This is a genomic window from Nonomuraea sp. GTA35, from assembly GCF_041950525.1.
GTDB lineage: Bacteria > Actinomycetota > Actinomycetes > Streptosporangiales > Streptosporangiaceae > Nonomuraea.
Genome location: NZ_JBGNUV010000015.1, coordinates 113,715 through 169,020 on the forward strand (window position 1 = coordinate 113,715; position 55,306 = coordinate 169,020).

Here is a 55,306-nt window from a genome sequence, read left to right on the forward strand (position 1 = left end):
CGTTGGACGGAGGCGCCCGCACGGCCGGCTCGCCGCGCGGGAGCACCGCCAAGCACGTCTTCCTGCTCACCGACACCACCGAGGCCAGGGTCCGCGAGCACGCCCGCGCGATGGCCGCCTGGCGACCCGACGCCGGACTGCGGGACGTCGCCCACACCCTCGCCCGGCGTGCCGGACGGGGCAGGGTGGCCGCCGCCGTGGTGGCCGGTGACGCCGCGGAGCTGGCCGAACGGCTCCGCGACCCGCGGCCCGTGCAGGCGGCGGGTACCGGGCCCGTGTGGGTCTTCGGCGGCTACCGGCCCCAGCCTCCCGACCTGGGCCTCTACGACGCCGAGCCCGCGTACCGGCGGACGGTCGACGCCGTCGCCCCGCTGCTCGCCGCCGAGGCCGGCATCGACGTGCACGACCCGCTCCCCACCGGCGTCGCCGAGATCCAGCCGATCCTCTTCACGGCCCAGCTCGCGCTGGCGGAGACCTGGCGGGCCTACGGGTTCGAGCCGGCCGCCGTGATCGGGCACTCGATGGGGGAGGTGGCGGCGGCCGTCGTGGCGGGCGGGCTCCCGCTGCGGGACGCCGTCAAGGTCATCTGCACGCGGGCCAGGCTCCTCGGCGGGCTGGGCGGCGGTGGGGCGATGGCCGTGGTGGGGGTGGACGCCCGCGAGGTGCCCGCCGACCTGCACGTGGCCGTGTACTCGGCGCCGGGGCAGTGCGTGGTCACGGGGGAGCCGGAGCGGGTGGCGGCCTTCGCGGAGTCGGTGGCGGGGCGAGGGCTGTTCGCCAGGACGCTCACGGCCGAGGGGGCCGGGCATTCGCCGCAGGTCAAGCCGCTGCTGCCGGTGCTCAGGGAGGAGCTGGCCGGGGTCGCCGGGGGGAAGCCCGTGGTGCCGTACTACTCGGTGGTCTTCGAGGATCCCCGGGAGGTGCCGGTGTTCGAGGGGGCCTACTGGGCGGCCGGGGTGCGGCGTCCCGTGCGGCTCATGCAGGCCGTACGCGCTGCCGTCGAGGACGGCTGCACCCTCTTCACCGAGGTGAGCCCGCATCCCGTGCTGACCGGCGCGCTGCGCGACACCCTGCCGCCCGCCGCCGTGCTGACGACCGGCGACCTCCACACCCAGCTCGCGACCGCCGCCACCGTCGTCGCCCCGCGTACCCGGGGGCGCGTCGTGGACGTGCCGCACTCGCCGTGGCACCACGTCCGCCACTGGGCCGGCGGCCTGCCCCCGCTGGCCCCGCCGGACTCCCCGGACTCGCCGGACGGCAAACTGGTCACAAGAGAGTGGGCTCCCGCGCCACCACGGGGGGCGGGCTCGCCCCGCGCATGGCTCATCCTGGCCGATGAGGGGGATGCGCGGGCGGCCCGCCTGTCTTCCCTGCTCGGCCCCACCTGCACGCTCCTCACGGTGCCACGCGGGGAGGCCGGCGCCGCGCTGCTCCCCGGCGGGCTCGGCCCCACGCTGCTCCCTGGCGGGCTCGGCGCCGCGCTGCTCCCAGGCAAGCTCGGCCCCGCGTCGTCCGTGCTCGTGCTGCCTTCCCGGGAGCTCGATCCGGCGGCGGCCCGGCGGGTGATCCTGGTGGTCGCCGCCCTGGTCGCGCGGGGCTGCCGGGTCTCGATCGGGACCGAGCGGGCGCAGGCCGTCCTGGAAGGCGAGCGACCCGACCCGGGGACTGCGGCGTTACGCGGGCTGGTCCGCGTCCTCGCCCTGGAAAGGCCCGAGCTGCCCGCCACCCTCGTGGACTTCGACGACCTCGCCGACCTGGCGACGGAGCTGACCTGCGGTGAGAACGCGGCGCGCGGCGCGGGCGGTGAGGCGGCGGATGACGAGGTGGCCTGGCGCGGCGGGGTCCGATATGCGGCCCGCCTGCGCCGCGCCCCGTCACCGCCCGCCCGCACCTCGGTCCTGCCTGTTCACACCTCGGACCCGCCCGTCCGCGCCCGGGCCCGGTCCGCCGGTGACGCGGACGCCGTCGTCGGGGCGGGCGCGTACATCGTCACCGGCGGGACCGGCCGGCTCGGCCGGCTCGTCGCGCGCTGGCTGGCCGGGCGCGGCGCGACCCGTGTCGTGCTGAACGGCCGGTCCGAGGCTGCCGCCGACGGGGTCGCGCAGGTGGTGGCCGGGGATCTCGCGCTGCCCCGCACGGCGGAGCGGCTGGTGGCGGCGGCGACGGCCGGCGGGATGCGGCTGCGCGGCGTGATCCACGCGGCCGGTGTGCTGGACGACCGCCTGATCGCCGATCTGGACCCCGGAAGCCTCGAACGGGTGTGGGCGGCCAAGGTGGACGGCGGGTTGCGGCTGCACGAGGCCACCAAGTCCCTGGACCTGGACTGGTGGGTGGCGTTCTCGTCGGCGGCCGGGATGCTCGGCTCTCCGGGGCAGGCGGCCTACGCGGCGGCGAACGCCTGGCTGGACGGGCTGTGCGAGCTGCGCCGGGCGGACGGGCTGCCCGGGGTCGCCATCGCCTGGGGGCCGTGGGCGGGGACTTCCGCCGGCGCCGGGCTGCCTGCCGTGGAACCGCTGACGGCCGAGGAGGGGCTTGAGGCGCTGGAGACGCTGATCCGGGGCGGGGTGTCGGCCGGAGTCGTGAAGGTGGACGTCAGGCAAGCACTCACGATATTTCCGGCCATCGCCCGCATTCCGTACTTCTCTGACATGGCAAGTGAAGCGTCTGCCCGCCCACACGGCTCCTCCGGCCGTGCGGATGGTTCGTCTGTTCGCCCTCACGGCTCCTCCGGTCGCGCGGACGGTTCGTCCGCCCCCGCGCACGGCTTCTCCGGCCTCGCGCATGCGCAGGCCGGGCCCGCCACCCCCCTGGATCCGGCCACACTCACGCCTGAAGACGTGTTCGTGCGGGTCCGGGAGCGGGTGGCCGCCGTGCTGGGGGTGGTCCCGGACGGGCTGGGTTCGGGTGCGGTGCTGACGGACCTCGGGCTGGACTCGCTGGCCGCGACCCGGCTGCGGGGCACGATCGAGCACGACTTCGGCGTCACGGTGCCCACCGCGCCCATGCTCACGGGAAGCACGGTGGGCACTCTCGCGGGCATGGTCGCCTCCGAGCTGGGCCTGGCGATGGGCGCCCCCGCCGTCGCGGCCAGGGACGCGGCGGAGCGGCAGGTGGCACGGGTGCTCGCCGGGCTTCTCGGCCGCGAGCCCTCCGTCACGGACCCCGTCCCGCCGGACGTTCTGTCCGAGGCGCTCGCTCTCCTGAGCCGCGAGCTCGGCAGGCCCGTCTCCCTGCCTCCTGGCACCGCTGGCGGGCCGGGTGCGGTGAGCGTGGCGGAGCTGGCCGAGGTGGTGCGCGGGCTTGACGAGGCGGAGGCCAGGCGGGGGGTCGTGCGGCGGCTGAACGCCGTCACCGCCGGGAGGCCGCTCTTCCTCGCGCACCCCGCGGGCGGCACCACCGGCGTGTACGCGCTCCTCGCCGACCGCCTCCCCACCACCCCCGTCCGCGGCCTCGAACGCCTGGACGACACCCTGGACCCCCTGGACGACCCGCTGGGCATCCCCGAGCGCGCAGAACGCTACGCCGTGGCGATCAGGGAGGCGGGGCCGGGGCCGTACCGGCTGGGTGGGTGGTCGTTCGGCGGGATCCTGGCGTTCGAGATCGCCCGCCGGCTCGGCGAGACGGACGTCGAGCTGGTGGCCATGATCGACTCGGGTCTGCCGGAGCAGGTGCCCGAGGCGGCCCGCCGGGAGATCGAGGCCCGCCGTTACGCGGACTTCGCGGCCCACCTGAGCAGGACGTACGGCGTGGAGGTCGATCTGGACCCGGCCGAGCTGCTCGACCTGGCGGAGGACGCCCGCACCGCCCTGGTGAGGGCCAGGATGGCCGAGTCGGGAGCCATGGAGGCGTTGCCCGGCGCGGTGCTCCGCCACCAGCTCACCTCGCACGCGGACACCAGGGCCATCGAACGTTACCGCCCCGAGGCCCCGTACCGCGGCCGGGTCGTGCTCTACCGCTCCACCGAGCCCACCCCCTGGACCGTACGGGACCCCCGCTACGCCCACGAGGGGGACCCGGCCAGGGGCTTCGGGCCGTTCTGCACCGACCTGGAGATCGTCGAGATCCCCGGGGCGCACCACCTCGACCTGCTCGATCCCCCGCACGTCGAGGTCATCGCCGAGCACCTGGGAGGACTGCTATGACGCTGGCACAGGCAGTGGTGGCAGGCGCGGAGCCCGCCGAGCTGGCGCGGCTGGACGTGCCCGCCACCTACCGGGCCGCCCACCTGCGCAAGGACGAGGTGGGCACGTTCGACCAGGACGAGCCCGACAAGGACGTGCGCAGGACGTTGCACGTCGGCGAGGTGCCGATGCCGGAGCTGGCCGAGGACGAGGTGCTGATCGCGGTGCTGGCCAGCGCGATCAACTTCAACACGGTCTGGTCGGCGATGTTCGAGCCGATCCCGACGTTCGCGTTCCTGGAGCGGTTCGGGCGTACGGACCCGAGGCACGATCTGCCCACGCACGTCCTCGGCTCGGACGCGGCGGGCGTGGTCGTCAGGACCGGCAGGGCGGTGCGCCGGTGGCGGATCGGCGACCGGGTGGTGACCAGCCCCGCGTACGTGGACGGCGAGGACCCGGTCGTGCAGCACGACGGCATGCTCGCCGCCGACCTGCGGGCCTGGGGCTTCGAGACGAACTTCGGCGGACTGGCGGACTTCGCCGTGGTCAAGGCCACCCAGCTGCTGCCCAAGCCCCGGCACCTGACGTGGGAGGAGGCGGCCTGCAACATGTTGTGCGCCTCCACCGCGTACCGGATGCTGGTCGGCGAGCGCGGCGCGCGGATGAAGCAGGGCGACGTGGTGCTGCTGTGGGGTGCGACGGGCGGCCTCGGCGGGTACGGCGTGCAGCTCGTGCTGGGCGGCGGCGGCATCCCCGTCGGCGTGGTCAGCTCGCCGGAGAAGGCGGAGCTGCTGCGCAGGATGGGCTGCCCGCACGTCGTCGATCGCGCGCAGTTCGACGACCTGAGCGACGAGAAGGCCTGGCGGCGGCTGGGCGCGGAGGTCAGGCGGCTGGTGGGGGAGGACCCGGCCATCGTGTTCGAGCACACGGGCAGGGAGACGTTCGGCGCCTCGGTGTACGTGGCCAGGCGGGGCGGCTCGGTGGTGACGTGCGGCTCGTCCAGCGGGTACGCCCACGAGTACGACAACCGCCACCTGTGGATGAAGCTGAAGCGGATCATCGGCTCCCACGGCGCGAACTACCAGGAGTGCCACGAGGTGAACCGGCTCATCTCGCTGGGCCTGATCCACCCGACGCTCTCCTGCGTGTACCCGCTGGCCCGCGCGGCGGACGCGGCCCGTGCCGTGCAGCTCAACCAGCACGTGGGGAAGGTGGGCGTGCTGGCCCTGGCGCCGGCGGAGGGGCTCGGCGTCGAGGATCCCGAGCTGCGGGAACGGGTCGGCGAGGATCGGCTGCGCCTGTTCCGGCCGCGCTGACCCTCTTGCGGAGCGGAGCGCTCCGTCTATAACATCCTCTTATCGGAGCGAATCGCTCCGATAGAGAGAGATGAGGTCATCATGGAGCACAACGAGGACGTCGCCGCCATCAGGCGCCTGGTCGCGGACGCCGAGACGCACCAGAACGACCTGGACCCGTTCGTCGCCCTGCACACCGCCGACACGGCGGTCGTGAACATCGCCGGGCGGCGGGTCGCGGGCAGGGACGCGCTGGCGAAGGCGATGCAGGCGGCACTGGAGTCGCCGCTGGCCGACGTGATCACCAGGACGGAGGTGGCCGACATCCGGTTCGTCCGGCCCGACGTGGCGATCGTGGCCTCGATGAAGCGGGTGTTCGACGGCCGTGATCCGGAGGTCACGCGGGATCCCCGCGCGGCCCTGCCGTCGACGTCCGGATGGCTGACGTACGTGGCGGTGAAGGAGGACGGCGCCTGGCGGATCGCTTCCGCGCAGACCACACCTATCCGGACCTGAATAACCCCAGGTAGGTGAGATTTCGGTATCTTGCGTAGTCCGAGATGACCGAAACCTGCGACAGAAGGGAACGGCACGTGTCCGACGATGCCGGCCTTCAGGCGCTCCGCGAGGCGGCGCGTCTATCTCCGGACAACCTCCCCCTGCGCCGGCACCTCGCCGGCCAGCTCCTCGCCAAGGGGTACCTGGCGGACGCCGAGGCCGAGTTCCGCGCCGCGCTCGCGCTCTCGCCGCAGGACCCGGAGCTGATCACCGGGCTGGCGGGCGCGTTCATCCGCCAGAGCTCCTTCGGGGAGGCGATGGCGGCGCTGGAGCCGCTGCTGGCCGTGCCGGGTTACCCGCCCGCCGCGGGAGTGCTGGCGGCTCGGGCGCTGCTGGGCGAGGGGGACACGGCGAAGGCCGCCTACCGCTACTTCGAGGCGACCTCCCGCGACGCGTCGGTGGCGGACCAGGAGCTGGAGGCGCGGATCACCGGCTCCTCGCGCCCCGCCACCCCGCCGCCCCACGGGACGGCCGGCGGGCCGCCCAACCCGCCCGCCCCTGGAGCGCCGTCGCACGCCGGACCACCCGCCGGGGTGTCGCCGCATGCCGGACCACCCGCCAGCACGGCCGGGCCGCCCGGCGCCGCGTCGCCGTTCCTCCCGTCCGTGCCCCTCCCCGGCGACACCAGCACGGCGGAGGTGGAGCGGTCCGCGGTCTCGTTCGCCGACGTGGCGGGCATGGAGACGGTCAAGGAGGCGCTGCGGATCAAGCTGCTGCTGCCGATGCAGCAGCCGGAGATGTTCGCCGCGTTCGGCAAGCGCGCCGGCGGCGGCGTGCTGCTGTACGGGCCGCCGGGCGCGGGCAAGACCCACCTGGCCAGGGCCGCGGCCGGCGAGCTCGGCGCGGCGTTCGTCAACGTGGGCCTGGCCGACATCCTCGACATGTACATCGGCAACAGCGAGCGCAACCTGCGCGCCACGTTCGACCTGGCCCGCCGCAACCGCCCGTGCGTGCTGTTCTTCGACGAGGTGGACGCGCTGGCAGGCCGCCGCTCCGACATGCGCAGCGCGCACGGCCGCCAGCTCGTCAACCAGTTCCTGTCCGAGCTGGACGGGGTGGACCAGAACGCCAACGAGGGCGTGCTGGTGCTGGCCGCCACGAACGCCCCCTGGTACGTGGACGTGGCCTTCCGCCGCCCGGGACGGCTCGACCAGCCGGTGTTCGTGCCACCGCCCGACCAGCAGGCGCGCGCGGCCATCCTGCGGATCCTCTGCCGCGACAAGCCGCTGGCCGAGATGGACTACGACGCGGTGGCGCAGGCCACCGAGCACTTCGTGGGCGCGGACCTGAAGGGGGTGGTGGACCGGGCGGTGGAGGCCAAGCTCCAGCAGTCGCTCAGCGCCGGCCGCCCCATCCCGATGACCACGCAGGACCTGCTGGCCGCCGCCAAGAGCGTGCGGCCCACGGCGGTCCGCGAGTGGATGGGCACCGCGCGCAACTACGTCATGCACGCCAACGACTCCGGCGCCTGGGACGAGCTGATGCCCTGGGTGAAGGCGAAGTGGTAGGGGACGCCCAGTGAGGGTGGCCGTCCCGGTCGAGCGGGCGGGTGTGCTGTGGTGAGCGTGGCGGACCCGGTCGAGCGGGCGCGTGCGCTGCTGCGGCTGCGCCGGCCCGCCGACGCCGAGCGGGAGCTGCGCGGCCTGCTGGCCCAGGAGCCGCAGCACGTCGCCGGGCACGCGCTCCTGTCGCTCGCCCTGATCGAGCAGCGGCAGGTGGCGGAGGCCGTCCAGGAGGCCCAGGAGTCGGTACGGCTCGCCCCCGACCACTGGTTCCCCCACTACGCCGCCGCCCAGGTCTACAACCGGGCCCGCCGCCCCGACGACGCCATCGCTGCCATCCGCGCGGCCCTGGGCATCTCCCCCGAGTACGCCCCCGCCTGGGAGGTGCTGGCCCGCGCGCACCTGCTCAAGGGCGAATGGCAGCAGACGGCCGAGGCGGCCCTGCGCGGGCTGAGCATCGAGCCGCAGGACGCCGACCTGGTCAGCCTGGCGTCCCTGGCCTACACCAACCTGGGCGACGCCGATCAGGCCCGCGCCGCCGCCGCGCACGCCCTGCGGATCGACCCGGAGAGCCCCACCGCGCACTTCGTCGACGGCCGCGCGGCGCTGCGGTTCGGGGAGCCGGGGCGGGCGGCGGAGAGCTTCCGCGAGGTGCTCCGCCTCGACCCCGGCTTCGGCGCGGCCAGGGACCTGCTGGTACGCGCGCTCAAGCAGCGCAACCCCGTCTACCGGCGGCTGTCGCGGCTGCGCGGCAGGTTCCCGCAGGGGTGGCGGCTGATCTTCCTGCTGCCCGCGGTCCCGCCCGTCATCGCGGTCTTCGTCGTCCTCGCGCTGCTGCACTGGGTGAGCTGGGTGGCCGAGGCGTGGACCACGCTGTGGCTGACCCGCGGCAGGGCCACCCGGCTGCTGTTCGAGGGCGTGGAGGCGCGGGTGGCCGCGCTCTGCCTGGGCCTGGTGGTGGCCGGTGCCGCGCTGCTCGGCGTGGGGATCGTGCTCGGCCAGGACGCGCTGGGCACCGCGGGGGCGGCCACCATGGCCCTGGTCACCCCCGTCCAGGAGGCCGCCCACACCGGCTCGCCCCGCCGGCGGGCGATCCTGTACGGCTGGGCCGGCCTGCTCGCCGCGGCCGTGGCCGTCTCGGTGCTCGTCGCCGACCCGGGCGTGGCCCTGCTCACCCTGTACGCGGCGATCGCCACGGTCTGGCTGGCCACCCCCGTCAGAGGCAGGCTCACGGCGGGCCTCTAGAGCGGGGGGCCTTTGGAGCGGCGGGCCGCCGGCTACAGCAGCGTTCCGCCGCTCACCTCGAACTTGCCGAGCGCCTCGTCGAGCCTGGTCAGCGTGTCGGGGTGCAGGGTGAGGTCGGCGGCGGCCAGGTTCTCCTCGATGTGGGCCGGGGTGCGGCTGCCGGGGATCGCCACCACGTGCTCGTCCTGGTGCAGCAGCCAGGCCAGGGCGAGCTGGGCCGGGGTGATGCCGAGGTTCGCGGCGAGCGTCCTGATGGGGGCGTAGCGGTCGTTGTTGCCCGCGAGGTTCTCGGCCGAGAAGCGGGGGGCGTGGTGGCGGAAGTCGCCCTCGCCGAGCGCCTGCACCGTGCCGGTCAGGAAGCCGTTGCCCAGCGGGCTCCACGCCACGATCCCGACGCCCAGCTCGCGCGCCGCCGCGAGCAGGTCGGCGTCCACGGGTCGCCACATCGACCACTCGTTCTGCACGGCCGTCACCGGGTGCACCGCGTGCGCCGCCCTGAGCTGGGCGGCAGTCACGTTGGACAGGCCGATGTGCCTGATCAGCCCGTCGCGCACCAGCTCGGCCAGCGCGCCGGTGGTCTCCTCGATCGGCACGCCGGGGTCGGGGTAGTGGGCGTAGTAGAGGTCGATCACGTCGGTGTCCAGGTTGCGCAGGCTGCGCTCGGCGTACCGGCGCACCAGCCGCGGCTCGGCGTTGACCCGCAGCTCGCCGAAGGCGTATCCGACCGGGTACGACCGGCTCGGCTCGCCCTCGGGGATCGCCAGGCCGAACTTGGTCGCGACCACCACCTCGTCCCTGCGGCCCTTGATCGCGCGGCCCACCAGGCGCTCGTTGTGGCCGTCAGGGCCGTACGCGTCGCTGGTGTCCACGTGGGTGCCGCCCGCGTCCAGCGCCGCCTTGAGCGCCGCCTCGGCGCGGGCGTCGTCCACCTCGCCGTACACGCCGGGCGAGAGCACCATGGCGCCGAAGCCGATCGCGGGAACCTGCAAGCTGCCGAGAGTCCGTGTCTTCATGCGTCAGATCGTGCCGCGCGGTTCCGCCCGGGGTCCAAGACCCTTTGCTATAACCATTGGCTATGGACGTGCATGTGCGGGAGTTGCGGTATTTCGTGGCCGTCGCGGAGGAGCTGAACGTGACGCGGGCCGCGGAGCGGCTGTTCGTCTCCCAGCCCGCGCTGTCCAAGCAGCTCGGGGTGCTGGAGCGGCTGCTCGGGTTCCGGGTGTTCGAGCGGGTGCCCAGCGGCGTGGTGCTCACCCGGCAGGGGGCGGCGCTGCTGCCGGTCGCCCGCGAGGTGCTCGAACGCTGGAACGCGGGGGTGGAGCAGGCGCGGGCGGCGGCGCCGACGGGCACGCTGGTGATCGGCCTGCAGACGGCCGTGGGCAGGGGGTTGCAGCAGGAGGCGCTGCGCCGCTTCCGCGCGGTGATGCCGGGGTGGGAGGTGTCGCTGCGGCTGGTGGGCTGGGACGATCCCAGCGGCGGGCTGGCCGACGGGTCGTCCGACGTGGCGTTCATCTGGCTGCCCGTCCCGGCGGGGCTGCGGACGTACGTGCTGGCCACCGAGCGGCGCGGGGTCGCCATGCCCGCCGATCATCCGCTGGCGGAGCTGGCGGAGATCCCGTTCGAGGCGCTGCGGCGGGAGCCGTTCATCGCGCTGCCGCGGGCGGCGGGGCCGCTGCGGGACTTCTGGCTGGGCCTCGACGCGCGCGATGACGAGCCGGTGGTCGGGGTGACGGCCAACACTCCGGAGGAGGTGTTCGAGGCCGTGATCAGCGGGCTCGGGGTGGTGCTGGTGGCCGAGGGGAACGCCGCGCTCTACAAGCGGCCCGGCATGACGTACCGGCCGGTTATCGGGCTGCCTCCCGGGGAACTGGCCATTGCCTGGCGTGAAAGGGACGCGAGCCCACAAGTCCTCGCATTCATCGACGCGCTGCGACAGGCGACCACTAAGGTCTGACCCGAGATCGGACTCGCAGAGAGGTTCCCCCCCATGAGCGACTACGCGACCACCTTCGACCTGATCGACGCCGACAAGGACGGCCGCATCTCCGCCGTCGAGCTCGTCCGGCTGATGGAGGTGCTCGGCCAGCCCGTGACGCTGGAGGCCGCCCAGGAGGGGGTGCTCAAGCTGGACAAGGACGGCGACGGCCTGATCGACCTGGAGGAGTTCAGCGCATTCCTCCAGAAGTGACAAAAAACAAGCGTTTGCTACCCATTCTCCTGTTGCCTGGGTCACAATGGCGGCAGGAGGGACGATGGCGATCAAGAGTGACATCAGCGAAAGCCGTACACCCGCGGACATCGTGAAAACGCTCAGGTCGGGCATCGGCCCGGTCTCCGAAGAGGTGATCGAGGAGATCCAGGCCCGCATCCCCGAGTACGCCCGGCCATCGGACGAGATCTACATCAAGGTCGTGCGCATGGCGGTCGAGCAGGCCATCGACGGCTTCCTCGACCGCATCGAGAACCCCGACGCCCCGTGGGACCCGGAGCCGTTCCGCATGATCGGCAAGGGGGAGGCGGCGGAGGGCCGCAACCTGGAGCCGCTGCAGGCCGCGATGCGGCTCGGCGCCCGGGTCGGCTGGCGGCGGCTGACCGAGCTGGCCGGCCCGCTCGGCCTGTCCCCGCAATCCCTGTACGACCTGGGCGAGGCCATCTTCGTCTACCTCGACCAGCTCGCCGACGCCGCCGCCGAGGGCTTCGACGAGGCCAGGGCGCACGCCGCCGGCGAGATGGAGCGCCGCCGCGGACGCCTGCTCGACCTGCTGCTCAGCCGGCCCCCCGCCAGCCCGGACGCCATCGCCGACCTGGCCAAGGCCGCCGCCTGGCGGCTGCCCAGGACGGTCGCCTGCGTGGCGCTCGACGACCAGCACGGCGCCTGCCGGGTGCCCCCGCTGCCGCCCGACGTGCTCACCGGGCCAGGGCGGGCGCTGCCGTGCCTGCTCGTGCCCGACCCGGCGGGGCCCGGCCAGGCGCAGATGCTGAAGCACGCCCTGCGCGGCCACCGCGCCGCCATCGGGCCCGCCGTGCCGCTCGCCGCGGCCGCGACGTCGCTGCGGTGGGCCGGGGAGGCGCTCGACCTGTCCCGGCGCGGCGTGCTGCCCCGCGGGCTGCTGCGGTGCGAGGACCACCTGGCCACGCTGGTCGTGTTCAAGGACGAGGAGCTGGTCAGCGCGCTGGCCGAGGTGCGGCTCGCGCCCCTGGCCCACCTGCGGCCCAACCAGCAGGACCGGCTGGCGGAGACCCTGCTGGCGTGGCTGCGGCACGGCCGCGGCGCCGGCGAGGTGGCCGCCAAGCTGCACGTGCACCCGCAGACGGTGCGCTACCGGCTGCGGCAGCTCGAAGAGCTGTACGGCGACCAGCTCGCCGACCCCGACATCCGGTTCGAGCTGGAGATCGCGCTGCGGGCCAGGCAGGCGGTCATGTCCGGCCGCTAGCGCTCGGCGTGGCGGGATCTGGCGGGGCGTCAGTCGTGCTGGGGCCGGTGCTCGGCGCGGCGGGACTCGTACCAGGTGTCGCCGACCGGCTCGCCGGCCAGGTTCCAGCTCCACGAGACGGTCGGCGTGATGCGGGTGTAGATCCCGGGCCCGACCATGCCGGCCCGCTCCACCGGCCCTTCGGCCACGCCGTACACGCGCACGCCCCGCGCCACGAACGGCTCGAACGACACCATGTCGTCCACGACCAGCGCCACCTTGGCCCCGCCCGGGCCGATGTTGCGGAACTTCCTGGTGCGCAGCACCTGCTCGCCGGCACCACCGATCCAGAAGTGCGTGCCGTCGAACTCGAACGCCACCGGCACCACGTCCGGCTGCCCGTCGCCGGACAGCGTGGCCAGGCGGGCGAGCGGCTGCGAGCGCAGGTAGGCGATCTCCTCGTCGGTGAACGACATGCTGGGTTCTCCCTTCTCCGAGCTGGGCTCTCCGCCTCTACACGAACGGCACCCGCCCGGATCGACTCTGTAGCATGGGCCGATGCCGACACCGGTGATCCTCGACTGCGACCCGGGCCACGACGACGCCTTCGCCATCTGGCTGGCGGCCGGCGACCCGGAGATCGACCTGCGCGCCATCACCACCGTCGGCGGCAACGGCAAGCTGGCCCACACCACCTACAACGCCAGGGTGGTGACCGGCCTGGCCGGCATCGCCGGGGTGCCGATCTCGCCCGGCGCCGACAGCCCCATGGTGCGGTTGCTGTCGCCCGCCGTGGGGATCCACGGCGACAACGCGCTCGGCGGCCCCGAGCTGCCGCCGCCCGCCGTGGAGGCCGATCCGCGCACCGCCGTCGAGCTGATCAGGGACACGCTCGACGCCGCCGGCGAGCCGGTGACGATCATCGCCACCGGGCCGCTGACGAACATCGCGATGTTCGTGCGAACGTACCCGGACCGGCTCGCCCGGATCAAGGACGTCGTGTGGATGGGCGGGTCCACGGGCCGGGGGAACATCACCCCGTACGCGGAGTTCAACTCCTGGACCGACCCCGAGGCCGCCTCGATCGTGCTCGGCTCAGGGGCGCCGTTCACCATGATCGGGCTGAACGTCACCCACCAGGTCCTCGTCACGCCCGGGGTGATGGCCAGGATCGGCGCCGTCGGCAACAGGACGGCCGCCTTCGGCGTGGAGCTGCTGAACTACTTCAACTCCACGTACGAGACCGACCAGGGCATGCCGGAAGGGCCGCTGCACGATCCCGTGGCGGTGGCGCTGGTGGCCAGGCCAGGGCTGGTCACGACCGTGCGCACCAGGCTCGACATCGAGCTGCGCGGCACCGAGACGTCCGGCGCGACCAGCGTGGACCTGCTCGGCAAGCTCGGCCGCGAGCCGAACGCCGACGTGGCCACCGGCGTGGACGTCGAGGCGTTCTGGGACCTGCTCGAAGCCGCGATCCGCACCCTGTCGTAAGCACTGTCGTAAGCGCTGTCGTAAGCACGCTGTCGTCAGCGCTGTCCTGAGCGTTGTCATGAGGTCCGCCGCCCGGGGTAGCGGGGACGGATGCGACTGACGTACACCTCCGACGTCTGGTGGAAGAACGCCGTCGTCTACTGCCTGGACGTCGAGACGTTCAAGGACGGCAACGGCGACGGCGTGGGCGACTTCCGCGGCCTGACGCAGCAGATCGACTATCTGGCGGGGCTCGGCGTGACCTGCCTGTGGCTCATGCCGTTCTTCCCCACTCCCAACAAGGACGACGGCTACGACATCACCGACTTCTACAGCATCGACCCCAGGCTGGGGACGCTGGGCGACTTCGTGGAGTTCATGCGGACCGCCCATGACCGCGGCCTGCGGGTCATCGCCGACCTCGTCGTCAACCACACCTCCGACCAGCACCCGTGGTTCGCGGAGGCCCGGTCGAGCCGGGACTCCGCCCGCCGCGACTGGTACGTCTGGTCCGACAAGCCGGAGCCGGACAACCCCGAGCAGATCGTCTTCCCCGACAAGGAGACCAGCGTCTGGGAGTACGACGAGGGTTCGGGCCAGTACTACCTGCACAGCTTCTACCGGCACCAGCCGGACCTGAACGTGGGCAACCCCGAGGTCAGGGACGAGATCGCGCGCATACTCGGGTTCTGGATGGAGCTCGGGCTGTCGGGGTTCAGGGTGGACGCGGTGCCGTTCCTCATCGAGAACGTCAATCCGCGGCTGGCGAACCCGCACGAGTTCCTGGCGGATCTGCGGGCGTTCATGACGCGGCGCAAGGGCGGGTCGATCCTGCTCGGCGAGGTGAACGTGCCGTACAAGGACTTAATTGGATATTTCGGTGATGGGCTGGGCGACCAGATCACCATGTGCTTCGACTTCATCGGCATGCAGAACGCCTGGCTCTCGCTGGCGCGCAACGACGCAACGGCCCTGGCCAACGCCCTGCGCGAGCGCCCCAAACCGCCCAAGGACTGCCAGTGGGCGATGTTCCTGCGCAACCACGACGAGCTGACCCTCGACAAGCTGTCGGAGGAGGAGCGGGAGGAGGTCTTCCGCGCGTTCGGGCCGCAGAAGGAGATGCAGATCTTCGGGCGGGGGCTGCGCCGCCGCCTGCCGTCGATGCTCGGTGGCGACCTGCGGCGCGTCAAGATGGCCTACAGCCTGCTGTTCTCGCTGCCCGGCACGCCCGTGATCTTCTACGGCGAGGAGATCGGGATGGGGGAGAACCTGGAGGAGGAGGGCCGCATGGCGGTCCGCATCCCGATGCAGTGGTCGCAGGACGGCGGATTCAGCCAGGCCGAGCCGGTCCGCGAGATCCCCGTAGGCTCCTTCGCCCCCGACCGGGTGAACGTGGCCGACCAGAAACGCGACACGAGCTCGCTGCTGCGCTGGTTCCAGCTCCTGATCGAGCGCTACCGGGAGTGCCCCGAGCTGGCGTGGGGCGAGTACACCGTGCTGGAGACCGGGCATCCGGCGGTCCTCGCGCACCGCTGCGACGCCGACGGGGCCACGGTGGTGGTGGCGCACAACCTCTGCGACACGGCGCAGGACGTGGAGCTGCGCCTGGACGGGCTGGAGCGCTGCCTGCTCACGGATCTGCTGGTGGACGGGACGCTGGAGGTGTCGGAGCAGGGTGTGGTCCGGCTGCCGATGGACCCGCACGGCTGCCGCTGGCTGCGTGCCTCGTCCCCGGAGATCCCGCCGGAGGACGCCTCGGTCAAGTCGTTGTGACGGCCTCCCCGGTGGCCGGCCAGGCGGACATGGCGAGGGCGGCGATGGCGAGCAGGTCCTCGTAGGAGGCGCCGTCGCGTGACTGCGTGGACATGCCCTGGATCGTCGCGGCGTAGAAGGTGGCCAGCCCCGCCGTGTCCGTCCCGGCGGGCAGCCGGCCGGCCGCCACGTCGTCGTCGATCCGCGCCTTGAACGCCGCCCTGGCCTCCGTCCTGAACCGCCGCAGCAGCTCCTCGACCTCGGCCGACTCCGGCCCGCAGTTCACGGCGGCCGTGATGACCATGCAGCCGCCCGGATGCTCCGTGCTCGCGTACTCGGCCGCCGCCTCCCGCAGCACCCGCTCGATCGCTCCCCGCCCGGTCGGCTCCTCGGCCAGCGCGCGGGTGGTGAACGCTCCGTACGTCTCCTGGTAGCGCCGCACGGCCTCCTCGAACAGCCGCCGCTTGTCGCCGAAGGCGGCGTACAGGCTGGGTGGCCTGATCCCCATGGCGGCGGTCAGCTCCGCGATCGAGGTCGCCTCGTAGCCGTGCCGCCAGAACGCGAGCAGCGCGCTCTCCAGCGCCGCCTCCCTGTCGAACTCCCGCCGCCTTGCCATGCCCTCATTCTATAGCGATCGCTATGCTATGGTTTTGTATCGATCACTAAAGAAAGGTGGAGGCGATGAGGACTGCCCTCGTCACGGGCGCGAGCAGGGGGATCGGCCGCGCCATCGCGCTGCGCCTGGCCAAGGACGGGTTCCGCGTGATCGTGAACTACGCCAGGAACGGCGCCGCCGCCCAGGAGGTCGTGGACTCGATCGGCGCGAACGCGGTCGCGGTTCGGGCCGACCTCGGCGTGCCGGAGGAGGTCACCGAGCTCGCGCAGCGGGTCAGGGCCGAGACGGACGTGCTCGACGTGCTGGTCAACAACGCCGGGATCGGGCTGTCCCAGCCGATCGGGCAGGTGACGCGGGCAGGCTACTCCCGCGTGTTCGCGGTCAATGTCGAGGGCCTGTTCTTCCTCACCCAGCAGGTGCTGCCGCTCGTCCCCGACGGCGGCAGGATCGTCAACGTCACCTCGGGCGCGACCCGCATCGCCTTCCCCGAGGGCATCGCGTACGCGATGAGCAAGGGCGCGGTGCAGACGTTCACCCTGGCCCTGGCCAAGGAGCTGGGCCCGCGCGGGATCACGGTCAACAACGTCGCGCCCGGCATCATCGACACCGACACCAACGCCGGCTGGCTGCGCGGTGACCCCGAGGCGCGGGCACATGCGGCGAGCAGGCACGCGGTCAACCGCGTCGGCCACGCGGACGAGATCGCCGACGTGGTCGCCTTCGCCGCATCCCCCCAGGCCGGCTTCGTCACCGGCACCACGATCGACGCCACCGGCGGCGGAAACCTCTGAGGAGCCAGACAGACATGCCCACGGTCATCCACGACGGCGGCACCGTCCACTACGCGAAGGCGGGCAGCGGCCCCGGTCTCGTGATGGTGCACGGCACCGGCGGCGACGCCGTCACCAACTACGCCCACCTCGTCCCCGGCCTCGCCGATCTCCGCACGGTCATCACCCCCGACTACGCCGGCAGCGGCCACACCTTCGACCCCGGTGGCGACCTCACGCTCGACCTGCTCGCCGGCCAGGTGGCCGCCGCGTTCGAGGAGCCGTCCGACCTGGTCGGGTTCTCGCTGGGCGCCGCCGTGGCCGCCAAGGTCGCCGCCGACCGGCCCGAGCTGGTCAGGCGGCTGGTGCTGATCGCCGGCTGGACGCACCTGGCGGACTCGCGGCTGGAGCTGGGCCTGCGTACGTGGGCCCGGCTGGCCACCACCGACCCCGAGAGCTTCGCCGCGTACGGGCCGCTCGTGGGGTTCAGCCCCGGATTCGTGAGCTCGGTGGGCGCCGGGACGCTGATGGCGGGCGAGCCCCCGCACGGCACCCTGCGCCAGATCGAGCTGGACCTGCGCGTGGACATCAGGGACCTGCTGCCGAAGATCACCGCGCCCACCCTGGTCATCGGCAACACCCGCGACTACCTGGTCCCGGTCGAGCACGCCCGCGCGATGCACGCGGCCGTCCCCGGCAGCGAGTACGCCGAGCTGGACAGCGGCCACGTCGTCCTGCACGAGCGCCCCGCGGAGGTCACGGCGCTGATCAGGGAGTTCATCACCCGCACGTAACCCTGTTCACAGGTAGGAGGGCCCGCTCACCCGATGCCTGAACGTCCACCACACCCACGCCTGGGCCGCCACCAGGAACGGGATCAGCGTCAGGACGACCGGCACCAGCAGCGGCCCCGACGTGCCGGGCTCCAGCGGCAGCCGGAGCCCGGCCAGCACCCCCACGACCACCAGCACCACCGAGGTCAGCGCGTAGGTGCGCCCCTCCCCGGCCCCGCCCGCGAGCACCGCGGCCCGCTCCCGCAGCGTCCCGCGCAGCCGCAGCGCCGCGAACGTCAGCCCGTGCGTGCCGAACAGCGCGGCCAGCACCAGCGCGGGCAGCAGTGCCATCGGCCCCTCGATGCCGAGCAGCACGTGGGCCAGCAGCGCGCCCCAGCTCAGCGCCAGCCCCCAGCTCCCGGCCACGATCGCGCCGTCCCAGAACACCTGCCAGCGCGCCACGGGCAGGCGCCCGCGCAGCCACAGCCCCATGTCCCGCACGACCCAGGCCAGCAGCAGCGTCACCACCACCGTGTGGTTGCCGTGCAGCAGCTCGCCCTCCAGCCGGGGGAACAGCCCGGCCAGCACGCCCGCCGTGGCCACCAGCCACACCTCGTTGCCCAGGAAGAACGGCGCGATCGCGGCGATCACCTCGCGCCGCTCGCCCGCCGACCGGCCCAGGTACGGCAGCGCCATGCCGACCCCGATGTCCGCGCCGGCCAGCACGAGGTAACCGATCGCGAAGAAGCCCAGAACGAAGATCTCCATGACAAGCGTCCCCTAGAACGAAGGAGCAGGAACGGGGGCGTCGACCGGCCGGTCGCCCAGCGCCACCGCGCCGGGCCCGCGCCGCGCCTGCCTGGCCAGCAGCCAGTAGTTGACCATGATCAGGATCGCGAACACCGTGACGAACGCCGTCAGCGAGAAGACCATCTGTCCCCCGGTCACCGGTGACATGGCGTCGGACGTCGTCAGCAGCCCGTACACCACCCACGGCTGGCGGCCCAGCTCGCGGAAGACCCAGCCGCACAACATGGCCACGAACGGAACGGGGATCATCAGCGTCAGCAGCCAGTGCCACGGCCGGAACCCCCGCACCGCCGGCCGGAAGAGCATGAGCAGGAAGCTCGGCAGCGCCACCAGCATCATCACCAGCCACAGCAGGATCATCGCCAGCCCGGCCGCCTTCACCAGGCCCACGTCCGGCAGGTAGTCCCCGGGCCCGAGCCTGGCCACCATCTCCGCCTGCGCGGCCGCCAGCCGTTCCGGGGTGCCCACCCACGCGGCGACCTTCGTGGGCTGCATGGTCTCGAACGACATCCCGCCGATCGCCGCGTTGACGAAGGTGGCGGGCAGCGCCAGGCCCAACCCGATGCGCAGCGACTTGCGGAACAGGTCCTGCTCGGCGGTGCGCCGGCGCAGGTGGTACGCGCTCACCCCGGCCATGAAGAACCCGCCGACGACCATCGCCCCGACCAGCACGTGCCAGAACGCCACCTGCGCAGCCGGGTTGGCCACCATGGCGCCGAAGTCCGTCAGCCGCAGCCGGCCGCCCTCCAGCACGTGCCCGACCGGGTTCTGCAGGAAGCCGTTGGCGACCATGATCCAGAACGCCGACGCGTACGCGGTCAGCGTCACCACCCAGATCAGCGCCAGGTGCGCCCACCGGTTCAGCTTGTTCCAGCCGAAGATCCACAACCCCAGGAACGTGGACTCGACGAAGAACGCCACCAGCGTCTCGATGGCCAGCGCCGACCCGAACACGTCGCCCGCGTACTCGGTCAGCCCGCTCCACGACAGCCCGAGCTGGAACTCCATCACCAGCCCGGTGACGATGCCCATCGCGTAGTTGGTGATGTAGAGCTGGCCCCAGAACCGCGTCATCCGCAGGTGCACGGGGTCGCCGCTGAAGGTGGCGCGGGTCTGGACGACGGCGACCAGCGTCGCCAGCCCGAGCGTCAACGCCACGAACAGGAAGTGCGCGCCCGCCGTGAGCGCGAACTGCAGGCGGGCGAGGTCCACGATGTCCATACCGCAGACCCTCCCGGTACGGTCGTGCCCGCCGCGTCATGCCGGGGCGGGCACCCGACTTACATCCCGGGTCGCACGAGGCCGGCCGGCGTACGACTCAGGGAGTAAGCCAGCCCGGCGTGATCATGCCGGCCTCGTACGCGATGACCACGAGCTGCGCCCTGTCACGCACGCGCAGCTTGGTCATGATCCGGCTGACGTGCGTCTTCGCCGTGGCGGGGCTGAGCACGAGGCGGGCCGCGATCTCGTCGTTGGACAGCCCGGCGGCCACCAGCGTCATGACCTCGCGCTCCCGCTCGGTGAGCGCGTTCAGCTCGGGGCCCGGATCCGGCCGCTTGACCCGGCCGGCGAACTCGGCGATCAGCCGCCGCGTGATCGAGGGCGCGATCAGCGCGTCACCCCTGGCCACGACCCTCACGGCGTGGATCAGCTCGGCCGGCTCGGTGTCCTTGACCAGGAAGCCGCCCGCGCCCGCCCGCAGCGCGCCGTAGACGTAGTCGTCGAGGTCGAACGTGGTCAGGATGATCACCTTGACGCCGTCCAGCGCCGGGTCGCCCGCGATGCGGCGGGTGGCCTCCAGGCCGTCGAGCTCGGGCATGCGGATGTCCATGAGCACCACGTCCGGCCGGTGCTCGCGCGCCCCGGCGATCGCCTCCGCGCCGTTGGCGGCCTCGGCCACCACCTCGATGTCGTCCTCGTCGCTGAGTATGGACCGGAACCCGGCCCGTACCAGGGTCTGGTCGTCGGCGAGCAGTACGCGGATCATCGAGCCCCGTTCGTCGGCTGGGTCAGTGGCAGGCGGGCGGTGACGCGGAAGCCGCCCTCGGGGCGGGGGCCGGCCTCCAGCGTGCCGCCGAGCGCGGTCGCGCGCTCGCGCATGCCCTGGATCCCGAAGCCGCTGCCCCCGTCGTACGTGGCGCCGGGCCCGTCGTCCTCCACGGTGATGATGACATGTCCGGCCTCGTTGGTGATCGCGAGGGTGGCGTGCTCCGTGCCCGAGTGGCGGGCGACGTTCGTCAACGCCTCCCTGACGATGCGGGTGGCGGCCAGGTCCACCTCGGTCGGCAGGGCGCCGAGCGGCCCCGACAGCTCCGTACGCACCTTCAGCCCCGACGCCGCGACCAGCGTGTCCACCCGCGCCAGGCTGTCGGCGGGGGCGACCGGCGCGTCCTCGTCCACCTGGCGCAGCACGCCGAGGGTGGTCCGCAGCTCGCGCAGCGTCTCCTTGCTGGTCTCCTTGATCGTGCGCAGCGCCGCCTCGGCGTGCTCCGGCCGCTTCCTGATCCCGTGCAGCGCCGCGGACGCCTGCACGTTGATCATCGAGATGTTGTGCCCGAGCACGTCGTGCAGCTCCCTGGCGATGCGCAGCCGCTCCTCGCTGGCCCGCCGCCTGGCCTCCTCCTCCTTGGTCAGCAGGGCATCGAGCGCGTGCTGGCGGGCCTCGGACAGGTACGCGCGGCGGTTGCGGGTGACCCCGCCGAACGCGATGGAGGCGACCACCCACCCGGTGATCGAGACGAACGTGGCGTTGTCCACGTGCCGGATTCCGCCGGTCTCGCCGAACCCCATGGCCAGCAGCGCCGCCGCGCCCGTGGCGATGGCGGCGGTGAGATGGCCGCGGTCGGCCGCCGTGTAGAGGGTGACGAACAACATCACGATGAGCGGCCCGTCGGCCCCCGCGTACGGGTAGTAGGCGGCCACCGAGACCGCCACCACGATCAGCGCCGCGACCGGGTAGCGCTCCCGCGCCAGCAACGCGCCGCAGGCGGCCACCGGCAGCACGACGTCCAGGGCGTTCAGCCGGCCGGAGCCGCCGACGGCGAACAAGGACCCGGCCAGCACGGCGATGATGGTCACGAGTGACACGATCGTGCCGGGCGAAAGCCTGCGCATGCCCCTTATTCTGTACGTTTGCGCACGCGGCCGGTTGACAGGGCCCGGTAATCGCGGCGGCACTTCTGGGTAGAGCCGTTGAATGAGTACAAAGGACGAACTACGGCGGGTCGAAGAGGACCTGACCCGGTTGCGAGCCGAGAACCAGGACGTGCGCGACCAGATCCGCGACATGGGCGCGACCGACCAGATCGAGGTCTCGGCGATGATCAGCCAGGCGGACGAGCAGGTCGAGCTGATCGCCCAGCTCGAACGCCGCCGCGACCGGCTGATCCAGCGGCTGGAGGAGGAGGGCGCCCGGTGAGGGGCGCCCATGAGCAGGTCAGCGAAGGGGCGCGCCGACCTCGTGCAGGTGTCTCAGTGCCTGCCCGTACGACTCGATGAGGCCGGTCTGGAGATAGTCGACGCCGATCTCCCTGCAGTAGCGCTCGACGATGGGCTGGGCCTTGCGCAGGTTCGGGGCCGGCATGTTGGGGAACAGGTGGTGCTCGATCTGGTAGTTGAGCTGGCCGAGCGCCACGTCGGTGAACAGGTTGCCGCGCACGTTGCGGGAGGTCAGCACCTGCTTGCGGAGGAAGTCCAGCTTGTCCTCCTTGGTGAGCACGGGCATTCCCTTGTGGTTCGGCGCGAACGTGGAGCCGAGATAGATCCCGAACAGCCCCTGGTGCACGGCGAGGAACAGCAACGCCTTGCCGAAGGGCAGCACGGTGAAGACCACGCCGAAGTAGAGCACGAAGTGGGCGAGGAGCAGTGTCAGCTCCAGGCCGCGCCGCTTGGTCGTGGGCTGGAACAGCGCCTTGAAACTGGCGATGTGAAGGTGCCAGGCCTCCAGCGTGAGCAGCGGAAAGAACCAGAAGGCCTGATATTTCGCGATGAAGCGGGGCAGGCCGGTGCTCCGGGCGGCCTGGTCCTCCGACCAGACGATCACGGCCGGTGAGACGTCGGGGTCGTGGTCCTCGTGGTTGGGGTTGGCGTGGTGCTTGTTGTGCTTGGTGGTCCACCAGCCCCAGCCGAGACCGATGGCGAAGTTGCCGAGGATCAGGCCCATGATGTCGCTCGGCCGCCGCGTCCTGAAGACCTGCCGGTGCCCGAGGTCATGGGCGAGGAAGCCGAACTGGGCGAAGACCACGGCCAGCGCGGCTGCGACGAGAAGTTGCAACCAGGAGTCGCCCACCCAGATGAACAGGGCCCAGCCGCCGGCGTACACGACGGCCGCGATGCTCGTTCGGATGGCGTAATAAACGGGACGCCGGTCGAGGAGACCGGCGTCCGCGATGCGATGGGCTAGTCGGGCGAAGTCACTGCCTCGAGTGTCGATGGTGCCAGGACTGGCCACTGCTCTCCTTACCTCACGGTGCAAGTTGCCCTAACCATCGCGCATCCGCCGTCAAACCGGAAGCACGTAGCCTGGCGATGTGATCTACGTCAACACGCCCCTCACCTCCGGGATCCGCGAGGCCGTAACCGCGACCTGGGGTCTCGGGGGAACGGCCGAGCGCCTGCACGGCGGAGAGGAATCCGCCGCCTACCGCCTCGACGGTCACGTGATCAGGATCGGTCCAGAGGGGCGTGCCGTCGGCGAGCTGGAATGGTGCCATAGGATCGCCCGGCACGCCGCCGTCACTCTACCCGAGGCCGTCGCCCCGCTGACCACCTCGGAGGGAACGACCGTCGTCGTGGTGGCCGGCCGCCCCATCTCCTGCTGGCCGTACGTCGAGGGCTCCTGGCCCGACTCCGACGTGCCCGCCCAGCGCGCGGCGGGCGCCCGCCTGCTGGCCAGGCTGCACACGGCGCTGTCCGGCTTCGACCCCGGCCCGCGCCCGGTGCCCGCCTTCCAGGAGCCCGGCCTGTACGGCGAGCCGCCCCAGGACGCCGCCGGGCTGGACGACCCCGACCTCGACCGCTGGCTGGCGGACTTCCACACCCGGCACCCGCGCCGCCACCCGCTGCACGGCGACTACTACACCGGCAACACCCTGGCCAGGGACGGCGAGCTCGTGGCGGTCCTCGACTGGGACGAGTGCTTCGTCGGCGCCCCGGAGCTGGACCTGGCCGCCGCCGCCCTGGAATGGGGCGACGACCTGGCGGGGCCGAGCGAGGAGTTCGTGGCCGCCTACCACGAGGCGGGCGGCACGGCGGCGCGCCTGGACGAGGAGTCGCTGGCCCAGCTCGTCCGGCACAAACTCCGCAGGGAGTACGCCTACTTCCACAAGGCCGTGCGCGCCGGGGTGCGGCACGACGCGGAAGACCTCGAATACCACCACGCCAGGGTCGAGCTGTTCCACCGCCTGCGCCCCTGACCACCGCCGCCGTGACGAGCGGGCCCGACCCCGCCGTGACGAGTGGGCCGGTCACCGGTGTGACGAGTGGGCCGGTCACCGGTGTGACGAGCGGGCCGGTCACCGGCATGGCGGGGCGCGCCGAGCTCGCTCCCCGCCACCCGCAGCGGCCCCAGAATCCCGACCCGCATCCACCCTCCACGACTGCGCGCGGGGTCAACAGTACGCACCCGCGCGACCCCGCCGTACCGGCGTTCAGCGGCCGAGCCGGTCCCGCAGCAGCTCGACCGGCAGGTGCGGCACCGTGGCCTCGCCGAACTCCGGCAGCCCGACGAGCAGCTCCGCGTCGGCCGCGTGCAGCCCCGCCACCGCCGCGTACCCCCTGCTCTGCCGCGGCTCGATGGTGTAGTAGGTGCCGTTGCCGTACTGGATGCGCACGCTCTCCAGCGCCGGTCGCGCGCTGGCCAGGCAGGCCCCCATCGGCAGCCCCAGCTCGGTCGGCGAGATGAGCGTGTGGGCGTTGCCGGCCACGACCAGCGCGGGCTCGATGTGGGCGGTCAGCACCCGTTCGGCCATCAGCGCGTCGCGCTGCGACCAGTCGCCGGTGAACATCCCCCCGTCGAACAGCGTGACCGACAGCTCCGGGACGGACTTGAGCACGGCGAAGTGCCCCGCCGTCACGCGCCCGTCGCCGAGCCACCACAGCGGATGGTCGAGCCCCCTGCCGTCGGCCAGGTAGCCGTCGAGCTGCGGCTTCAAGGTCTCCGGCCATTCCAGGGCGAGATGGGTCAAATCGAGCGCCCGCATGAGGCCGAGGATGATCAGCGGGTTCTCCCTGACCCCGTGCACCTCGCCGAGCAGCAGCAGCCCCGTCTCCTCCAGCGAGCGTCTGGCCCGGTCGAGCGCGGCCTTCTCGACCGGCAGCTCGTAGTCGTCCGTACGGAACTCGGCGACGGCCTGGAGCAGACCGTCCAGTGTGTCGACGCCTGGCATGCCTCCACAGTGTTCGCACTCGTCGCTGAGCGCAACCAGCCGGAGTGCAGGATCAGGGGCAGCGGACGACCATGCCCGCGTAGGAGAGGTTGCCGCCGAAGCCGAACAGCAGCATCGGCGCCCCCTGCGGCACCTCCCCGCGCTCCAGCAGCTTGGACAGCGCCAGCGGCACGCTGGCCGCCGAGGTGTTCCCCGACTCCACCACGTCCCTGGCGACGATCGCGTTGACCGCGCCGAGCTTGTCGGCGATGGGCTCGATGATGCGCAGGTTCGCCTGGTGCAGGACCACCGCCGCCAGGTCCTGCGGCCGCACGCCGCCGCGCTCGCACGCCTGCCGGGCGATGGCGGGGAGCCGGGTGGTGGCCCAGCGGTAGACGGTCTGGCCGTCCTGGGAGAAGCGGGTCGGGGTGCCCTCGATGCGGACGGCCCGGCCCAGCTCCGGGGCCGAGCCCCAGACGACGGGGCCGATCCGCGCCTCCTCGGACGCGCTCACCACGGCGGCGCCGGCGCCGTCGCCCGTCAGCACGCAGGTGGTCCTGTCGGTCCAGTCGGTCACCGCGGTCATCTTGTCGGCGCCCACGACCAGGGCGTGGGTGGCGGCGCCCGCGCGGATGGCGTGGTCGGCCTGGGCCAGGGCGTGGGTGAAGCCGGAGCAGGAGGCGCCCAGGTCCATCAGGGCGCCGCCCGGCACGCCGAGCCGGGCCGCCACGCGGGAGGCGACGTTGGGGGCGCGCTCGGTCTGGGTGCAGGTGGCGACCAGCACGAGGTCGATGTCGGAGGCGTCCAGGCCGCTGCCGGCCAGCGCCTTGGCGGCGGCGTGCGTGGCCAGGTCGGCGACGCTCTCGCCGTCCTCGGCCACGTGCCTGGTGCGGATGCCGACCCGCTTGCTGATCCACTCGTCGCTGGTGTCCACCAGCTCCGCCAGATCGTCATTTGTCAGGATCTTGGCGGGTTGGTAGTGGCCTGTGGCGACAAGTCGTGATCCACTCATGCGGCGGACTATAGCAAGCGAACGTTCGGACGCTAAAGTGGCTCGCATGAACGCTCCACCAACGGACGGAGACCTCGCATGAGCCCGCGCAGGTCGGTCGCCGAGGCGCTGGGCACGCGGGCGGCCATCCTCGACCGCTCGGTGGCCATCGCCTCCATGGAGGGGCTCGAAGGGCTGACCATCGGCCGGCTCGCCACAGAGCTGGGCATGAGCAAGTCGGGCGTGCTCGGGCACTTCGGGTCCAAGGAGGCGCTGCAGCTCGCCGTCCTGGAGCGGGCCGGGGAGATCTTCCGGGCCGAGGTGTGGGAGCCCGCCCTGCCCGCCGCGCCGGGACTGGCGCGGTTGCGGGTGCTCTGCGAGGCGTGGATCTCGTACCTGGAGCGTCAGGTCTTTCCCGGCGGGTGCTTCTTCGTGGCGGCGGCGCACGAGTTCGACGGCCGGCCCGGGGCGGTGCGGGACGCGGTGGAGAGCCGGTTCGAGGCCTGGCGAGGGCGGCTGGGCAAGGAGGCGGGCCGGGCCGTGGACGCGGGGGAGCTGCCCGCGGGCACGGATCCGGAACAGGTGGTGTTCGAGTTGCTGGGCGTGGTCATGGCGTTGAACCACGCGATCCAGCTGCACGGCGACGAGCGGGCCGCCACCCGTGCCCGCCGTGCCGTGGAGTCGCGCCTGATGCCTGCCGGCTGGTCTTCCGCCTGACGCCTGCGGGCTGGTGGTCTCCCGCCTGACGGTGGTCGGCGGGAGAGCGCCTGACTGCTGTGGCTACTGTGTCGAGAGACGGTCGAACAGGGCCAGTGCCGCCTGCCTGACCTCGTCCGGCGAGACGCCGTCCAGGGTCTGCCTGGCGTCGTCGATGTCGCGGGTGGTGGCCAGCGTGATGGCCACGGACGAGGCGGCGGCACGGTCGATCGATCCCGTCGGGGCGGCGTCGGCCAGTTGCTGGGCGCTCGCGGCGAGGTCGAGGTTGTCTCTCAACGGATCTCCTCGGGTGAAGACGGTTCGGCCCATTGCATCACTTGACATCGTGCCGCATCCACCATTCGGTGAATTCCCGGCATCGCCCGTCGGGAGCGAACCGTATCACCCAGAGGTTGCTGTACGTTTTGTCCGGGTATGTCGTGACTCCTTGGATGACGCTCACGTCCTCCGTCACGCTCACCGGATGCCACTCGAATGTGGCCTCACCTGGCTTGTCCTGTCGCCCCAGCCACTCGCGGACGATGTCGTCCTTACCCTGCCACGGCGAGCTGTACGGCTCGGTGTAGTAGACCGCGTCGTCGGTGAACAGGGCGGCGATGTCGTCGGGATCGTTGGAGTTCCACGCGCGTACGTAGCCCTCGATCCACGGATGCGGCTGGACCATGGGGTCATCCTCTCAGTGGGTCGTGACCCACGGACATGAGCTCGCGCCGCGAGTCGTCGTCCGTACGGTCACCCATGGTCTCGACAAGCTCCACGACCTGGCGCATCACGTCGAGATCGCTCTTGGTGAGGTCGCCCTTGCGCTTGCTCAGGACATGCAGCACGCCTCGCCCCAGCTCGTCGATCCCCAGGTCGGGGTCGGGCGGGAAGCCCTCCTCGTCGGAGGCCTCGGCGAGCAGGTACGAGCGCAGTTCCTCGGAGTTCATGTTGACCGCCCGATGGAACTCGTTCCAGAGCATGTCGGTGTCGAAACCCTCAGTCATATCGCCCGCCCTACCCGCCACGTCCCGCGTTACGCACCCGTCACCCCACGCCGTCGGCGAGCTTGGCCACCGTGTCGGCGACGCGCCGTTGCCGGGTCTCGAGTCCGGTAGGGGAGTGCCGTCTGGTGAAGAGAGGAGAAGCCGACAAAAAAAGTCGTCAAGTGCCATGGTTACGATTCGCTGAATTTCGTATCTCGTTTAGGTATGGAGGTACTCAGGGCGTACGTCCCCGCCTCAGTAACCATGGAGTCGCCCCGGCGCGGGGGACGCAGGGGCGGCTCCCCGTAAAGGGATGGGTGCCGCGAGGAGGGGACGGCACGTGTCACGGGCCTGGACGAGCGGTCTGCCAGCCGCGGTCCCCGCCCGTGACACGTGCCGGACGGGCCTGGAGCCGGACGGCGTGGAGCACGACGGGCCCTGGAGTCGGGAGGCCGCGGAGCCGGGCGGGCCTGGAGGCCGGGAGCTGCGGCTACTGCGGGCCGGAGGGGGCGGGCCCGGTGCTGCCGCGCGGCGTGAGGATGGCGGCCTGATCCTCGTACGGCGGCACGTCCTCGCCCGCGATCAGCGCGAGCAGCCGCTGCGCGGCGTGGGCGCCGTAGGCCGGGATGTCGCGGGTGAGCGCCGTCAGCGGCGGCCGCACCACCTGGGCCAGCGGCGAGTCGTCCCAGGCCACGATGGACAGGTCGCGGGGCACCTCCACCCGCATCTCCTGCGCCACCGACAGGCCGGCCACGGCCATGATGTCGTTGTCGTAGACGATGGCGGTGGGCCGGTCGGGCGAGCTCAGCAGCCGCCTGGTGGCCCTGGCGCCCTCCTCGCCGGTGTAGTCGGTGTGCACGATGACGTGCTCGGCCACGCCCTCGCACGCCTGCCTGAACGCCTGGTCACGGACCGTCGTGTGGACCAGCTCCGGCAGCCCGGCCACCCGCGCGATGCGGCGGTGCCCCAGCGCCACCAGGTACCCGACGGTCTCGCGCACGGCCTCGCCCTCCTCCGACCAGATGGCCGACAGCGAGCCCGACTGGGAGGGATGGCCGATCACCACCGCCGGCATGCCGAGCCGTTCCAGCTCGGCCACGCGGGAGTCGTCGTAGTGCAGGTCCACCAGGAACACCCCGTCGATGCGGCTCTCGCCCCACCAGTGGCGGTAGACCTCGCTCTCCTGCTGGTGGCTGGTGACGACCTGGAGCAGCAGCGCGTACGAGCGGTCGGCGAGCACGCCCTCGATGCCGCTGATCAGCTCCATGAAGAACGGCTCGACGCCCAGGATGCGCGCGGGCCGGCAGAGCGCGAGGCCCACGCAGTTGGCGCGGGCGCCGTTGAGGGCGCGGGCCGCGCTGTTGGGCCGCCAGCCGATCTCGTCGGCGATGGCGACGATCCTGGCCCGCGTCGCCTCCGACACGCCCGGCTGCCCGTTGAGCGCGTAGGAGACCGCCACCTTGGACACTCCCGCCCGGCTGGCGATGTCGGCGATCGTCGGTCGCTTCACGAACTCCCTCTCTGAACCGGATAACCCTCCATACTGTAGGTCACCCCGCCCTCCTGACATGGTGCCCGCCCGGCGGAGCGTTAACCGCTTAAGTCGCGTGCCAGGGTCTCGTGCCCTGCGTCTCCTTGGCGGACTCGGCCACGCGCAGCGCGTACGTCGGCCGCTCCGCCCCCTCCACCGGCCCCAGGTACGTGTGCCCGGTCAGATGGCACCACGCCGGCAGGTCCACGGGGGCGGCGGGGTCGGTGGCGATCAGATGGATCACGGCGCCCGGCCCGGCGGCGCGTACGTGGGCGCGCAGCTCGATGAGCAGCTGCACGCACAGCTTGCCGGCGCCGTCGACCACGAGATCAGGCATGTGTATAGGAAACCACCACTCCAGCCCCGCCTGCGCCGGGGCCCTCAGCGGACGGAGCAGATCGCGTCCTCGATCACCCGGGTGACCGCCTCGGGATGCGAGACGAGGGTCAGGTGCGAGCCGCCGGCGAACTCGGTGACCTTGGAGCGGGCCCGCTCGGCCATGGCACGCTGCGAGGCAGGAACGATGATCTTGTCGCCGGTGGCGATGAAGTACCAGGAGGGGATCGCCTGCCAGGCCGCGGCCCTCGACGGGGTCGTGAACGCTGCCGTGGAGGCCGCCCGCTGGGTCGCCCAGAGCTGGTGGGCGGTGTCCCTGGGCAGGTCGGAGGCGAAGGAGCGGACGAAGACGTCCCGTTTCAGGTAGAGGTCGGCCGCATCGCCTGCCGCACCGGGGTAGGCGGCCCGGTCGTACAGGGTGGCCGGGTCGCCGCCGAGGGCCGAGCCGGAGCCGCTGAGCTGCGCGGTCGTCTCGCCCACGGCGGGCGCCGCCGCGTTGACGTACACGAGGGCCTTGACGTCCGGGTCGCCCGCGGCGGCATTGGTGATCACCGAGCCGCCGTAGGAGTGGCCGACGAGGACGACGGGACCGGAGAGCGTGCGCAGGAAGTCGCGCACGGTCCCCGCGTCTCCGGTCAGGCCGCGCAGCGGGTTGCCCACCGCACGCACGAGGTGACCCGACTGCTGCAGCGCCCGGATCTCGCCGCTCCAGCTCGAGGTGTCGGCCCAGGCGCCGTGGACCAGCACGACGGTGGGCTTGGTGGTGCCGGACGCAGGGCACGGAGCCCGCCGCTCCGCGGAGGCCGGCGCCACGGCGGTGGCGGACGCCAGCACCAGGACGCAGGCCGGAACGCTGAATCGCGTCATACCCGCTCACCTCCGAACGAATGCGTTCTTCTCAGGCTGCCAGCAGCCGCCTCCAGAGCTGGTGGTGCGGCCGTCAAACGACCGCTCCGACCAGGTAAAGGCCCCAGCGCCCCGGTCAGGACCGGGCAGCGGAACCGGCTGTCAGCGGAACCGGCTGTCAGGAGGGAACGCTCATGCCGGTCGTCAGGAGCGGGAGCATGACCTCGACGCGGGTGCCCGCCCCGGGCTCCCCGGTCACCACGCAGATGCCGCCCAGCTCGGCCGCCCGCTCCCGCATCGAGCCCAGCCCCACGCCCGCGCGGTGCGACGCGGGCAGCCCCTTGCCGTCGTCGGCGATCAGCACCCGCAGCATCGGCTCCTCCCGCTGCAGGACGATCCTGGCCCGCGACGCCTCGGCGTGCCGGCGGATGTTGGTCAGCGCCTCCTGGACGATGCGGTAGACGGCCACCTCGACGGCCGCGGGCAGGTCCGCCAGATCCCCCTCGACCTCCACCTCGATCTCGGTGCCGGGCGAGGACTGCCCGGCCAGGTCGCGTACCGCGCGGGCCAGGCCGAGGTCGTCGAGCGCGGGCGGGCGCAGGCCGTACACGAGCTCGCGGATGTCGCCGGTGACGGCGCTCATGCCCGCGTGCAGCTCGCGCAGCAGCTCGTCGGCGGCCTCCGGGGAGTTCTTCAGGCTCAGGCGGGCCATGTTGATGGTCATCGCCATGGCCGAGAGGGTCTGGCCGAGGCCGTCGTGCAGGTCGCGGCGCAGGCGGCGGCGCTCCTCCTCCCTGGCCGTCAGGATGCGCTCGCGCGAGCGCTGCAGGTCCGCCGCCATGCGCACCGCGTGCGCCACGTCGGCGGCGTACGGGGTGAGCGTGGCCAGCACGCGCTCGTTGTGCGCGGCGGGGAAGCGGCGCGGCCCGGGCGGGCCGACGAGCAGGCGGCCGACCCGCGCCCCGTGCCAGACCAGCGGCACCTCCCGCGGTCCGGTCCCGACGCGGCCGCTCTCCACGTAGCGGGGCTCGCCGTCGGCCACCTCCACGGCCACGCCCTCGACCGCCAGCCCGTCGCGCAGCACGCTCACCACCGAGGTCAGCGCCCTGGCCGGGTCGGCGCCGCGCACGGCCTGCGTCAGCCGCTCGGCCAGCACGCCGGGGTCGCCGACCGCGCCGTACAGCAGCCGGTCCACGGCCCGCTGCAACGCCCGCCGCAGCGGCTGGAAGAACGCGCCGGCGAACAGCGCGGCCGCGACCCCGGCCACCTGGTGGTAGCCGGAGACGACCAGGCTCGACAGCGTGCCCGCGCCGAAGTAGACGAGGCTGACCACGACGACCACGCCGGCCGCCACGATGGCGCGGCTGATGACGGTGTCGATCCCGTAGAGCCGGTAGCGCATCACGGAGAACGCCACCGCGAACGGGATGGCCGCCGCCCAGGCGATGGCCGGCCACATGAACACCGGCCAGATCGCGCCCAGGACCAGGAAGAAGATGTACCCGGCGAACGCGAGCAGCGGCCAGCCGATCTGCCGCCGCCCGACCGGATCGGCCCGCCGCATCCGCACCGCCATCGACAGGGCGGCGAGCGCCATCGCGGTGTAGATGCCCGCCCAGCTCACGATCGTGAGCACGTCCATGTACGGGGCCAGCGCCGGCACCCGCAGCGGATTGGGGATCACCGCGGGCAACCCCGACACGCTGGTCGGCGGCGGCACCCTGAGCAGGTACCGCACGGTCGCGGCGGTGATCGCGACGCAGCCCAGCCACAGGGCGGGCCGCCAGCGCCTGGAGGGCAGGCGGCCGTCAGGCGAGTACAGCGGCAGCACCATCGTGAGCGCCAGCCCGCACACCGCCCACCCGAGCTGGGCCGGCACCCGCATCCACCCCGCCAGGAGCAGCTCCCCGTCGGCGGCCAGGCGGAACATCAGCCCGCTGGACAGGTCGCTGACGGCCGCCGCCAGGCCGCCGGCGCACATGAGCCAGGCCATGTTGAGCCGGGGCCGGTGGTAGATGAGGAACGCGCCGACCGCCGGGAAGGTGAAGGTGACGGCCGTCTGCGGGCTCACCGTCCTGTCGGGCTCCCACTCGGTGGGCAGCCCGGCCCAGACCAGGAACGCGGCCAGGGACAGCAGCGGTGAGGCCACCGCCATGGCGGACGCGACGACGACCCGGCCCGTCAGGCGGGTGGGCTTGTTCCCGGCGAGTTCGGCCATCGTGCTCTGTCCCGCTCCTGTCCTGGCCCCGCGAAACGGGCGGGGCCAGGACAGAATAGGCGCTACTGGACCGTGACGGTGGTCTTCGCCGTCACAGTTGTGCCCGTCACCTGCCCGGTCACGGTGAACGTGCCGGGCCGGGCGTACCGCTCGGGATCGACGGACTCCCAGGTGACGGCCACCGAGCTGTCCTTCGACCCGTCGTTGTACGTCGCCACGACGGTCCCCGGCAGCGACGGGGCGACCCCGGCCCGGGTCGTGACGCTCTCCTCGGCGATCGAGGTGATCGTCACCGCCGCGGTGGCGCGGACGTACACCGTGGCCTGGGCGGGCCCGCGCACGCCTTCGGCCAGGCCGGTGACGGTGAAGCTGGTGCCGCCCGTCCTGACCTGCTCCGGCGTCACCTGCTGCCAGGTGACGGCGGTCCGGCCGCGGGAGCCGTCGGCGTACAGGGTCTCGACCGTGGCGGGCAGCTCCGGCAGCGTGTCCACCAGGGTGGGCACGTGGACGGGGCGCACCGCGTCCGGCGGCACCTCGTACACCTTGACCTCCAGCAGGCCGACCGACGCGCCGCCCGATTCGAGCTGGACGCGCAGGCGCGAGGTGGTGACGGTGTCGAAGGAGACGGTGTTGTAGGCGTCGACGGCCGTCGGGTAGGACTGCGCGCCGGTGACGTCCTCGAAGGAGTCGCCGTCCCACTGCTGGATCTTCCACGAGGCGGGCACGCGCACGCCGCCGCCGTCGTCGAAGAAGTACACCTCCGCCTTGTTCACCTGGACGGGGGCGGGCCAGTCGAGCTGGACCCACTGCGTGCCCTGCTGCGGCCAGGTGCCCCAGCGCGGGTTGGCCGCGTCGTTGGAGCGTGGCGGGTCGATGTCGTCGTTGACGGCGGTGACGCGCTCCCACGGTGAGGTGTAGGAGGCGGTGGGCGTGGCCTTGGGGGCGACGTTGACCTGGGTGGCCTGGTCGGTGGCGGTGACGTTCACGGTGGCGGTGGTGGTCTTCGCGCCGTCCGTGGCGGTCAGCTCCAGCGTGTACGGCCCCGGCGCCGAGAACGCGATCACCGTGGCCGGGCCGGTCGGGTCGGTGAAGTACGCCTCACCGGGCCCGTCCACCTTGGACCACTGCATGGTCAGCGTGCCCTTGGGCAGCGCGTCGTCCTTGACCACGGCCTCGATCCTGGCCTGGCCCGGGCGGGTGAACGCGGGATCGACGACGGGCACCACGGACGGCGCCTGGTTGGTGACCCGGCCCACGTCCGCGCCCGCCCGGTAGGCCTGCACCTCCTTCAGGCCGGTCGCGTACCCGGGCCGGTGCGTGACCAGCACGCGCAGCTTCTGGGCGGTGACGGCCGGGAAGCGCACCTCGTTGAGGTTGGCCCGGGGGTGGAGCGGCCGCTTGTCCTGCCTCGGCACGTCCTTCCAGGTGCCGCCGTCGAGGTACTGCACCGAGTAGAAGGCGGGCTCGCCGGAGGTCTTGCGGTCGTTGTAGAAGTACAGCTTGAGCTGGTCGACCTTCCGGGGCGAGCCGAGGTCCACCTCCAGCCAGTCCTGGGGGTTGCCCGAGCCCTTGGAGTCCCAGACGGGTGCGTTGACGGTGAAGCCGTCCACGGCCCCCGCCGGGTCGCCGTGGGAGGCGGTGGCGGATCCGACCAGGTTCTGGCGGGTGCTGCGCAGGTCCACGCCGGCCTTACGGAACAGGTCCTCGATGCGGTCGCCGGTCAGCTCGACGTCGGTGGGGGACTTGAGCGAAGCCTTCTCCGCGTGCACCACCGTGCCGCCCTCGACCTTGCCGGTCCTCGGGTCCCAGGTCGCGTGCGCGAGGCCGGAGAGCGTGACCTTGCGCTTGCCGTCGATCAGGATCGAGTACCCCTCGGGCACCCCGGCGTAGTGCCTGGTGCCGTCGCCCGGCTTGTCCCAGACGATGGTCAGGTCGGCGCCGCGGTAGTTGACGCCGTTGACGGTGAAGTGGTCCCAGCCGATGTCCACCGGCCACAGCTCGACCTTGCCGTCCGAGCGCGGGCGCAGGCCCATGACGTCCTCGATGACGGTCCAGTTGCTGCTGCCCAGGATCGTGTGGTGGATCCAGGAGCGGTAGCCGATGGTCTTGGTCTGCGGGTTCCAGTTGGCCCAGTACTCGTTGGCGTCGGGGTAGCGGGTGTCGCCGCCGACGTACTGCGACCAGGCGTTCCAGTACAGGAGCTGCTTGTACTGCTCGGCCGTGATGTACGGGGTCTCGTACTGGCGCATCGCCTTGGAGAACAGCGCGAAGTTCCGGGTGGAGTTGATCTGGGAGAAGTTGTTGGTGCCCGGGTGGCCCGCGGCGGCGGCCTCCGCCTTGTCCTTCTGGTTGGCCGTGTACGCCGGGAAGATCGGATATTCCGCCGGATCGGCCCACAACCTCAAGGCTTCCCGATATTTCGGGTCATCGGTGGGGACGAGGCCGGCCGCGTACGGGATGTAGTTGTTGGACTCCTTCCACGGGATCAGGTTGCCCGTCTGCAGGTCGCGGTGCTTGAACAGCTTGTTCTGCTCGTCCCACAGCAGGGTCAGGACGCCGTTCTTCACCTTGTCGGCCACGCCGCGCAGCTCGGCGGCCTTGGCGGCGTCGCCGGCCAGCTCGTACGCCTGCGCCGCCGCCACCGCGTTGGCGTAGACGTAGGCGCCTTCGAGCCGCTCGTTGGCCCGGTCGTAGTAGTGGAACGACACCGCGTCGGCGTCGTTGCCCGTCATGGCCTCCCAGTCGTACTCGATGACCCCGTTGCCGTTGGAGTCGTACGCGTCGAGCTGGCCGTACACGTCCTTCTCGGCGTACCTGGCCAGGTTGCGCAGGATCGACGGTTGCCCGCCGTGGATCTGGTAGCTCTCCAGGGCCGCTGCCGAGATGTACTGCGTGTAGCTGTTCGACCAGTTCTCCGGGTCGCCGGGGTTGTCGGTGTACTTCGAGCTGCGCGACACCTCGCCCGCCGACACCCACGGCCCGTACGAGTAGATCGGGTCCCGCAGGTACTTCAGGTCCTGCACGAACATCGGCACGGTCAGCACGATCGCGTTGTTGTAGCCCAGCGCGCCCTCCACCGACGTGGGGAACTGGAAGTCGTTGCCGGGGATGTCGGCGTCGAGGAAGTTGAAGCGCATCAGCCACCAGCGGTAGTAGACGAACTTCTTGATGTTCTCGTCGGGCACGTCGATGTAGGGCAGGTTCTCGGCCCACCAGGCGTTGTAGTCCTGGAGCTGGCGGCGCAGCGCCTGCTGCGGCGAGCGGCCCTTGTAGCCGTCGTACTCCGCGCGCGACCTCGGCAGCTCGTCGGTGACGAAGCCCATCTGCACCTTGGTCCGCACGGTCTTGCCGGGCTCCACGGTCAGCGAGCCCTTCAGCGTGCCGTCCGACACCTTCAGGCCGTCGCCGCTGAGCCGGGGGAAGATCGTGGTCAGCTTGTTCCTGGCCCACACCGCGCCGGTCAGCTCCCGGTCACCGTCGGCCTTCCTGGCGTAGGGCGAGGTGACCGTGACGGGCACGGTACGCGGCTCGGCGCCGGTGTTGGTGATCTCCAGGGTCGTCACGGCCACGTTCTCGTGGGTGATGAACTTCTTGACCCCGACCGCGAGCCCGTCGCCGCTGTACTTGCCGGTCCAGTGGCTGGGCATCTGCAGGCGCTCGGCGACGTTCTCGGCGAGCGGGGAGCCGAGCGAGATCTCGTAGGCGTCGCGGTTGTCGATGCTCTCCCAGTACGCCACGTGCCCGCCGAAACCGAGCACCGACGGGTCGTGCTCCTTCATGAACAGCGCCCGCCCGCGCGTCATCAGCCACGGCCCCGCCGGGTCGTCACCGGGGCGGGCGAGCATGCGGTCGATCCAGTACGAGTCGCCGCCCTTCTCCTTGTCGTAGATCTGCTCCATCATCTTGCGCGGGTGGTAGCCCACGGGCTCGGCCGGCACCGGGTCGGCCCCGGTGAAGACCGGCATGCCCAGGGCCTCGTCCGCGTACGAAGGCGCTGCGCCCAGCGAGGCTGTGAGCGCTAACACGGCTAAGCACACCAACGGTTTGCGCACGTGCATCTCCTAGATCGTCGGTAGCCAGACACGCATGGTCGCGGGGCCCCGGTTGCCCCACCGGTGGTACGGCACCAGCCGCAGCCGCACGTCGGCGCCCTCCTCGGGCGCTCGCGCGGCGGCGTACGGCCAGGAACCGTTGCCGCCCGACGCCAGCCGCGCGCCCACCTCCAGCTCCACCACGCCGTCCGTCTCGTGCTCCACCGGCGGATCGACGCGCGCCGTCACGCCGGCGAGCGGCGGCTCGTCGGCCACCGACTCCGCGCAGTAGACCAGCGGCCCCCGCTCCACGGCCGCGCTGCCCCGCAGCGCGTCGATCCGCCGGTCGGGGACGGTCCACCTGGGCCGCATCGGCAGCTCCAGCCGGATCTCGTCACCGGCCCGCCACGGCCCCTCGACGTAGGCGTAGCCGGGGCTCACCGGCCGGATGACCGGGCCCTCGGGCAGCGGCGCGTCCGGGGCGGAGACGGGGACGTGCGCGAGCGTGGCGTCGGTGGCCCAGGCCGGGACGCGCAGCCCGATGCGGCCCTCGCCGTCCTCCAGCACCCGCACGCTGACCGAGCCCTGCCACGGGTAACCGGTCTCCACCCGCAGCGCCAGCCGCCCCGAGCGGATCTCCGCCGGGGTGAGGTGGTGGATCAGCACCCCGCCGTCCTTCGCCGCGGCCACGTAGGCGGGCAGCGAGGCCAGCGTGCGGGCGATGTTGTTCGGGCAGCAGGACACGTCGAACCAGGGTGAGCGCAGCCCGCCCTCGGCCGCGTGGTTGACGCCGTCGAGCGGCGTCGCCGGCACCCGCACCTGCAGCGGGTTGACGTAGAAGAACGACTTGCCGTCCAGCGCCACGCCCGTGGCGAGCATGTTGTACATGGTCCGCTCGGCCAGGTCGGCGTAGCGCGCGTCGCCGGTGGCCAGCAGCAGCCGGTGCGCCAGCATGATGGAGGCGATGCTCGCGCACGTCTCGTTGTAGGCGCGGTCGGGCGGCAGCTCGTAGTCCTCGCCGTACGACTCGTCGGCATGCCTCGAGCCCATGCCGCCGGTCAGGTGCGTACGCCGGGCGACCGTCCGCTCCCACTGCGACTCGACCGCCTTGAGCAGCTCCTGGTCCCCGGTCTCGACCGCCACGTCCACCACGCCCGAGGCCAGGTAGAGCGCGCGCACGACGTGCCCGCGGAACACCTGCGCCTGCCGGACGGGCACGTCGTCCTGGTAGTAACCGCGGCCGAAAGGGATGTCGGCGAGCGCGGGCAGGCCGCGGCGCTCGACGAAGCGGCGGGCCATCTCCAGGTACCGCTCGGTGCCGGTGGCCCGGTACAGCTCGACCAGCGCCATCTCGATCACGGGATGGCCGCAGGTCTCGTCGGTGTCCATGAAGCGCCGGCACACGTGGTCGGCGGCCCTGGTGACGACCCGGGTGAGCTGGTCCTCGCCGTGCATGCGCAGGCGCGCGACCCCGGCCTGGATGAGGTGGCCGTAGCAGTAGAGCTCGTGACCCCACTCGAAGTCGGTGTACCGGCTGCCCGACCAGCGGGTGTTGAGGTAACCGTCGCCCTCCTGGGCCTGCGCCACGACCTCGGCCAGCGCGGGCAGCCCGGGATGATCGGCCCAGGCCATGGCCTCCAGCAGCTTGTAGATCTCCGAGTCGCTGAACTCCCGTCCCCTGCGGGGCCGCTCGCCGCGGAAGTTGCCGATCCAGCCTTCGCGCTCCTGCCATTCCTGGCAGTGGGCGATCGTCACCTCGTTGTTGAGCACGACCCGGTCACCCCAGAAGCCGGGCAGCACGCGTACGGAGTCGAGGCCGAGGGGGGACAGGACACCCGATGAGGGCAGGACGGGATTAGCCACGCAGAGCTCCTGACATGAATCCGCGCACGTAGTGGCGCTGCAGAACGATGAAGAGGATGAGACAGGGGATGGCCATGACCATGACTCCGGCCTGGAGCATGCCGTAGTCGATCGCGCCGAACGTGTGCTGCGTCATGCTGACCACGGCCACCGGCAGCGTGAAGGACGAGCCGTCGTTGAGCAGGATGAGGGGCGCGAAGAAGTCGTTCCACGAGGCCAGGAACGCGAACAGGCCGACCGTGATCAGCGCGGGCCGCACGGCGTGCAGCAGGATCCTGGAGAAGGCCCGGAACGTGCCACAGCCGTCCACCAGCGCGGCCTCCTCCAGCTCGCGCGGCAGCGCCTCGAACGCGTTGCGCATCATGAACAGCGCGAACGGGAGCTGGAACATCACGAACACCAGCGAGAGCCCGACCAGCGAGTTCTGCAGGCCGAGATAGCCGAGCAGGACGTAGAGCGGGATCAGGATCGTCGCGTACGGCACCATGAGGATCGCCAGCGTGGCCAGGAACAGCACGTTCTTGCCGGGGAAGTCGAAGCGGGCGAAGCCGTAGCCGCCGAGCGCCGAGACGATCAGCGTGCCGCCCACGGTCATGACCGACACCAGCACGCTGTTGGTGGCGTAGGTGTCGATGCCCTCGCCGAAGCGTGCCATCTCCAGGTAGTTCGACGGCTCCTCCAGCGACGCGTACCCGCTCCAGACCAGCGGGAACAGGAACAGCACCGCCAGGGCCGACAGGGTGAGGTAACGGCTCACCGGAGCCTCCGCATCATCAGCGTGTTGAGCCCGACCAGGGCCACGAGCAGCACGACCGACAGGGCCGCGGCGCCGCCGAGGTCGAAGCGGAAGAACGCGTCCCGGTAGACGACCATGACCATCGAGACCGTGCTGTTGTCCGGGCCGCCGTTGGTGAAGACGAAGAACTGGTCGAAGGCCAGCAGCGAGCCCGTGACGCTGAGGATCAGCATCAGCGCCAGCGTCGGGCGCAGCAGCGGGAGGGTGATCTTGGTGAAGATCTGCCAGCGGTTCGCGCCGTCGCTCCTGGCGGCCTCGTACACCTCGGTCGGGATGGCCTGCAGGCCGGTCAGCAGGATGAGCATGTTGAACCCGGCGAAACGCCAGATGACCAGCGTGATCGTGGAGAACAGCGCCATGTTCGGGGTGCCGATCCACTTGACCGGCTCGCTGGTGACGCCCAGGGCCCGCAACATCGGGTCGATGGGGCCGAAGTCGTTGTTCAGCATCCCGTAGAACAGCAGGCCCGCCGCCGCGAAGCCGACCGCGCCGGGCAGGAAGAACGCGGTCCTGAAGAAGGCGACGCCCGGCCTGCGCTCCTGTACGAGCAGCGCCAGGCCCAGGGCCACCCCCGACAGCAGGACGGTCGTGATGGCCGTGTACTTCAGCGTGAAGACGACCGCGTCGACGAAGAGCGGGTTGTCGGCGATCTTGAGGTAGTTGGCGGGGGCGTTGAACGTGGCCTGGCCGAGCAGGGGCCAGCGGTTGAGCGACATCCAGACGACCAGCACCAGCGGGGCGATGAACAGCACGCCCACGATGACGGCCGTCGGAGCCGCGTACAGCCAGCCCTGGACCTTCCTGCTCCGCCACCGGGCGGACGGCGCCGAGTGCGCCGCCCGCCTCGAACGTGTGACCGTCAGCGTCATTGCTGCAGCGACTTCGTGATCTCGGCGTTGAGCTGCGGGACCTTCGAGGCGTCACCGAAGACCGCCTCCCTGGCCAGCCGCAGCCACGGCCCCTGCGGGTCGTTGTAGGTCTGGCCGAAGCGCAGCGCGAACGGCGTCTGCCCCTTGGCCACCAGCGAGTTGATCAGCACCACGCGCGGGTCCTCGGCCGAGTACTTGTTGCTGGCCAGGTCGGTACGCGCGACCACGTCCTTGTTCTTGGCCATCACCTCGACCTGGGCCTGGTCGGAAACCGTCCAGGAGACGAACTCCCAGGCCGCGTCGGCGTTCTTGGACGTCGAGGAGATGCCGACCGAGTCGCCGCCCACGAACGTGGACTCGCCGCCGTCGGGGCCGGCGATCGGGGTGACGCCGATCTTCATCTCCTTCGGCATCAGGCCGAGCGTGGTGGACGGCATCGGCATCACGCCGATCTCGCCCTTGGGGAAGAAGCCGGTCCAGGTCGGGCCCTGCTCCTCCTTGGCCGTCGGTCCGGTGGCCTTCTTCTCGTACAGCTCGCGCCAGATCTTGAACACCTCGGTCATGACCGGCTGGTCGTTCAGCGAGGTGGTGCCCTCGGCGTTCATGATCTGCGCGCCGGCGGCCCAGACGGACGGCCAGAACGTGAAGACGTAGCAGCCGCCGCAGTTGCCGCCGAAGAAGGTGCCGTGCACCTTGCCGTCCTTGCCCAGCTTGTCCTGGATGGTGGTGGCGTGCTGGGCGAACTCCTTGAGCGACTTGGGACCCTGCTCGGGGTCGAGGCCGGCCTTCTCGTACAGGTCCTTGTTCCAGAACCAGACCGAGAGGTCGAGCGTGTGGGGAAGCGTGTACTGCCGGTTGTCCAGCGTGCCGAGCTTCATGTGGGAGGGGGCGAGCTTGTCCTTGTACGGCAGGGCCGCGATCCTGTCCGTGATGTCCATGAACAGGCCCTGGGAGGTGTAGTTCGGGACGAAGATGACGTCTGCCGCGAACACGTCGGGTAGCTGCTTGGCGCCGGCCGCGGCGGCGATGCGGGGCTGGTAGTTGTCCGTCGGGATGACGGTGAGCTTGACCTGGTTCTTGTGAGTCTTGTTGTACTCCGCGACCAGGCGCTCGCTCTGCGTCTGGGTGGCCGCGCGGGTCCACATGGTGATCGTCACGGGACCGTCCGCCGGCTGCGTCCCGCCGCCACCACCGCCGCTACTGCCGCAGGCCGCTGCTGTGAGCGCTAACACACCGAGGAGGGAGATCCCGGCCAGCCTTCGTCTCATGATGTGCTCCTGGACTTAAAGGTTTTCGGAAACGTAGAAGAAACATGAGCCCATGTCAATGGGTGCTAAGGTGCTAAGCGGTTCACAATTCACCGAAAAGGGTTTCGAAGTATGGCGGGTAAGCGGGCGACCATCAACGACGTGGCCTCGCTGGCGGGGGTATCGATCGCCACGGCCTCCAAGGCGCTCAACGGGCGCCAGGACGTGCGGGCGGCCACGCGCGAACGCGTGCTCGCCGCCGCGGCGGAGCTCTCCTTCCAGCCGAACGCCCTGGCCAGAGGGCTGCTCTCGGGCCAGACCAGGACTGTCGGGCTGCTGACCTCCGACAGCGTCGGCCGTTTCGGCATCCCCGTGCTGCTGGGGGCCGAGGACGCCTTCGGCGCAGGGGAGATGGCGGTGCTGCTGTGCGACGCGCGCGGGGACGCGATCAGGGAGCAGCACCACCTGCGCGCCCTGCTGTCGCGGCGCGTGGACGGGCTGATCGTGGTGGGGGAGAGCACGAACCCCCGCCCGTCCGTGAGCAAGGACCTGCCGGTGCCCGTGGTGTACGCGTACGGGCCGTCCGAGGACCCGTCGGACGTGTCGTTCGTGCCCGACGACGTGGGGGCGGCGGCGATGGCCGTCAACCACCTGCTCGCCCTGGGCCGGCGGCGGATCGCGCACGTCACCGGACCCGCCCACTACAAGGCGGCCCGTGACCGCGAGGAGGGGCTGCGGCGGGCGCTGGCCGAGGCCGGGGTCCAGCAGGCGGGGCAGACGTTGTCCGGGGTGTGGTCGCAGCGGTGGGGGCGGCACGCGGCCGAGATGTTGCTGATGGCCGAGCCGGAGATCGACGCGGTGTTCTGCGGCAGCGACCAGATCGCGGCCGGGTTCGTGGAGGCCGTGCGCGAGCGCGGGCGGCGGGTGCCCGACGACATCGCGGTGGTCGGCTACGACAACTGGGAGGTGCTCTCCACGGAGACGCGGCCCGCGCTGACGACCGTGGACATGAACCTGGAGGTGCTGGGCCGGACGGCGGCACAACACCTGTTCGCGGCCATCGACGGCAAGGCCACGCCCGGGGTGCACACGCTGCCGTGCCAGCTCGTGATCCGCGACTCCACCTCACCGCCCGGCGTGTCCTGACCTCCCCACCTCGTCGCTAACCTCCGGGTAACCACGCACTTCGAAGTGCGTTCTTGTCGCGAAACCGCGCCCGGTGAACAGTGGTGCGCATGAATACGCAGCATGAACGCATCAGCATCCTCGGCCTGGGAGCCATGGGGCGCGCCCTGGCGAGCGCGCTCCTCGCAGCGGGCCGCGACGTGACGGTCTGGAACCGTACCCCCGGGAAGGCGGGCGAGCTCGTCGCGCGCGGCGCCCGGGAGGCCTCCGGCGTGGAAGAGGCGATCGAGGCGGGCGACCTCACGGTGGCGTGCCTGCTGAACGACGCCAGCGTCCGCGAGACGCTCGCCCCGGCGGTGCCGAAGCTGGCCGGCGGCACCCTCGTCAACCTCACCAGCGGCTCCGTACGGCAGGCGCGCGAGCTCGCCGGATGGCTGGAGGGGCAGGGGGTGCGCCTGCTGTCCGGCGGCATCATGGCGGTGCCCCCGACGGTGGGGACGGAAGGCGCCTTCATCCTCTACAGCGGCGCCCGTGACCTGTTCGACCGGGTCGCGCCCGTGCTCGGCCCCATCGGCCGTCCGCACTGGGTGGGCGAGGACCCCGGGTTCGCGGCGCTGTACGACATGGCGGCGCTCAGCGGCATGTACGGCATGAGCGCCGGGGCGGACCATGCCGTGACCCTGGTGCACCGCGAAGGCGGCGACGTGGAGACGTTCAAGCGCGAGGTGCTCCAGCCGTGGATGGAGCAGATGCTCCCGTTCATGGTGGGCGGCGCCGACGTGACCGCGCTCGTTCCCGAGGAGTTCAACCCCGCCATGCAGGCGACCGGCCTGGAGAACATCCTGTCCGCCTCCGAGGAGGCGGGCGTGCCCGGGGACCTCGCCGGGCACCTGCGCTCCTCGCTGTGGCGGATGCGCCGCGCCGTCGCCGGCTGACCCTGACCTATCATGTGGCGGTGCGTAACCCGCCCTACATCTGCGCTCTGGACGCCGCGATGGACGTCGTCGACGGCAAGTGGAAGGCGCTGATCCTGTGGGCGCTGGACGAGCGGCTGCACCGCTTCGGCGAGCTGCGCCGCAGCCTGCCCGGCATCAGCGAGAAGGTGCTCGCCCAGCAACTGCGCGAGCTGGAGGCCGACGGGATCGTCCGGCGGACCGTGTTCGACGAGACGCCGCCCCGGGTCGAGTACGAGCTGACGGACGCCGGCGTCGCGCTCTACGCGGCCCTGGGCGCCCTGGGGGAGTGGGGCGCCCGCCGCATGCGGGAGCTCGACCTCGTCCCCACCCACGGCAAGCAGTGAGGAGCGGGCCGCCCCCACGGCAGGTGGAGGCGGCCCTCGGCGTGCCTCGTCAGGAGGCGGCGCACGTGTACGAGCTGACCGTGGCGGTGTTCCCGCCCGGACGGCTGACCTGGAAGCCGAAGCTGGTGTTGCCTCCGGCTGCCACGGTGCCGTTGTAGCCGGCGTTCTTGGCCGTGACCGTCTGCCCGCTGGTCGTCACCGTGGCGTTCCACGACCCGGCCAGCGTGTGCCCGGCCGGCAGGGTGAAGGTGACGGTCCAGCCGGTGATGCCCGACGTGCCGCTGTTGGTGACCGTGACCGGCTGGACGACGTACCCGCCGCTCCACTGGCTCTGCACGGTCCCGGTGGCAGTGCAGCCGCCGTTGCCGCCGCCGGACGTGGTGGTGAAGGTGGTGGTGGCCGAGGCGGTGGACTGGTTGCCCGCCCCGTCGCGGGCCCGGACGTACACCTGGTACTGGGTGGCGGGCGTCAGGCCGGTCAGGTTGATGGAGTTGGTGGTGGACGAGCCGAGGAGCGGGTCGGTGCTGCCCTGCTCGCGGTAGACGTCGTACCCCGCCAGCCCGGAGCCGCCGGCGTCGGTGGAGGCGGTCCAGGTCAGGGTCGCGCCGGTGGAGGCGACGGCGGAGGCCGAGGGGGTTCCCGGCGTGGTGGGGGCGGTGGTGTCGGTGCCGCCGCCGCTGAAGAAGGTGGCCTCGCGCGAGGTGGCGGCGATGCCGTTGGCGCCGTTGAAGATGCGCTGGCCCCAGGAGGTGAGCGCATCCGGGTCGAAGTTGGTGACCATGTCGAGGTACTCGACGCCGCCGCTGTTGCCGCTCCACGACCAGCCGATGTATCCGAGGCCGCGGGACACGGCCTGCGACATGATGGTGTCCTCGTCCGGGTTGCCGTCGGAGTGGTTGTGCCCGAACTCGCCGATCACCAGCGGCAGGCCGGCCGTCTGGAAGGCGTCCAGGTAGGCGGTGATCTCGGCGGCGGTGTCGAAGACGCCGTACATGTGGACGGAGAACACGGTGTTCTTCTGCGTGTCGGCGGCTGCGACGGTCCTGGCGTTGTCACGCATGGTGAACTGCCAGTCCTGGCCCCAGTTCGGGGCGTCCACCATCAGCATGTGCTGGAACCCGAGCGTGCGCATGCGGGTGATCGCGTTCGTGGTCGCGGCGGTCCAGGCGGAGACGTTGTTGTTGCCGTACGGCTCGTTGCCGATGTTGACGATGATGAAGTCCTCGGTGCCGGTCAGGGCGCTGCGGACGCTGTTCCAGTAGTCGACCGCCTGGTCGAGCGTGTACGCGCCGCTCTGCTCGCCGTACCCGGTGGTGTCGTGGTTCTCGAGCACGCATATTAACCGGTTCTGCCGGCACAGGGAGACGACGTTGGCCACGTCGGAGGCGCTGTTCGGGGTCCACCGGCCGCCGCTCAGCACCACGCGCACGGTGTTGGCGCGCAGCGCCTTGATGTCGGCGAAGGAACCCGTCTGGCTGGCGTACCAGGTGTGCGCGTGGCTGACGCCGCGCATCACGAACGCGTTCCCGTTGGCCTCCAGGATCCTGGTGCCGCTGACCCGGAGCCCGACCGCGGCGTGCGCGGGAGCCGGGACGATCAGCATCGAGACGAGCAGCGACAGGAGCGCCGCCGCCGCGAGCCCGAGTCGTTTGATCATGGGGGGTGCCCTTCTGATGATTGTTAACCGGTTAGGTACGGGCACATGGTCTGCGGAATCCGCTCCGATGTACAGAAAGCCGACGCCTGGCGGTCAGGAATGCCTGGAGAGGAGTGAAACTTTCACTCTTCCCTGAGCGTGGGCAGGCCGGCGGCCAGGGCCGAGAGCGCCCGGACGAGCGTGGGCAGCAGCACCGGGCAGGAGGCGGCCAGCTCCGGATCCTCGGCGTAGACCTGGGCGAGCGCGGGCGGCGGGTTCGAGGCCGGATAGAGCATGCCGGCCAGCCCGCTGGCGGCGGCCGCCAGCTCCCCGCCCTCGCGCTCGGTCAGGTCCGTCGCGCGGGCCACCTCGGCGCCCATCTCGGCGACCCGGGCGTGCACCGCGTGCTTGAACGCGCGGGCCGCGGAGACCGACACGTTGTGCTCCAGGCTGGTGGAGGCGTGGCTGAGCAGGTCGCAGAAGAGCGGCCGGTCGGTGATCGTCTCGGCCAGCACGGTCACCGCCTCGGTCGTGGAGCCGGCCGCGCCCAGCCGGAGGGAGACGGCCTCGGCCCACTGCCGCCACTCCTCGATGAGCAGCTCCAGGTAGATCTCCTCGCGGGTGCCGAAGTACCGCACGATGTTCGACTTCGCCAGCCCGACGGCCTCGGCCACCGCGCCCAGGCTCACGTTGCGTACCCCGGAGGTGCGGGCGAGCTCGCGGGCGGCGGCGAGGATGGCCTCGCGCCGCTGCTGCTTGTGCTCGGGCCGCCTGGCCCGGAGGAATGCCGACCGCGTCATGTCGCCATCAGCATACTGGCGCCGATTTAAAAGAACACCGTTCCCTTGTTAAGGGAACGCCGTTCTGTTAGCGTCCGGTGCAAAGCCGGGAGGATGCGAGTGACCGAGATACGGATGAAGGTGAACGGCTCCGTCGAGTCCCTCGACGTCGAGCCGTGGGTGAGCCTGCTCGACGCGCTGCGCGAGCGGCTCGGGGTGACCGGCCCCAAGAAGGGCTGCGACCAGGGCGCCTGCGGCGCGTGCACAGTGCTCGCCGACGGCATGCGGATCAACGCGTGCCTGGCCCTGGCCGTCCAGTACGACGGCAGGGAGATCACCACGATCGAGGGCGTGGCGCATCCGCTGCAGGAGGCCTTCGTGCGCCACGACGGGTTCCAGTGCGGCTACTGCACCCCGGGCCAGATCTGCTCGGCCATCGGCATGCTGGCCGAGTACGAGGCCGGCATGCCCAGCGCCGTGACCGGGTCCCGAGGGCTGGACGAGGCCGAGATCAGGGAGCGCATGAGCGGCAACCTGTGCCGCTGCGGCGCCTACAACGGCATCGTGGACGCGATCAAGGAGGTCTCGGGATGAGACCGTTCGCGTACGTCAAGCCCGCCGACGTCGCGGAGGCCGTGCGCGTGGCCGCCGAGCCGGGCGCCAGGTTCCTCGGCGGCGGCACCAACCTGGTCGACCTCATGCGCGAGGGCATCGAACGCCCCGACACCGTCGTGGACGTGACGGGCCTGCCGTTCGACACCGTCGACGAGCTGCCCGGCGGCGGGCTGCGGATCGGCGCGCTCGTCCGCAACAGCGCCCTGGCCGCCGACCGGCGGGTGCGTGCCCGCTACCCGATGGTGTCGCAGGCGCTGCTGTCCGGCGCCTCCGCCCAGCTCCGCAACATGGCCACCGTGGGCGGCAACCTGCTGCAACGCACCCGCTGCCCGTACTTCTACGACCACGCCTCCGCCTGCAACAAGCGCTCGCCCGGCGCGGGCTGCGACGCGCTCGACGGGTTCAACCGGGGCACGGCGATCCTCGGCGTCAGCGAGAGCTGCGTGGCCGCGCACCCCTCCGACCTGTGCGTGGCGCTGGCCGCCCTCGATGCGATCGTCGAGGTACGCGGCCAGGAGGGCACGCGGCGCGTCCCCATGGCGGACTTCCACAAGCTGCCCGGCGACACCCCGGACATCGAGACCGCGCTGGCCCCCGGCGAGCTGGTCACGGCGGTCGAGCTGCCGCCCGCGCCGGTCGCGGCCAACTCCCGCTACCGCAAGGTCCGCGACCGGGCGTCCTACGCGTTCGCCCTCGTCTCGGTGGCGGCGGCGCTGGAGGTGCGCGACGGCACGGTCACCGACGTGCGGCTGGCGCTGGGCGGCGTCGCCGCCAAGCCCTGGCGGGCCACGCAGGCCGAGCGCCTGCTGCTCGGCGGCCCGGCCGACGAGACCGCCTTCCGCCGCGCCGCCGAGACGGAGCTGGCGGACGCCACCACCAGGGAGGGCAACGCCTTCAAGGCCCGCCTCGCCGCGGCCACGATCACGGCCACGCTGCGCGACCTGAGCACGGGAGGGACGGCCCGATGAGCATCAAGTACGCCGAGACCGAGCAGGCCACCGGCACCACCAAGTACGTCGGCCAGGCCATCGACCGGGTAGACGGCCCCGCCAAGACCACCGGCGAGGCCCGCTTCGCCGCCGAGTACCCGTACCCGGGGCTGGCCTACGCCGCGCTCGTGCACGCCACCGTCCCGCGAGGCCGCATCACCGCCATCGACACCGCGCAGGCGAAGGCGGTGCGCGGCGTGATCGACGTCCTCACCCACGAGAACGCGCCGCCCATGAAGCCCGCGCCCAAGCTGAGCCTCCTCGACCCCAGCACGCTCGTCTCCGGCACCCCGGTCAACTACCTGGCCACCGACGAGGTGCACTGGAACGGCCAGCCCGTGGCGGTCGTGGTCGCCGAGACCCCGGAGACGGCCCGGTACGCGGCGTCACTGGTGCGCCCGGCGTACGAGGAGCTGCCCGCCACCGTGGACCTCGCCGCCGAGCAGCACAACGCCGTCCCCCAGAAGGGCAACCTCCTCGGCGAGACCTCGGCCGACAAGGGGGACGCGCAGGCCGCGCTCGCCGCCGCACCCCACTCGGTGGACCTGACCTTCACCACGCCGCCGCACAACCACAACGCGATCGAGCCGCACGCCACCACCGCCGTCTGGGAAGGCGACCGGCTCACCGTGCACGAGGCCACGCAGAACATCACGTGGGCGCGCAAGCACCTGGCCCAGCGGTTCGGCGTGCCGGAGAAGGGCGTCAGGGTGCTGTCCCCGTACGTGGGGGGCGGGTTCGGCGGGAAGGGCTCGGTCTGGGCGGGCACGCTGCTCGCCGTGCTCGCCGCCCGCGCGACGGGCCGGCCGGTCCGGCTGGCCCTCACCCGCGAGGCCGTCTACCACACGGTCGGCGGGCGTACGGGCAGCATCCAGCGGGTCGCGCTGGGCGCGGGCGCCGACGGCGCGCTGACCGCGATCCTGCACACCAGCGTGTCCAGGACGGGGCGCAACGGCGGGCACGGAGAGCAGATCACCGCAGGCACCCGGCACCTGTACGCCGCGCCCAACATCCACCTGCGGCAGAGCACCGTCCCGCTCGACCTGCTCCCCAACACCTTCATGCGGGCGCCGGGCGAGTCCATCGGCACCTTCGCCCTGGAGTCGGCCGTGGACGAGCTGGCCTTGGAGCTGGGCCTGGACCCGGTCGAGCTGCGCCTGCGCAACGAGCCCGACCGCGACCCGGTGGGCGGGCAGCGGCTGGCGCACCGGAGGCTGCGGGAGGCGTACGCGCTGGGGGCCGAGCGGTTCGGCTGGCGCGAGCGTGACCCGCGGCCCGGCTCCATGCGGGACGGCCGGTGGCTGGTCGGCATGGGGGTGGCCACGGCCTACCACCCGTCGATGCGGATGCCGGCGAACGTCGCGGTGCGCCTGGGCGCCGACGGCACGGTCGTCGTGCGCTGCGGCCTGCAGGAGATGGGCATGGGCACGGCGACGGTGCTGGGGCAGATGGCCGCCGACGAGCTGGGCGTGCCGCTGGCGTCCGTACGCGTCGAGTACGGCGACTCCGACCTGCCGGTCGGGCCCGGCGCCGGCGGCTCGATGCAGACCGCGAGCGCCGCGGCGGGCGTGCAGGACGCCGCCGCCAAGCTCAAGCGCACAATGCTCGGCCTGGTCCGCCGCTCGCCCGGCTCGCCGCTGCGTGGCCGCAGGCCGGCTGAGGTGGAGGCGCGCGACGGCGGGCTGTACGCCGGGGCCGCCGGCCAGACGTACGTGGAGATCCTGAAGGCGGCCGGCCGGAGCCACGTGGAGGTGGAGAGCAAGGCGGGCATGCTCGGCTTCGTGGCGCGGACCCTGCGCGAGCGCAGGCGGCTGGTGCGGGCGGCGACCGGCGCGCAGTTCTGCGAGGTGCGGGTGGATCCCGACACCATGGAGGTACGCGTCTCGCGCTGGCTGGGCGTCTTCGACGTCGGTACCGTGGTCAACGCCAGGACGGCGGCGAGCCAGCTGCGCGGGGGCATCGTGATGGGCATCGGCATGGCGCTGTCGGAGCAGACGCTGATCGACCACCGCAACGGCCGGGTCATGAACGCGAGCCTGTCGGAGTACCACGTCCCGGTGCACGCCGACATCCCCCGCATCGAGGTGCTCTGCCTGGACGAGCCGGACTCGACCATGCCGCTGGGCCTGCGCGGGGTCGGCGAGGTGAGCATCACCGGAGCCGCCGCGGCCGTGGCCAACGCGGTGCGGCACGCCACCGGCAAGCGCGTGCTCGACCTGCCGATCACTCTCGACAAGCTGCTGTGAGCGCGCGGGCGGCCTCACCGATCACCTTGGGCAAGCCGCTGTGAGCGCGCGGGCGGCCTCTCCCGCCGCCCGCGCGGCTCGCGCGCCGTGCTCGGGGTCCACCATGGCGGTGACCGTGGCCCCGTCCACCAGCACGAGGAGCTGGTCGGCCAGCGTGTCGTCGGGCACCAGGCCGCGCAGGTAGTCGCGCAGGCGCCGCTTGTGCCGCCGTACCACGCCGGCGACCGCCTCCGAGGTCGCGCCCAGCTCCCCGTAGGCGTTGACGAACCCGCAGCCGCGGAAGCCGTCCTCCGCGAACCACCGCTCCAGCCAGCCGAACACCGCCTCGACCGAGTCGCCGTGCTCGGCCACGTAGGAGGTGAGCGAGCTCATCCACCGCTCGTCGCGCCGCTCCAGGTACGCCACGACCAGCGCCTCCTTGGACGGGTAGCACTGGTAGAGGCGCTTGAGCGACACGCCGGAGGCGGCCCTGACGTCGTCCATGCCGACAGCCCGGATGCCGCGCCGGTAGAAGAGCTCGCCGGCCGCCGTGAGGAGTCGTTCGGCGTGTTCCATGGCACCTCGCTTGCTCTGGAGAACGGTCGTTCTCTACCATAGCCCGCGAGAACGATCGTTCTCCCGTGTCCGAGGAGGCCGCCATGTCCCGCCCGCCCGTCCCGCCGTTCACCGAGGAGACCGCCCGGATCAAGGTCCAGGCCGCCGAGGACGCCTGGAACACGTGCGATCCCGGCAAGGTCGCGCTCGCGTACACGGAGGACTCGGTCTGGCGCAACCGCGACGAGTTCGTGGCCGGGCGGGACGCGATCGAGGAGTTCCTGCGCCGCAAGTGGGACAGGGAGCTGGACTACGCGCTGCGCAAGGAGCTGTGGGCGGTGCTCGGCGACCGCATCGCGGTGCGCTTCCAGTACGAGTGCCGCGACGCCTCGGGCCAGTGGTGGCGCAGCTACGGCAACGAGCAGTGGGAGTTCGACGAGTCCGGGCTGATGCGGCGCAGGGAGGCGAGCATCAACGACGTGCGCATCGAGGAGTCCGAGCGGCGCATCTTCGGGCCGCGCGGCGACGACGAGCGCGGCGTGGACGTGTTGCCGCTCAGGTGAGGCCACCTGCATGGTGAAATGACCGGTGATGCTCAGATATCTCGTGATCGCCGGGCTGTTATCCCCTTCCCTGCCCGCGCAGGCGCCCGCGCTCCACGTGATGACGTGGAACGTCTGCGCGGGCACGTACCAGAGCTGTCCTCTCTTCCGCCGTACCACCACCGAGCTGGCCTGGCACGTCGCGGTGCTGGCGACCAAGGCGGACGTGATCTTCCTCCAGGAGTTCTGCACCGGCGCGGACGCCGACCTGGAGCGCGAGCTGGAGGCCCGCACCGGCCGGGCGTGGAGCGTCAAGTCGGCCGGGTTCGCGCACCCGGACGGGTCGCCGTACCAGTGCTCTCCCGACTGGAACGGCGTGGGGCGCGGGGTGCAGAGCGTCACGCTGGCCGTGGCCGAGCGGGACGCCCGCTTCGAGGTGCACGCGCTGACCACGCCGCCGTGGGGTCTGCGCAGGAGCGCGATCTGTACGGCCGGCCGGGCGTTGTGCACCGCCCACCTGTCGTCCGGCTCGGTCCACGACGACAGGCAGCGGGGCAAGCCCTACCGGCACAGACAGCTCAGGGAGCTGCTCGAGCTCGGCGGGGGTGTCGTCGGCGGCGACCTCAACCTGGTGCCGCGCGATGCCGCCGCCGCGTACAAGGGGCGCGACGAATGCGACCCGCGCGAACGCTGGACCTACGTCACGCGCAAGCGGAAGATCGACTACGTGTTCGCCCGCGACGGCCGCATGCGGCGCTGCTTCGTCGACCATGCCAGGAAACACTGGTCGGACCACGTACCGGTGCACGCGTGGGTGACGCGGTAGGTCCGCCGCTGGGGCGAACAGGTACGGGAGCACAGGGCCACGGTCACCAGCCGCCGCCGGCGTCAAGGCACGCGCAGCCACCGCGGATCGTCGTAGCGCTGCTCCACCCCGTCCCCCGGCAGGAAGTCGGGCGCCGTGCACAGCACCACCTCGCCCTGCACCTCCAGATACCTGATCAGCCCCGCCGCCACCGACAGCACGGCCTCGGCCCCGCCCTTCATGCGCTGTTCCAGCACGGCCACCACGTCGCAGAGCCCGAACTCCGCCGGCAGCAGCGAGGCCACCTCCTTGACGAAGCTCTCCGTCACCCGCGCCTGGATCATGACCGTGCCCGGCTCCGACCTGCCGGAGCCACCGCAGCTGTCGCAGCCGCCGCTGTCGTGCGGGTTGATGGAGATCGTGCCGGAGCCGAGGCACATCAGGCACCGGCCCACCTCGGCGGCGTGCCGCGTGGCGGCGTCACGGTCGGGCAGCGGCAGGTCACAGGTGCACGAGAAGGAGTTGTAGGTGCCTTCGACGTAGTCGTGGTAGGCGATCTCGTCGGGGGCGTCGACCCACGCGACGGTGATGACGTGCTCGTCCATGGAGACTGGTGCGCTCTCGTGCTCGGCTGATGGAGCCACCCAAGATAGCCCGCACGACCGGCCCGGATCACAGGATCGGCAGAAGACGTCACGTTGTGTGAGGCTCCTCGTGCGGCCTGCCCTTCAGCTCGTGGAAACCCGGGGTGCCCGCCACCAGCAGCGTCCCGTCCCACAGGCGGGCGGCCTGCTCGCCGGTCGGCGCGCGGGAGACGACCGGCCCGAAGAACACCACGCGCTCGCCGTCCTCGCGCGTGACCGCGACGATCGGGGTGCCCACGTGGTCGCCGCCGATCAGGGCGATGCCCTCGGCGTGCGAGGCGCGTACGACGTCGTCGTAGCCGGTGCCCAGGCCCGCCTCGGCCAGCTCGACCGGCAGCCCGGCGGCGGACAGCGCGGTGCGCAGGTCGCCGATCCAGTCGCCCGTGCCGGTCGTCCACAGGGCTGTGTAGAACCGCTCCAGCGCCTGCTGGCCGTGGTCGCGCTGCACGGCCGCGCAGATGCGGGCCGGGATCCAGAGGTAACCCTCGGGGTCGCCTTCCGGGTCGTCGTCGCGGCCCTCGTTGAGCACGGACAGGCTCATCACGTGCCAGCGCACCTCGACCGGGCGCACCTTCCGCACCTCCATCAGCCAGCGCGCGGTCACCCACGTGTACGGGCAGGACGGGTCGAACCACAGGTCGGCCACAGTCATGATCACCAGTCTAGGCTCTACAATCGCTTGCAAGATCCCCTTCATCCTCTGCAACAAAACTGCACACCAAACGGGTTGACGCGCCTAACAATCGGTTGCATAAAGATGTGAAGCTCGTCCGTCAGGTCTCGCGATCGGGTGCGATTTACCTCGGAAAGAGCGCAACGCGCCCCGGTCGCCCCTCACCCCCGGAGGCTCCACGGTGCGCAGCAACAACCCGCTCTACTCGGCATGCGCCGCGCTCGGCGCGGCCATCGTCGCGGCATTCCTGGTCATACCGAGCGCGTCCGCCGCGACGCTGTTCAACGACGACTTCGAGGACGGCAACGCGACCGGCTGGGCCCGGTCCGGCGGGAGCTGGTCGGTGGTGACCGACGGCTCCCCGGCCTACCGGCAGTCGGGCACCAGCTCGGACGCCCGCGCCCTGGCCGGCGGCGGCTGGGGCGATCAGGCGGTGCAGGCCCGGGTGAAGCCGATCGCGTTCAACGGCTCGGGACGGTACGTCGCGGTGCTGGCACGGGCGCAGAGCAGCAGCAACTACTACTTCCTCGGGCTGAGCAACGCGGGCACCGCCATCCTCGGCAAGCGGACCGGCGGCGCCCCCATCACGCTCGCCACCGGCGCGGCCGGCGTCACCCCCGGGGCGTGGCACACGGTCAGGCTGGAGGCGTTCGGCACCACGCTGCGCGGCTTCGTGAACAACGTGCAGGTCGTCTCGGCCACGGACTCCTCGTTCAGCTCAGGGCGGGCCGGCCTGGCGGGCTACTACGCCAGCGCCACCTTCGACGACGTGCTCGTGACCGACATCGGCGGCCCGACCGACCCGCCCACCACGCCCACCATCCCGCCGGGCAGCTGCCGGACCTCGGGCTCGCCCATCGGCTTCGCCTCGGTGAACGCGTGGGGGCAGAACGGGACCACCGGCGGGGCGGGCGGCCCCACGGTCGCGGTGGACACGGCGGCCGAGTTCCTTTCCGCGATCGGACAGCAGGGCCCGCTCACGGTCTGCGTTCTCGGCACGATCACCCTCCCGGCCGGCATGCACAACGTCGCCTCCGACAAGACCATCCTCGGCGTCGGCTCCACCTCCGGCATCACCGGTGGCGGGCTCAACATCGGGCTGCCCCCGGACGACTCCGTGACCTCGCCGCCCGCCGACGCCGTGCACAACGTGATCATCCGCAACCTGTCGTTCCGCGGGGCCACCGATGACTCGATCAACGTGCAGATGTTCAGCCACCACATCTGGATCGACCACAACGACCTGGCCGACGGGTACGACGGGCTGATCGACATCAAGCGCGGGTCGTCGTACGTGACCGTCTCGTGGAACCACACGCACGACCACACCAAGAACATGCTGCTCGGGCACGACGACAGCAACGCCGCGCAGGACGTCGGCCGCCTGAAGGTCACCTACCACAACAACTGGTTCGACCGGACACCGCAGCGCAACCCGCGGGTGCGGTTCGGGGAGCCGGTGCACGTGTTCAACAACTACTACCTCTACAACACCGACACCGGGGTGGCCTGCCAGGCGAACGCCGGGTGCCTGGTCGAGGGGAACTACTTCGAGCGGGTCGAGGAGCCGGTGACCAACTCCTACGCGGGGCCCGGTGGCAGGTGCGTCGCGCGGAACAACGTGTTCGTGGACGAGTCGGGGGCTCCCGACTGCAGCGGGACCGTGCAGGAGGCGTCCGCGTACTACTCGTACACGGTGGCCGACCCGAACTCGGTGAAGGCGGCGGTCATGGCCGGCGCCGGCGTCGGCAAGATCTGAGGAGGCCCCACCATGCCAGCCCTCTTCCGGAGATCGGCCGTCGCGACGGCCCTGCTCCTCACCGCCCTGACCTTCGCACCCACCTCCACCGCAGCCGCCGTGGAAACCGCTCCCACCTCCACCGCAGCCGCCGTGGAAACCGCTCCCACAGGGTTCGCCGCCGTCAACGCGCTCGGCCAGAACGGCACGACGGGCGGCGCCGGCGGCCCCACGGTCACGGTCACCACGGCCGCCCAGTTCCTCGACTACATCGCCCGCCCCGGCCCGTACGTCATCCAGGTCAGCGGCACCATCACGCTGCCGACCGGCTCGTCCGACGGCATGCACGACGTCACCTCCGACAAGACCATCATCGGCCTCGGCAGCACGGCCCGCCTGGTCGGCGGCGGCCTCAACATCGGCCTCCCCGTGGACGACGACGTCACCTCACCACCCGCGAACGCCGTCCACAACGTCATCATCCGCAACCTGTCCCTGTCGGGCGCGACCGACGACCTGATCAACGTGCAGATGTTCAGCCACCACATCTGGATCGACCACAACGACCTGTCCAACGGTG

Annotated in this window: 52 protein-coding genes (2 of these 52 only partly in view); 25 read left to right on the top strand and 27 right to left on the bottom strand. The window is 71.8% G+C overall.

The window, feature by feature from the left end; translation table 11 throughout:
• The 5 genes from ACBJ32_RS46515 to ACBJ32_RS46535 form a co-directional block, all read left to right on the top strand.
• Positions 1–4,142 carry the 3' portion of an SDR family NAD(P)-dependent oxidoreductase gene (locus ACBJ32_RS46515; protein WP_375132309.1) on the top strand. 1,558 nt of this gene lie to the left of the window's left edge, so the window shows 4,142 of its 5,700 coding nt (coding positions 1,559–5,700); its start codon lies off the left edge, out of view; the stop codon is at positions 4,140–4,142.
• Positions 4,139–5,437 (top strand): crotonyl-CoA carboxylase/reductase, encoded by a 1,299-nt coding sequence (gene ccrA, locus ACBJ32_RS46520; RefSeq protein WP_357893047.1) that lies wholly within the window; start codon positions 4,139–4,141, stop codon positions 5,435–5,437. The genes ACBJ32_RS46515 and ccrA overlap by 4 nt, the downstream gene beginning before the upstream one ends.
• Before the next feature lie 81 nt (positions 5,438–5,518).
• Positions 5,519–5,932: an SgcJ/EcaC family oxidoreductase gene (locus ACBJ32_RS46525; RefSeq protein WP_375132310.1), complete on the top strand. Its 414-nt coding sequence runs from the start codon at positions 5,519–5,521 to the stop codon at positions 5,930–5,932.
• A 77-nt stretch (positions 5,933–6,009) separates the two neighbouring features.
• Entirely contained in the window at positions 6,010–7,482 is a 1,473-nt protein-coding gene (locus ACBJ32_RS46530) for an AAA family ATPase (RefSeq protein WP_375132311.1), read from the top strand.
• Positions 7,483–7,533: 51 nt separating this feature from the next.
• Positions 7,534–8,721, top strand: a complete 1,188-nt coding sequence (locus ACBJ32_RS46535; protein WP_375132312.1) for a tetratricopeptide repeat protein — start codon at positions 7,534–7,536, stop codon at positions 8,719–8,721.
• Between the two features lie 32 nt (positions 8,722–8,753).
• On the opposite strand, the gene ACBJ32_RS46540 is transcribed toward ACBJ32_RS46535, so the two are convergent.
• On the bottom strand, positions 8,754–9,734 hold the full coding sequence (locus ACBJ32_RS46540) for an aldo/keto reductase (RefSeq protein ID WP_375132313.1): 981 nt from the start codon (positions 9,732–9,734) through the stop codon (positions 8,754–8,756).
• A 62-nt stretch (positions 9,735–9,796) separates the two neighbouring features.
• On the opposite strand from ACBJ32_RS46540, the gene ACBJ32_RS46545 reads away from it, so the two are divergent.
• The 3 genes from ACBJ32_RS46545 to ACBJ32_RS46555 all read left to right on the top strand — a co-directional run bounded on the left by ACBJ32_RS46545 (position 9,797) and on the right by ACBJ32_RS46555 (position 12,155).
• On the top strand, positions 9,797–10,675 hold the full coding sequence (locus ACBJ32_RS46545; protein ID WP_375132314.1) for a LysR family transcriptional regulator: 879 nt from the start codon (positions 9,797–9,799) through the stop codon (positions 10,673–10,675).
• Positions 10,676–10,708: 33 nt separating this feature from the next.
• Positions 10,709–10,909, top strand: coding sequence for an EF-hand domain-containing protein (locus ACBJ32_RS46550; protein WP_357893059.1), 201 nt, complete (start codon positions 10,709–10,711; stop codon positions 10,907–10,909).
• 64 nt (positions 10,910–10,973) lie between these two features.
• A complete protein-coding gene (locus ACBJ32_RS46555) occupies positions 10,974–12,155 on the top strand; it encodes a helix-turn-helix domain-containing protein (protein ID WP_375132315.1) in 1,182 nt (393 codons plus the stop codon).
• A 29-nt stretch (positions 12,156–12,184) separates the two neighbouring features.
• On the opposite strand, the gene ACBJ32_RS46560 is transcribed toward ACBJ32_RS46555, so the two are convergent.
• Entirely contained in the window at positions 12,185–12,610 is a 426-nt protein-coding gene (locus tag ACBJ32_RS46560) for a PPOX class F420-dependent oxidoreductase (protein WP_375132316.1), read from the bottom strand.
• Between the two features lie 82 nt (positions 12,611–12,692).
• Between ACBJ32_RS46560 and ACBJ32_RS46565 the strand changes: the two genes are divergently transcribed.
• Complete coding sequence (locus ACBJ32_RS46565; protein WP_375132317.1) at positions 12,693–13,625, top strand: nucleoside hydrolase; 933 nt, start codon at positions 12,693–12,695, stop codon at positions 13,623–13,625.
• A gap of 90 nt (positions 13,626–13,715) precedes the next feature.
• Positions 13,716–15,377, top strand: a complete 1,662-nt coding sequence (locus ACBJ32_RS46570; protein WP_375132318.1) for an alpha-amylase family protein — start codon at positions 13,716–13,718, stop codon at positions 15,375–15,377.
• Here ACBJ32_RS46570 and ACBJ32_RS46575 read toward each other — a convergent pair.
• The gene (locus ACBJ32_RS46575) at positions 15,364–15,972 is read right to left on the bottom strand and encodes a TetR/AcrR family transcriptional regulator (protein WP_375132319.1); all 609 of its coding nucleotides are present in this window, start codon (positions 15,970–15,972) and stop codon (positions 15,364–15,366) included. The two genes, ACBJ32_RS46570 and ACBJ32_RS46575, sit on opposite strands and share 14 nt — an antisense overlap.
• A 65-nt stretch (positions 15,973–16,037) precedes the next feature.
• Between ACBJ32_RS46575 and ACBJ32_RS46580 the strand changes: the two genes are divergently transcribed.
• Both ACBJ32_RS46580 and ACBJ32_RS46585 read left to right on the top strand, forming a co-directional pair.
• A complete protein-coding gene (locus ACBJ32_RS46580) occupies positions 16,038–16,763 on the top strand; it encodes an SDR family NAD(P)-dependent oxidoreductase (RefSeq protein ID WP_375132320.1) in 726 nt (241 codons plus the stop codon).
• A 14-nt stretch (positions 16,764–16,777) separates the two neighbouring features.
• Positions 16,778–17,536, top strand: a complete 759-nt coding sequence (locus ACBJ32_RS46585) for an alpha/beta fold hydrolase (RefSeq protein WP_375132321.1) — start codon at positions 16,778–16,780, stop codon at positions 17,534–17,536.
• A 6-nt stretch (positions 17,537–17,542) separates the two neighbouring features.
• Here the strand turns inward: ACBJ32_RS46585 and ACBJ32_RS46590 are convergent, their stop codons facing one another.
• From ACBJ32_RS46590 to ACBJ32_RS46605, 4 genes are all read right to left on the bottom strand, one after another.
• Positions 17,543–18,283, bottom strand: a complete 741-nt coding sequence (locus tag ACBJ32_RS46590) for a cytochrome d ubiquinol oxidase subunit II (RefSeq protein WP_375132322.1) — start codon at positions 18,281–18,283, stop codon at positions 17,543–17,545.
• Positions 18,284–18,295: 12 nt separating this feature from the next.
• The gene (locus ACBJ32_RS46595; RefSeq protein WP_375132323.1) at positions 18,296–19,546 is read right to left on the bottom strand and encodes a cytochrome ubiquinol oxidase subunit I; all 1,251 of its coding nucleotides are present in this window, start codon (positions 19,544–19,546) and stop codon (positions 18,296–18,298) included.
• Positions 19,547–19,643: 97 nt separating this feature from the next.
• Positions 19,644–20,312, bottom strand: coding sequence for a response regulator (locus tag ACBJ32_RS46600; RefSeq protein ID WP_375132324.1), 669 nt, complete (start codon positions 20,310–20,312; stop codon positions 19,644–19,646).
• Positions 20,309–21,439 (bottom strand): sensor histidine kinase, encoded by a 1,131-nt coding sequence (locus tag ACBJ32_RS46605; protein ID WP_375132325.1) that lies wholly within the window; start codon positions 21,437–21,439, stop codon positions 20,309–20,311. Before ACBJ32_RS46605 ends, ACBJ32_RS46600 begins: the two co-directional genes overlap by 4 nt.
• Before the next feature lie 82 nt (positions 21,440–21,521).
• On the opposite strand from ACBJ32_RS46605, the gene ACBJ32_RS46610 reads away from it, so the two are divergent.
• The gene (locus tag ACBJ32_RS46610; RefSeq protein ID WP_357893082.1) at positions 21,522–21,743 is read left to right on the top strand and encodes a hypothetical protein; all 222 of its coding nucleotides are present in this window, start codon (positions 21,522–21,524) and stop codon (positions 21,741–21,743) included.
• 18 nt (positions 21,744–21,761) lie between these two features.
• Here the strand turns inward: ACBJ32_RS46610 and ACBJ32_RS46615 are convergent, their stop codons facing one another.
• Entirely contained in the window at positions 21,762–22,775 is a 1,014-nt protein-coding gene (locus ACBJ32_RS46615) for a fatty acid desaturase family protein (RefSeq protein ID WP_375132326.1), read from the bottom strand.
• Positions 22,776–22,854: 79 nt separating this feature from the next.
• Here ACBJ32_RS46615 and ACBJ32_RS46620 point away from each other — a divergent pair, with 79 nt between their 5' ends.
• A complete protein-coding gene (locus tag ACBJ32_RS46620) occupies positions 22,855–23,739 on the top strand; it encodes a phosphotransferase enzyme family protein (protein WP_375132327.1) in 885 nt (294 codons plus the stop codon).
• Between the two features lie 234 nt (positions 23,740–23,973).
• Here the strand turns inward: ACBJ32_RS46620 and ACBJ32_RS46625 are convergent, their stop codons facing one another.
• On the bottom strand, positions 23,974–24,711 hold the full coding sequence (locus tag ACBJ32_RS46625) for a hypothetical protein (protein WP_375132328.1): 738 nt from the start codon (positions 24,709–24,711) through the stop codon (positions 23,974–23,976).
• 52 nt (positions 24,712–24,763) lie between these two features.
• The gene (locus ACBJ32_RS46630) at positions 24,764–25,702 is read right to left on the bottom strand and encodes a beta-ketoacyl-ACP synthase III (RefSeq protein ID WP_375132329.1); all 939 of its coding nucleotides are present in this window, start codon (positions 25,700–25,702) and stop codon (positions 24,764–24,766) included.
• 78 nt (positions 25,703–25,780) lie between these two features.
• Between ACBJ32_RS46630 and ACBJ32_RS46635 the strand changes: the two genes are divergently transcribed.
• Positions 25,781–26,398 carry a TetR/AcrR family transcriptional regulator gene (locus tag ACBJ32_RS46635; RefSeq protein ID WP_375132330.1) on the top strand — a complete coding sequence of 206 codons (618 nt, stop codon included), beginning with the start codon at positions 25,781–25,783 and terminating at the stop codon, positions 26,396–26,398.
• Positions 26,399–26,461: 63 nt separating this feature from the next.
• Here ACBJ32_RS46635 and ACBJ32_RS46640 read toward each other — a convergent pair whose 3' ends face one another.
• From ACBJ32_RS46640 to ACBJ32_RS46695, 12 genes are all read right to left on the bottom strand, one after another.
• Entirely contained in the window at positions 26,462–26,674 is a 213-nt protein-coding gene (locus ACBJ32_RS46640; RefSeq protein ID WP_357893091.1) for a hypothetical protein, read from the bottom strand.
• A 37-nt stretch (positions 26,675–26,711) separates the two neighbouring features.
• The gene (locus tag ACBJ32_RS46645) at positions 26,712–27,062 is read right to left on the bottom strand and encodes a nuclear transport factor 2 family protein (protein WP_357893093.1); all 351 of its coding nucleotides are present in this window, start codon (positions 27,060–27,062) and stop codon (positions 26,712–26,714) included.
• A gap of 4 nt (positions 27,063–27,066) precedes the next feature.
• Entirely contained in the window at positions 27,067–27,384 is a 318-nt protein-coding gene (locus ACBJ32_RS46650) for a DUF3140 domain-containing protein (RefSeq protein WP_357893095.1), read from the bottom strand.
• A 469-nt stretch (positions 27,385–27,853) separates the two neighbouring features.
• Complete coding sequence (locus tag ACBJ32_RS46655; RefSeq protein ID WP_375132331.1) at positions 27,854–28,873, bottom strand: LacI family DNA-binding transcriptional regulator; 1,020 nt, start codon at positions 28,871–28,873, stop codon at positions 27,854–27,856.
• Between the two features lie 88 nt (positions 28,874–28,961).
• The gene (locus ACBJ32_RS46660; RefSeq protein ID WP_375132332.1) at positions 28,962–29,231 is read right to left on the bottom strand and encodes a sulfurtransferase TusA family protein; all 270 of its coding nucleotides are present in this window, start codon (positions 29,229–29,231) and stop codon (positions 28,962–28,964) included.
• A gap of 44 nt (positions 29,232–29,275) precedes the next feature.
• The gene (locus ACBJ32_RS46665; RefSeq protein WP_375132333.1) at positions 29,276–30,097 is read right to left on the bottom strand and encodes an alpha/beta fold hydrolase; all 822 of its coding nucleotides are present in this window, start codon (positions 30,095–30,097) and stop codon (positions 29,276–29,278) included.
• A gap of 157 nt (positions 30,098–30,254) precedes the next feature.
• Entirely contained in the window at positions 30,255–32,294 is a 2,040-nt protein-coding gene (locus ACBJ32_RS46670) for a sensor histidine kinase (RefSeq protein ID WP_375132334.1), read from the bottom strand.
• A gap of 62 nt (positions 32,295–32,356) precedes the next feature.
• The gene (locus ACBJ32_RS46675; RefSeq protein ID WP_375132335.1) at positions 32,357–36,319 is read right to left on the bottom strand and encodes an Ig-like domain-containing protein; all 3,963 of its coding nucleotides are present in this window, start codon (positions 36,317–36,319) and stop codon (positions 32,357–32,359) included.
• Positions 36,320–36,355: 36 nt separating this feature from the next.
• The gene (locus ACBJ32_RS46680; RefSeq protein ID WP_375132336.1) at positions 36,356–38,188 is read right to left on the bottom strand and encodes a glycoside hydrolase family 127 protein; all 1,833 of its coding nucleotides are present in this window, start codon (positions 38,186–38,188) and stop codon (positions 36,356–36,358) included.
• Positions 38,181–38,945, bottom strand: coding sequence for a carbohydrate ABC transporter permease (locus ACBJ32_RS46685; RefSeq protein ID WP_357893106.1), 765 nt, complete (start codon positions 38,943–38,945; stop codon positions 38,181–38,183). The genes ACBJ32_RS46680 and ACBJ32_RS46685 overlap by 8 nt, the downstream gene beginning before the upstream one ends.
• On the bottom strand, positions 38,942–39,853 hold the full coding sequence (locus ACBJ32_RS46690) for a sugar ABC transporter permease (protein WP_357893108.1): 912 nt from the start codon (positions 39,851–39,853) through the stop codon (positions 38,942–38,944). Before ACBJ32_RS46690 ends, ACBJ32_RS46685 begins: the two co-directional genes overlap by 4 nt.
• Positions 39,850–41,010, bottom strand: coding sequence for an ABC transporter substrate-binding protein (locus ACBJ32_RS46695; RefSeq protein ID WP_375132337.1), 1,161 nt, complete (start codon positions 41,008–41,010; stop codon positions 39,850–39,852). The genes ACBJ32_RS46690 and ACBJ32_RS46695 overlap by 4 nt, the downstream gene beginning before the upstream one ends.
• Before the next feature lie 222 nt (positions 41,011–41,232).
• Here ACBJ32_RS46695 and ACBJ32_RS46700 point away from each other — a divergent pair, with 222 nt between their 5' ends.
• The 3 genes from ACBJ32_RS46700 to ACBJ32_RS46710 all read left to right on the top strand — a co-directional run bounded on the left by ACBJ32_RS46700 (position 41,233) and on the right by ACBJ32_RS46710 (position 43,525).
• Positions 41,233–42,246 (top strand): LacI family DNA-binding transcriptional regulator, encoded by a 1,014-nt coding sequence (locus tag ACBJ32_RS46700; protein ID WP_253756107.1) that lies wholly within the window; start codon positions 41,233–41,235, stop codon positions 42,244–42,246.
• 89 nt (positions 42,247–42,335) lie between these two features.
• Positions 42,336–43,160 carry an NAD(P)-dependent oxidoreductase gene (locus ACBJ32_RS46705; RefSeq protein WP_375132338.1) on the top strand — a complete coding sequence of 275 codons (825 nt, stop codon included), beginning with the start codon at positions 42,336–42,338 and terminating at the stop codon, positions 43,158–43,160.
• 20 nt (positions 43,161–43,180) lie between these two features.
• A complete protein-coding gene (locus ACBJ32_RS46710) occupies positions 43,181–43,525 on the top strand; it encodes a winged helix-turn-helix transcriptional regulator (RefSeq protein ID WP_375132339.1) in 345 nt (114 codons plus the stop codon).
• Between the two features lie 49 nt (positions 43,526–43,574).
• Here ACBJ32_RS46710 and ACBJ32_RS46715 read toward each other — a convergent pair whose 3' ends face one another.
• Both ACBJ32_RS46715 and ACBJ32_RS46720 read right to left on the bottom strand, forming a co-directional pair.
• Positions 43,575–45,182, bottom strand: coding sequence for a cellulase family glycosylhydrolase (locus ACBJ32_RS46715; protein ID WP_375132340.1), 1,608 nt, complete (start codon positions 45,180–45,182; stop codon positions 43,575–43,577).
• A 122-nt stretch (positions 45,183–45,304) separates the two neighbouring features.
• Complete coding sequence (locus ACBJ32_RS46720) at positions 45,305–45,961, bottom strand: TetR/AcrR family transcriptional regulator (RefSeq protein WP_375132341.1); 657 nt, start codon at positions 45,959–45,961, stop codon at positions 45,305–45,307.
• 93 nt (positions 45,962–46,054) lie between these two features.
• Here ACBJ32_RS46720 and ACBJ32_RS46725 point away from each other — a divergent pair, with 93 nt between their 5' ends.
• The 3 genes from ACBJ32_RS46725 to ACBJ32_RS46735 are packed head-to-tail and all read left to right on the top strand — an operon-like array spanning position 46,055 to position 49,790.
• Positions 46,055–46,534, top strand: a complete 480-nt coding sequence (locus tag ACBJ32_RS46725) for a (2Fe-2S)-binding protein (RefSeq protein ID WP_375132342.1) — start codon at positions 46,055–46,057, stop codon at positions 46,532–46,534.
• The gene (locus ACBJ32_RS46730) at positions 46,531–47,523 is read left to right on the top strand and encodes an FAD binding domain-containing protein (RefSeq protein ID WP_375132343.1); all 993 of its coding nucleotides are present in this window, start codon (positions 46,531–46,533) and stop codon (positions 47,521–47,523) included. Before ACBJ32_RS46725 ends, ACBJ32_RS46730 begins: the two co-directional genes overlap by 4 nt.
• On the top strand, positions 47,520–49,790 hold the full coding sequence (locus ACBJ32_RS46735) for a xanthine dehydrogenase family protein molybdopterin-binding subunit (RefSeq protein ID WP_375132344.1): 2,271 nt from the start codon (positions 47,520–47,522) through the stop codon (positions 49,788–49,790). Before ACBJ32_RS46730 ends, ACBJ32_RS46735 begins: the two co-directional genes overlap by 4 nt.
• A 21-nt stretch (positions 49,791–49,811) precedes the next feature.
• Here the strand turns inward: ACBJ32_RS46735 and ACBJ32_RS46740 are convergent, their stop codons facing one another.
• Positions 49,812–50,345 (bottom strand): TetR/AcrR family transcriptional regulator, encoded by a 534-nt coding sequence (locus ACBJ32_RS46740; RefSeq protein WP_375132345.1) that lies wholly within the window; start codon positions 50,343–50,345, stop codon positions 49,812–49,814.
• An 83-nt stretch (positions 50,346–50,428) separates the two neighbouring features.
• On the opposite strand from ACBJ32_RS46740, the gene ACBJ32_RS46745 reads away from it, so the two are divergent.
• Together ACBJ32_RS46745 and ACBJ32_RS46750 are read left to right on the top strand one after the other, a co-directional pair.
• On the top strand, positions 50,429–50,887 hold the full coding sequence (locus ACBJ32_RS46745) for a nuclear transport factor 2 family protein (protein WP_357893159.1): 459 nt from the start codon (positions 50,429–50,431) through the stop codon (positions 50,885–50,887).
• Between the two features lie 28 nt (positions 50,888–50,915).
• The gene (locus ACBJ32_RS46750; RefSeq protein WP_375132346.1) at positions 50,916–51,692 is read left to right on the top strand and encodes an endonuclease/exonuclease/phosphatase family protein; all 777 of its coding nucleotides are present in this window, start codon (positions 50,916–50,918) and stop codon (positions 51,690–51,692) included.
• A gap of 62 nt (positions 51,693–51,754) precedes the next feature.
• On the opposite strand, the gene ACBJ32_RS46755 is transcribed toward ACBJ32_RS46750, so the two are convergent.
• Positions 51,755–52,276 (bottom strand): hypothetical protein, encoded by a 522-nt coding sequence (locus ACBJ32_RS46755; protein WP_375132347.1) that lies wholly within the window; start codon positions 52,274–52,276, stop codon positions 51,755–51,757.
• 88 nt (positions 52,277–52,364) lie between these two features.
• On the bottom strand, positions 52,365–52,967 hold the full coding sequence (locus ACBJ32_RS46760; protein WP_375132348.1) for a disulfide bond formation protein DsbA: 603 nt from the start codon (positions 52,965–52,967) through the stop codon (positions 52,365–52,367).
• A gap of 202 nt (positions 52,968–53,169) precedes the next feature.
• Here ACBJ32_RS46760 and ACBJ32_RS46765 point away from each other — a divergent pair, with 202 nt between their 5' ends.
• Together ACBJ32_RS46765 and ACBJ32_RS46770 are read left to right on the top strand one after the other, a co-directional pair.
• Positions 53,170–54,747 (top strand): pectate lyase, encoded by a 1,578-nt coding sequence (locus ACBJ32_RS46765; protein ID WP_375132349.1) that lies wholly within the window; start codon positions 53,170–53,172, stop codon positions 54,745–54,747.
• Between the two features lie 12 nt (positions 54,748–54,759).
• Positions 54,760–55,306 carry the 5' portion of a polysaccharide lyase family 1 protein gene (locus tag ACBJ32_RS46770; protein ID WP_375132350.1) on the top strand. The gene runs 500 nt beyond the window's last position, so 547 of the gene's 1,047 nt are visible here — the first part of the coding sequence; the start codon lies at positions 54,760–54,762; its stop codon lies off the right edge, out of view.

What these genes read in the sequence shown, in the direction of transcription:
- ccrA (WP_357893047.1), top strand. Translation starts at nt 4,139, where the DNA reads ATGACGCTGGCACAGGCAGTGGTGGCAGGCGCGGAGCCCGCCGAGCTG.
- ACBJ32_RS46525 (WP_375132310.1), top strand. Translation starts at nt 5,519, where the DNA reads ATGGAGCACAACGAGGACGTCGCCGCCATCAGGCGCCTGGTCGCGGAC.
- ACBJ32_RS46540 (WP_375132313.1), bottom strand. Translation starts at nt 9,734, where the DNA reads ATGAAGACACGGACTCTCGGCAGCTTGCAGGTTCCCGCGATCGGCTTC.
- ACBJ32_RS46545 (WP_375132314.1), top strand. Translation starts at nt 9,797, where the DNA reads ATGGACGTGCATGTGCGGGAGTTGCGGTATTTCGTGGCCGTCGCGGAG.
- ACBJ32_RS46550 (WP_357893059.1), top strand. Translation starts at nt 10,709, where the DNA reads ATGAGCGACTACGCGACCACCTTCGACCTGATCGACGCCGACAAGGAC.
- ACBJ32_RS46555 (WP_375132315.1), top strand. Translation starts at nt 10,974, where the DNA reads ATGGCGATCAAGAGTGACATCAGCGAAAGCCGTACACCCGCGGACATC.
- ACBJ32_RS46560 (WP_375132316.1), bottom strand. Translation starts at nt 12,610, where the DNA reads ATGTCGTTCACCGACGAGGAGATCGCCTACCTGCGCTCGCAGCCGCTC.
- ACBJ32_RS46565 (WP_375132317.1), top strand. Translation starts at nt 12,693, where the DNA reads ATGCCGACACCGGTGATCCTCGACTGCGACCCGGGCCACGACGACGCC.
- ACBJ32_RS46570 (WP_375132318.1), top strand. Translation starts at nt 13,716, where the DNA reads ATGCGACTGACGTACACCTCCGACGTCTGGTGGAAGAACGCCGTCGTC.
- ACBJ32_RS46575 (WP_375132319.1), bottom strand. Translation starts at nt 15,972, where the DNA reads ATGGCAAGGCGGCGGGAGTTCGACAGGGAGGCGGCGCTGGAGAGCGCG.
- ACBJ32_RS46580 (WP_375132320.1), top strand. Translation starts at nt 16,038, where the DNA reads ATGAGGACTGCCCTCGTCACGGGCGCGAGCAGGGGGATCGGCCGCGCC.
- ACBJ32_RS46585 (WP_375132321.1), top strand. Translation starts at nt 16,778, where the DNA reads ATGCCCACGGTCATCCACGACGGCGGCACCGTCCACTACGCGAAGGCG.
- ACBJ32_RS46590 (WP_375132322.1), bottom strand. Translation starts at nt 18,283, where the DNA reads ATGGAGATCTTCGTTCTGGGCTTCTTCGCGATCGGTTACCTCGTGCTG.
- ACBJ32_RS46595 (WP_375132323.1), bottom strand. Translation starts at nt 19,546, where the DNA reads ATGGACATCGTGGACCTCGCCCGCCTGCAGTTCGCGCTCACGGCGGGC.
- ACBJ32_RS46600 (WP_375132324.1), bottom strand. Translation starts at nt 20,312, where the DNA reads ATGATCCGCGTACTGCTCGCCGACGACCAGACCCTGGTACGGGCCGGG.
- ACBJ32_RS46605 (WP_375132325.1), bottom strand. Translation starts at nt 21,439, where the DNA reads ATGCGCAGGCTTTCGCCCGGCACGATCGTGTCACTCGTGACCATCATC.
- ACBJ32_RS46610 (WP_357893082.1), top strand. Translation starts at nt 21,522, where the DNA reads ATGAGTACAAAGGACGAACTACGGCGGGTCGAAGAGGACCTGACCCGG.
- ACBJ32_RS46625 (WP_375132328.1), bottom strand. Translation starts at nt 24,711, where the DNA reads ATGCCAGGCGTCGACACACTGGACGGTCTGCTCCAGGCCGTCGCCGAG.
- ACBJ32_RS46630 (WP_375132329.1), bottom strand. Translation starts at nt 25,702, where the DNA reads ATGAGTGGATCACGACTTGTCGCCACAGGCCACTACCAACCCGCCAAG.
- ACBJ32_RS46635 (WP_375132330.1), top strand. Translation starts at nt 25,781, where the DNA reads ATGAGCCCGCGCAGGTCGGTCGCCGAGGCGCTGGGCACGCGGGCGGCC.
- ACBJ32_RS46645 (WP_357893093.1), bottom strand. Translation starts at nt 27,062, where the DNA reads ATGGTCCAGCCGCATCCGTGGATCGAGGGCTACGTACGCGCGTGGAAC.
- ACBJ32_RS46650 (WP_357893095.1), bottom strand. Translation starts at nt 27,384, where the DNA reads ATGACTGAGGGTTTCGACACCGACATGCTCTGGAACGAGTTCCATCGG.
- ACBJ32_RS46660 (WP_375132332.1), bottom strand. Translation starts at nt 29,231, where the DNA reads ATGCCTGATCTCGTGGTCGACGGCGCCGGCAAGCTGTGCGTGCAGCTG.
- ACBJ32_RS46665 (WP_375132333.1), bottom strand. Translation starts at nt 30,097, where the DNA reads ATGACGCGATTCAGCGTTCCGGCCTGCGTCCTGGTGCTGGCGTCCGCC.
- ACBJ32_RS46670 (WP_375132334.1), bottom strand. Translation starts at nt 32,294, where the DNA reads ATGGCCGAACTCGCCGGGAACAAGCCCACCCGCCTGACGGGCCGGGTC.
- ACBJ32_RS46690 (WP_357893108.1), bottom strand. Translation starts at nt 39,853, where the DNA reads ATGACGCTGACGGTCACACGTTCGAGGCGGGCGGCGCACTCGGCGCCG.
- ACBJ32_RS46700 (WP_253756107.1), top strand. Translation starts at nt 41,233, where the DNA reads ATGGCGGGTAAGCGGGCGACCATCAACGACGTGGCCTCGCTGGCGGGG.
- ACBJ32_RS46705 (WP_375132338.1), top strand. Translation starts at nt 42,336, where the DNA reads ATGAATACGCAGCATGAACGCATCAGCATCCTCGGCCTGGGAGCCATG.
- ACBJ32_RS46715 (WP_375132340.1), bottom strand. Translation starts at nt 45,182, where the DNA reads ATGATCAAACGACTCGGGCTCGCGGCGGCGGCGCTCCTGTCGCTGCTC.
- ACBJ32_RS46720 (WP_375132341.1), bottom strand. Translation starts at nt 45,961, where the DNA reads ATGACGCGGTCGGCATTCCTCCGGGCCAGGCGGCCCGAGCACAAGCAG.
- ACBJ32_RS46725 (WP_375132342.1), top strand. Translation starts at nt 46,055, where the DNA reads ATGCGAGTGACCGAGATACGGATGAAGGTGAACGGCTCCGTCGAGTCC.
- ACBJ32_RS46730 (WP_375132343.1), top strand. Translation starts at nt 46,531, where the DNA reads ATGAGACCGTTCGCGTACGTCAAGCCCGCCGACGTCGCGGAGGCCGTG.
- ACBJ32_RS46735 (WP_375132344.1), top strand. Translation starts at nt 47,520, where the DNA reads ATGAGCATCAAGTACGCCGAGACCGAGCAGGCCACCGGCACCACCAAG.
- ACBJ32_RS46740 (WP_375132345.1), bottom strand. Translation starts at nt 50,345, where the DNA reads ATGGAACACGCCGAACGACTCCTCACGGCGGCCGGCGAGCTCTTCTAC.
- ACBJ32_RS46745 (WP_357893159.1), top strand. Translation starts at nt 50,429, where the DNA reads ATGTCCCGCCCGCCCGTCCCGCCGTTCACCGAGGAGACCGCCCGGATC.
- ACBJ32_RS46750 (WP_375132346.1), top strand. Translation starts at nt 50,916, where the DNA reads ATGCTCAGATATCTCGTGATCGCCGGGCTGTTATCCCCTTCCCTGCCC.
- ACBJ32_RS46755 (WP_375132347.1), bottom strand. Translation starts at nt 52,276, where the DNA reads ATGGACGAGCACGTCATCACCGTCGCGTGGGTCGACGCCCCCGACGAG.
- ACBJ32_RS46760 (WP_375132348.1), bottom strand. Translation starts at nt 52,967, where the DNA reads ATGACTGTGGCCGACCTGTGGTTCGACCCGTCCTGCCCGTACACGTGG.